The organism is Rubrivirga marina (assembly GCF_002283365.1).
Classification (GTDB): domain Bacteria; phylum Bacteroidota; class Rhodothermia; order Rhodothermales; family Rubricoccaceae; genus Rubrivirga; species Rubrivirga marina.
On record NZ_MQWD01000001.1, the window covers coordinates 1,948,944 to 2,006,614 of the forward strand.

General features: G+C 73.1%; 38 protein-coding genes and 1 tRNA gene (1 of these 39 only partly in view). 33 read left to right on the forward strand and 6 right to left on the reverse strand.

What is annotated here, in order from left to right:
- Window positions 1-895, reverse strand: an 895-nt coding sequence (locus BSZ37_RS08030) for a FecR family protein (protein WP_095510056.1), incomplete at its 3' end; no start/stop codon positions are given.
- On the reverse strand, window positions 885-1,460 hold the full coding sequence (locus BSZ37_RS08035; protein WP_095510057.1) for an RNA polymerase sigma factor: 576 nt from the start codon (window positions 1,458-1,460) through the stop codon (window positions 885-887). The genes BSZ37_RS08035 and BSZ37_RS08030, both read right to left, overlap by 11 nt.
- Window positions 1,461-1,668: 208 nt before the next feature.
- Here BSZ37_RS08035 and BSZ37_RS08040 point away from each other — a divergent pair, with 208 nt between their 5' ends.
- The 5 genes from BSZ37_RS08040 to BSZ37_RS08060 all read left to right on the forward strand — a co-directional run bounded on the left by BSZ37_RS08040 (window position 1,669) and on the right by BSZ37_RS08060 (window position 7,820).
- Window positions 1,669-2,706 (forward strand): DUF4397 domain-containing protein, encoded by a 1,038-nt coding sequence (locus tag BSZ37_RS08040; RefSeq protein ID WP_095510058.1) that lies wholly within the window; start codon window positions 1,669-1,671, stop codon window positions 2,704-2,706.
- 128 nt (window positions 2,707-2,834) lie between these two features.
- On the forward strand, window positions 2,835-3,266 hold the full coding sequence (mce, locus tag BSZ37_RS08045) for a methylmalonyl-CoA epimerase (RefSeq protein WP_095510059.1): 432 nt from the start codon (window positions 2,835-2,837) through the stop codon (window positions 3,264-3,266).
- A gap of 73 nt (window positions 3,267-3,339) precedes the next feature.
- Window positions 3,340-4,098 (forward strand): hypothetical protein, encoded by a 759-nt coding sequence (locus tag BSZ37_RS08050; protein WP_095510060.1) that lies wholly within the window; start codon window positions 3,340-3,342, stop codon window positions 4,096-4,098.
- Window positions 4,099-4,150: 52 nt separating this feature from the next.
- On the forward strand, window positions 4,151-7,078 hold the full coding sequence (locus BSZ37_RS08055; RefSeq protein ID WP_095510061.1) for a sensor histidine kinase: 2,928 nt from the start codon (window positions 4,151-4,153) through the stop codon (window positions 7,076-7,078).
- A 61-nt stretch (window positions 7,079-7,139) separates the two neighbouring features.
- Window positions 7,140-7,820: a response regulator transcription factor gene (locus tag BSZ37_RS08060; protein WP_095510062.1), complete on the forward strand. Its 681-nt coding sequence runs from the start codon at window positions 7,140-7,142 to the stop codon at window positions 7,818-7,820.
- Window positions 7,821-7,982: 162 nt separating this feature from the next.
- On the opposite strand, the gene BSZ37_RS08065 is transcribed toward BSZ37_RS08060, so the two are convergent.
- Window positions 7,983-9,677, reverse strand: a complete 1,695-nt coding sequence (locus tag BSZ37_RS08065; RefSeq protein WP_095510063.1) for an ATP-binding protein — start codon at window positions 9,675-9,677, stop codon at window positions 7,983-7,985.
- A gap of 105 nt (window positions 9,678-9,782) precedes the next feature.
- Here BSZ37_RS08065 and BSZ37_RS08070 point away from each other — a divergent pair, with 105 nt between their 5' ends.
- On the forward strand, window positions 9,783-10,892 hold the full coding sequence (locus BSZ37_RS08070) for a 3-keto-disaccharide hydrolase (protein WP_095510064.1): 1,110 nt from the start codon (window positions 9,783-9,785) through the stop codon (window positions 10,890-10,892).
- A 49-nt stretch (window positions 10,893-10,941) separates the two neighbouring features.
- Here BSZ37_RS08070 and BSZ37_RS08075 read toward each other — a convergent pair whose 3' ends face one another.
- Window positions 10,942-11,352, reverse strand: coding sequence for a hypothetical protein (locus BSZ37_RS08075; RefSeq protein ID WP_095510065.1), 411 nt, complete (start codon window positions 11,350-11,352; stop codon window positions 10,942-10,944).
- Window positions 11,353-11,574: 222 nt separating this feature from the next.
- Here BSZ37_RS08075 and BSZ37_RS08080 point away from each other — a divergent pair, with 222 nt between their 5' ends.
- The 9 genes from BSZ37_RS08080 (at window position 11,575) to nhaA (ending at window position 25,140) form a co-directional block, all read left to right on the forward strand.
- Entirely contained in the window at window positions 11,575-12,276 is a 702-nt protein-coding gene (locus BSZ37_RS08080; protein WP_095510066.1) for a YceI family protein, read from the forward strand.
- Between the two features lie 53 nt (window positions 12,277-12,329).
- A complete protein-coding gene (locus BSZ37_RS08085) occupies window positions 12,330-13,352 on the forward strand; it encodes an NAD-dependent epimerase/dehydratase family protein (RefSeq protein WP_095510067.1) in 1,023 nt (340 codons plus the stop codon).
- A gap of 157 nt (window positions 13,353-13,509) precedes the next feature.
- Window positions 13,510-14,370 carry a hypothetical protein gene (locus BSZ37_RS21965; RefSeq protein ID WP_095510068.1) on the forward strand — a complete coding sequence of 287 codons (861 nt, stop codon included), beginning with the start codon at window positions 13,510-13,512 and terminating at the stop codon, window positions 14,368-14,370.
- 102 nt (window positions 14,371-14,472) lie between these two features.
- A complete protein-coding gene (locus BSZ37_RS08095) occupies window positions 14,473-17,808 on the forward strand; it encodes a peptidase MA family metallohydrolase (protein ID WP_095510069.1) in 3,336 nt (1,111 codons plus the stop codon).
- A 402-nt stretch (window positions 17,809-18,210) separates the two neighbouring features.
- Window positions 18,211-19,635: a trigger factor gene (gene tig, locus BSZ37_RS08100; RefSeq protein WP_179299527.1), complete on the forward strand. Its 1,425-nt coding sequence runs from the start codon at window positions 18,211-18,213 to the stop codon at window positions 19,633-19,635.
- Between the two features lie 208 nt (window positions 19,636-19,843).
- Complete coding sequence (gene clpP, locus BSZ37_RS08105; protein WP_425442586.1) at window positions 19,844-20,593, forward strand: ATP-dependent Clp endopeptidase proteolytic subunit ClpP; 750 nt, start codon at window positions 19,844-19,846, stop codon at window positions 20,591-20,593.
- 180 nt (window positions 20,594-20,773) lie between these two features.
- Entirely contained in the window at window positions 20,774-23,269 is a 2,496-nt protein-coding gene (locus tag BSZ37_RS08110; protein WP_095510072.1) for a TonB-dependent receptor domain-containing protein, read from the forward strand.
- Between the two features lie 76 nt (window positions 23,270-23,345).
- Window positions 23,346-23,621 (forward strand): hypothetical protein, encoded by a 276-nt coding sequence (locus BSZ37_RS08115; protein WP_095510073.1) that lies wholly within the window; start codon window positions 23,346-23,348, stop codon window positions 23,619-23,621.
- 163 nt (window positions 23,622-23,784) lie between these two features.
- Window positions 23,785-25,140 carry a Na+/H+ antiporter NhaA gene (gene nhaA, locus BSZ37_RS08120; protein ID WP_095510074.1) on the forward strand — a complete coding sequence of 452 codons (1,356 nt, stop codon included), beginning with the start codon at window positions 23,785-23,787 and terminating at the stop codon, window positions 25,138-25,140.
- 54 nt (window positions 25,141-25,194) lie between these two features.
- On the opposite strand, the gene BSZ37_RS08125 is transcribed toward nhaA, so the two are convergent.
- Window positions 25,195-26,475 (reverse strand): M24 family metallopeptidase, encoded by a 1,281-nt coding sequence (locus tag BSZ37_RS08125; RefSeq protein WP_218830439.1) that lies wholly within the window; start codon window positions 26,473-26,475, stop codon window positions 25,195-25,197.
- A gap of 135 nt (window positions 26,476-26,610) precedes the next feature.
- Here BSZ37_RS08125 and BSZ37_RS08130 point away from each other — a divergent pair, with 135 nt between their 5' ends.
- The 3 genes from BSZ37_RS08130 to BSZ37_RS08140 all read left to right on the forward strand — a co-directional run bounded on the left by BSZ37_RS08130 (window position 26,611) and on the right by BSZ37_RS08140 (window position 27,721).
- A complete protein-coding gene (locus BSZ37_RS08130; RefSeq protein WP_095510075.1) occupies window positions 26,611-27,060 on the forward strand; it encodes an acetyltransferase in 450 nt (149 codons plus the stop codon).
- A 93-nt stretch (window positions 27,061-27,153) separates the two neighbouring features.
- Window positions 27,154-27,242, forward strand: a tRNA-Ser gene (locus tag BSZ37_RS08135).
- Between the two features lie 71 nt (window positions 27,243-27,313).
- Window positions 27,314-27,721, forward strand: a complete 408-nt coding sequence (locus tag BSZ37_RS08140; protein WP_095510076.1) for an FxLYD domain-containing protein — start codon at window positions 27,314-27,316, stop codon at window positions 27,719-27,721.
- Window positions 27,722-27,727: 6 nt separating this feature from the next.
- Here the strand turns inward: BSZ37_RS08140 and BSZ37_RS08145 are convergent, their stop codons facing one another.
- Complete coding sequence (locus BSZ37_RS08145; protein ID WP_095510077.1) at window positions 27,728-28,993, reverse strand: BaiN/RdsA family NAD(P)/FAD-dependent oxidoreductase; 1,266 nt, start codon at window positions 28,991-28,993, stop codon at window positions 27,728-27,730.
- Window positions 28,994-29,216: 223 nt separating this feature from the next.
- On the opposite strand from BSZ37_RS08145, the gene BSZ37_RS08150 reads away from it, so the two are divergent.
- The 15 genes from BSZ37_RS08150 to BSZ37_RS08220 all read left to right on the forward strand — a co-directional run.
- Window positions 29,217-30,206 carry a LacI family DNA-binding transcriptional regulator gene (locus tag BSZ37_RS08150; RefSeq protein WP_218830440.1) on the forward strand — a complete coding sequence of 330 codons (990 nt, stop codon included), beginning with the start codon at window positions 29,217-29,219 and terminating at the stop codon, window positions 30,204-30,206.
- A gap of 62 nt (window positions 30,207-30,268) precedes the next feature.
- Window positions 30,269-32,224, forward strand: a complete 1,956-nt coding sequence (locus BSZ37_RS08155; RefSeq protein ID WP_095510079.1) for a T9SS type A sorting domain-containing protein — start codon at window positions 30,269-30,271, stop codon at window positions 32,222-32,224.
- A gap of 120 nt (window positions 32,225-32,344) precedes the next feature.
- Window positions 32,345-35,110: a TonB-dependent receptor gene (locus BSZ37_RS08160; protein WP_095510080.1), complete on the forward strand. Its 2,766-nt coding sequence runs from the start codon at window positions 32,345-32,347 to the stop codon at window positions 35,108-35,110.
- Window positions 35,111-35,177: 67 nt separating this feature from the next.
- Window positions 35,178-38,465, forward strand: a complete 3,288-nt coding sequence (locus BSZ37_RS08165; protein WP_095510081.1) for a fibronectin type III domain-containing protein — start codon at window positions 35,178-35,180, stop codon at window positions 38,463-38,465.
- 8 nt (window positions 38,466-38,473) lie between these two features.
- A complete protein-coding gene (locus BSZ37_RS08170; RefSeq protein ID WP_095510082.1) occupies window positions 38,474-39,502 on the forward strand; it encodes a PorV/PorQ family protein in 1,029 nt (342 codons plus the stop codon).
- A gap of 108 nt (window positions 39,503-39,610) precedes the next feature.
- Entirely contained in the window at window positions 39,611-42,445 is a 2,835-nt protein-coding gene (locus tag BSZ37_RS08175) for a glucoamylase family protein (protein ID WP_179299528.1), read from the forward strand.
- A gap of 5 nt (window positions 42,446-42,450) precedes the next feature.
- Window positions 42,451-44,769, forward strand: coding sequence for a beta-glucosidase BglX (bglX, locus tag BSZ37_RS08180; protein WP_218830441.1), 2,319 nt, complete (start codon window positions 42,451-42,453; stop codon window positions 44,767-44,769).
- 53 nt (window positions 44,770-44,822) lie between these two features.
- A complete protein-coding gene (locus BSZ37_RS08185; RefSeq protein ID WP_218830442.1) occupies window positions 44,823-46,355 on the forward strand; it encodes a sulfatase family protein in 1,533 nt (510 codons plus the stop codon).
- 209 nt (window positions 46,356-46,564) lie between these two features.
- Complete coding sequence (locus BSZ37_RS08190) at window positions 46,565-47,515, forward strand: formylglycine-generating enzyme family protein (protein WP_095510084.1); 951 nt, start codon at window positions 46,565-46,567, stop codon at window positions 47,513-47,515.
- Window positions 47,512-50,058, forward strand: a complete 2,547-nt coding sequence (locus BSZ37_RS08195) for a glycoside hydrolase family 2 protein (RefSeq protein ID WP_095510085.1) — start codon at window positions 47,512-47,514, stop codon at window positions 50,056-50,058. Before BSZ37_RS08190 ends, BSZ37_RS08195 begins: the two co-directional genes overlap by 4 nt.
- A 167-nt stretch (window positions 50,059-50,225) precedes the next feature.
- The gene (locus tag BSZ37_RS08200) at window positions 50,226-52,382 is read left to right on the forward strand and encodes a glucoamylase family protein (RefSeq protein ID WP_179299529.1); all 2,157 of its coding nucleotides are present in this window, start codon (window positions 50,226-50,228) and stop codon (window positions 52,380-52,382) included.
- A gap of 179 nt (window positions 52,383-52,561) precedes the next feature.
- Window positions 52,562-53,836, forward strand: a complete 1,275-nt coding sequence (locus tag BSZ37_RS08205; RefSeq protein WP_095510086.1) for a sugar ABC transporter substrate-binding protein — start codon at window positions 52,562-52,564, stop codon at window positions 53,834-53,836.
- Between the two features lie 148 nt (window positions 53,837-53,984).
- Window positions 53,985-54,992, forward strand: coding sequence for a carbohydrate ABC transporter permease (locus tag BSZ37_RS08210; RefSeq protein WP_095510087.1), 1,008 nt, complete (start codon window positions 53,985-53,987; stop codon window positions 54,990-54,992).
- Window positions 54,993-55,059: 67 nt separating this feature from the next.
- The gene (locus BSZ37_RS08215; protein ID WP_095510088.1) at window positions 55,060-55,881 is read left to right on the forward strand and encodes a carbohydrate ABC transporter permease; all 822 of its coding nucleotides are present in this window, start codon (window positions 55,060-55,062) and stop codon (window positions 55,879-55,881) included.
- A 20-nt stretch (window positions 55,882-55,901) separates the two neighbouring features.
- A protein-coding gene (locus tag BSZ37_RS08220) for a GH36-type glycosyl hydrolase domain-containing protein (RefSeq protein WP_095510089.1) crosses the window boundary here: on the forward strand, window positions 55,902-57,671 show its 5' end (the start). It continues 2,064 nt past the right edge of the window; only the first 1,770 of its 3,834 coding nucleotides appear in the window; it begins with the start codon at window positions 55,902-55,904; its stop codon lies off the right edge, out of view.

A 57,671-nucleotide genomic window follows, 5' to 3' on the forward strand; every position in this document is an offset into this window, starting at 1 on the left:
CCGCGCGGACGCGGTAGCCGTCAGCGCCCGGCACGAAGCGGACGCCGGCGGCCGCGCCGAGGTCCCCGAGGAGGGCGTCGAGGCGGGGGCGCTCGGCGTAGAACGCCGAGACGTGGGCGTCGCGCGGGGTACCGGTCGCGTCGAAGGCCACGCCGTACCGGCGCGCCACCTCGCGGAGCACGGCCGACAGCGGGAGGTCGTCGAACGCCAGCGCGCCGCCGCGCCAGGCGGCCGCCCGCCCGACGTCGGTCGCGTGCGCCTCGATCCCGCCCGCGTCGACGACGACGGCCTCGCCCGGCTCGAGCCGGCGGCTCTCCCCGCTGCCCGTCCGGTCGACCCGGACGCGGCCGTGGACGAGCGCGACGGCCGTCGCGGCGTCCTCGGCCCAGGCCCGCACGTTGAACGCGGTGCCGAGCACCTCGACGCGCGCGTTGTGGGTCGAGACCACGAACGGCACGCTCCCGGGCTCGACCTCGAAGAACGCCTCGCCCGCGAGGGCCACGCCGCGCTCGTCGCCGAACCGGCGCGGGTGGCGGAGGGTCGCGCCGCCGTTGAGCGTGACCGCCGAGCCGTCGGGCAGCGTCACTGCCAACAACTCGCCCGCCGGCGCCTCGTGGAGGACGGGCCGGGCCCACCACACGAGCGCCAGCACGCCGAGGGCCGCCAGCGCCGCCGTCCCCCAGCCGAGGCGCCGGAGCGTCCGCCCCGGGCGGGCCGTCGGGCGGTCCGCCGCGCGCCGCGCGCCGGGGGCGATCCGGGCACGGAGCGCCGGCCAGTCGGCGGTGGGGACGGCGGGGGCGGCGGCGGCGAGGGCGTCCCAGACCCGGGCGAGGTCGTCGCCGTCGGGCTCGGCGTCGAGCGCCGCGCGGAGCTCGGGGGGGAGGTCAGAGGGCATCGGGGGCGTACGTCTGGAGGCGTTCTCGGAGGGTCCGGAGGCCACGGACGATGTGGTTGTTGACGGTGCGGACCGAGCACGCCATGACCTCGGCGGCCTCGGCGTGCGAGAGCCCGTCGAACCGCGTGAGCGCGATCGCCGTCCGCTGGCGGTCGGGGAGGGCGGCGAGCGACGCGCGGAGGTGCGCGGCGAGCGAGGCCCCGTGGGCGGCGTCGTCGGGCCGCGGCGGGCGGGCCCGGTCGAGGGCGTCCGCGTGCTCGTCGAGGAGGGCCCGGCGGGTGCCCGCGTCGCGGGCCGCGTTGAGCAGGCGGTTGCGGACCGCCCGGGCGAGGTAGGCGCGGACGGACTGCGCGGGGTCGAGCCGCGCGCGCGTTTCCCAGAGGCGGGCGAACGCCTCCTGCACCGCGTCGTCGGCCTCGGCCGGCGCGTCGGCGAGCGAGCGGGCGATGCGCGTGAGCATGGGGTGGAGGTGGCGGTAGAGCGCCTCGAAGGCGTCGAGGTCGCCGGCCCGGACCCGCCGAGCCCACTCGTCGAGCGGCGGGTCGGCGTCGGAGGGGGGCGTCACGGGGCGGGGTCTGAGGGGGCGCTTTCAAGATGTACCCGCGACGGCCAGCCAGTGACCAGTCGGCACGGCGGCCCCTCAGGAGGCTCCTGATCCGCCCCGTGGGGACTGGTCATGGCCCCGGGGGTGGCGGGTAGCCCTCGCGTCCGACGGCCCCGGAGGCGGTCGCCTCCGCCGGCGGACGTCCTGTTCCACTCCTCTTTCTCCTCCCATGTCCCTGGCCACTCGTCCCCTCCTGCTCGGCGCGCTCGCCGTGCTCCTCACCCTCCCGGCGGCGGCCCAGATTCGCCTCCAGGTGATCCACAACGCCGCCGACCCGGCGGCCTCCGAGGTCGACGTCTACGTCAACGGCGCCCTCACGCTCGACGACTTCGCCTTCCGCACGGCGACCCCGTTCCTCGACCTGCCGTCCGACACCGACCTGACGGTCGCCGTCGCCCCCGGCACGTCGACGAGCGACGCCGACGCCGTCTTCTCGCAGACCTTCGACCTGCCCGAAGGCACGTACCAGCTCGTCGCCAACGGCGTCCTGTCGCCCGACGACTTCGCCGACAACCCGGACGGCGTCGACACCGGGTTCCAGCTCCTCGCGGGCACCGACGCCCAGGAAGAGTCGAAGGACCCGGAGGCGGTCGCGGTCCGCGTGGTCCACGGCGCGACCGACGCGCCGACGGTCGACGTCCGGACCGGCGGCACGGTCCTCGTCGACGACGCGACGTACACAGACGTTACGGGCTACCTCTCGGTCCCGCCCGCGGCCTACACACTCGACGTGACGACGGCCGACGGCTCGACGACGGCGGCCACGTTCGGCGCCGACCTCTCGGGCGCGGCCGGCGGCGCGGTGACCGTGCTCGCCTCGGGCTTCCTCTCGCCCGCCGACGACCAGGACGGCCCGGCCTTCGGGCTGCTGGCGGTCTTCCCCGACGGGACGGCCGCGCTCCTGCCGGTCGGGCCCGTCGCGGCCGACCCGGCGCCCGAGGCGGGCGTGCTCGGCCTCGCCGTGCCCGCGCCGAACCCGGTCGTCGGGCAGGCCCGCGTGGCGTTCTCGCTCGACGCGCCCGGCCCGGCCCGCCTCGCCGTGTTCGACGCGCTCGGCCGCCGCGTCGCCACCCTCGCGGAGGGCGACTTCGGGGCCGACCGCTACGAGGCGTTGTTCGACGCGCGCGGCCTCGCCGCCGGGGCGTACGTCGTCCGCCTCGCGACCGACGCCGGCGTCCGCACCCGGACGCTGACGGTCCTGCGCTGACACACCGGCGAGTCGTTGCCAAGTCGCTGCGGCGCCCTTCCGTTGTGGGAGGGCGCCGCGGTGCGTCGGGGGGAGCCGATCTCCCCGGCCGCGCGTGTACGAGGCGGCCCCCTCGCTCCCGCCTCCCGATGATCGACGCCCGCGCCGTCCACCACCTCGGCATCGCCGTCCGCTCGCTCGACGCCCACCGCGACTACTACGAGCGCGTGCTCGGCGCGCGGTTCGAGGGCGTCGAGGAGGTCCCCGACCAGGGCGTCCGGGTGGCGTTCTACGCCGTCGGGCCCCCGACCGCGCCGGTCCGCCTCGAACTCCTCGAGCCGACGCGCGACGACTCGGCCGTGGCCCGCTTTCTCGACGCGCGGGGCGAAGGGCTCCACCACGTGGCCTACGCCGTCGACGACATCGCGTCCCGGCTGGCGGCGCTCCAGGCCGGCGGCGTCCGGCTCGTCGACGAGGCGCCGCGCCGGGGCAGCCACGACGCCCAGATCGCGTTCCTCCACCCGACGGCGACCGGCGGCGTCCTGACGGAGCTCTACGAGCCGGCCTCGGGCCACGGGTGACATCGTGGGATCGTGGGAGGGCTGGGCCAGGCGGATGGGGCTAGTCTCCGCCGGCTCCATCCCCCCTGACCCCATGGCCCTCTCCTGGTACTTCTACGGCGACATCGACTGCTACTTCCGCGGCGGCACGTCGGGCACCGTCACCGACCTCGCCGACGCACTCGCCGCGAGCGGCAACGCGCAGGGCATCGTCGACACCATCGGGTCCTCGACGACGCCCCCGGGGCTGGCGGACTCCGTGGCGGGCCTGATCGCGACCGCGGGCGACCGCTGGCCGGGCATCCCGGTCTGGACCGCGGCCGACTGGCCGCTCGACTGGCAGGTCAAGGTCTACCCGTCGAGCCAGAGCGGCGTCGACCGGCTCGTGATGCAGCCTGGGGCTGTGGCCTTCCAGTGGCCGCCGGAGGGCGGCGGGAGCCTCAACGTCAACCTGACCCCGTCCATCGAGCCCGACGTCGCCGACCCCGACACGGTCCGCTATGGCGACGCGCTGATGCAGGCCGTGGACCAGATGGTCGTGACCCCGGCCGGGCGGGCGCGGGTGACCCGGGCGGCCGGCGGCGGGCCGGTCGAGACCGTCGACGCCCTCGCGATCCTGAAGCAGATCGACCCGGACCTGGGCAAGACGAAGGCGCCGCCGGCCAGCTTTACGGTCGCCCTCGACTCGACCCTCACGACGGTCGACACGCGGCTCGAGGTCAACGCCAACGGCGGCGTCCACCTCCAGGTCGGCTGGATCGCCGTCTCGGGCGGGAGGTCCGAGGAGGACGCCGAGGCGGAGGACGTCGGCCCGGTGATGATGCGGGAGTACCCGTGCGGCTCGTTCAACTAGCCGCCGGCGGGCGCGTCTGGGCCTATGTTCGCGGCCCCCGCAGCCCGTGCCCATGCGCGTCGCCGTCTGGCTGGCGCTCCTCGCGTTCGCCGCCGGCGCGGCGGCCCAACCGCCGCCGCTCCAGTTCCGCCATCTCGGCCTCCCCGACGGCCTGAGCAGCTTCGCCGTGACGGCCATCGAGGCCGACGACGAGGGGTTCGTCTGGCTCGGCTCGGAGGCCGCGGCGGACCGCTACGACGGCGTTCGGGTCCGACCGCACGGGATCGGGGCGGAGGAGGAGGGCGGCTACGTCTACGCGCTCGCCACGACGCCGGACGGCGCCGTGTGGGCCGGCGGAGCGGGGGGGCTGTGGCGCTGGGGGGCGGGCGCGACGTCGTTCCGGCGGGTCCGCCTCGGCGACGGCGTCGAGGTCCGCGCGCTCGCCGTGGGCGCCGCCGACGAGGGGCACCCGGTCTGGGTGGGGACGGTCGGTGGAGGGCTCTTCCGGATCGGGGGCGGCGAGGTCCGGCGGTTCTCGGCCGTGCGCGGGCACGTCGCCTCCGACACCGTCCGGGCGCTCGTCGCGCGGGCGGGCGGGGGCGTGGTCGCGGCGACGACGGGTGGGCTGAGCTGGGTCGGGCGCGGGCCGGCCCGTCACGACCGGTCGCTCGCGGACGTCCGGGCGCTCGCCGAGGTCGGGGGGAGGCTGTGGGCGGGCCGCGAGACGGGCGACGTGGTCGGGATCGGCGACGGGCGGCGCCAGCGGCTGGTGGGCGAGGGGGCGCCGGTGTGGGCGCTGGCGCCATCCACCGTCCGGCCGGGTCACGTGTGGGTCGGGTACCGTGGCGGCGGCGTCCGCCTGCTCGACGTCCGGACGGGCACGCTCGGGCCGATGCCGCCCGCGACGGGGCTGGCCGAGGCGTTCGACCGGGCCGAGGTGCTGTCGCTCGTCGAGCGCGACGGCGTGCTCTGGATCGGGACCACACGCGGGGCCTACCACGCCGACGCGGCCCTCCCGCGGTTCACGGCCTACCGGGGCGGCGGTGGGCCCCTCGCGGTCCCCGAGGTCATCGGCGTCCACCTGTCGCCGAGCGACCCGGACGTCGTCTGGGCCGGGACCGTCCAGGGCGGCCTCCACCGGATCGGCCGGCGGACCGGACGGGCCGAGCGGTGGTTCGACGCGCCGCACCCGCTCGCCGTCCTCTTCGCCATCCAGGAAGGCGACGAGGGTGACGTGTGGCTCGGCGGCCGGGGCGCGACGCTGTGGCGGTTCCGCCCCGAGGCCGGCGAAAGCGAGCCGTTCGAGCTCGCGCCCGGCCGCGGCGGCGCCGGCCTCATCGCCGACCTGACGCCGAGCCGGCGGTTTCCGGGCCACCTGTGGGTGAGTACGAGCGAGGCCGGCCTCGTCCGGTTCGACACGCGTGCGCGGCGCGTCGTGGCCCGCCACGTCGCGCTCGAGGGGCCGGGCCGGATCCCGGCCACCGACGTGTGGCAGGCCGTCGAGGCCGACGGCGCCCTCTGGGTGGCGACCGATGGCGAGGGGCTCTGGCAGATCGACCTGGCCTCGGGGCGGGCCGAGCGCGTGGCGCCGGAGTGCGGCCTCGGCGCCCGGCTCCTCTCGCTCGCCGCCGCGCCGGGCGGGCCCCTGTGGGTCGGCGGGCGGGACCGCCAGCTCGCCCGCCTCGACCGCGACGCGGACGGGCGCCCGACCGGCGCGTGCCGGATCTACGGCCCGTCCGACGGGCTCCCGCCGGAGGGCGTCGGCGGCCTGTTCGTCGACGGGCGCGGCGACGTGTGGCTCAGCACGAACCTCGGGCTCGTCCGCTTCGACCCCGAGGCCGAGGTGTTCACGCCGTTCGCCGAGGCCGACGGGCTCGCGACGTCGGAGCTCTACTGGTACGCCCGCGACCAGGGCCCGACGGGCGAGATCGCCGTCGGCGGGGCCGGCGGGCTGACCGTCTTCGACCCCGACGCCGTGTCCATCGACGACGCGCCGGCCCCGGTCGTGCTCACGGGCCTCCGCGTCGACGGGCAGCGGCGCCCGCTCGCGGCGCTCGACGGCGGGCTCGTCGTCCCGCACCGCGAGAACGACGTGGCCTTCGAGTACGCCGCGCTCGACCTCCGCCAGCCCGGCAAGACGCGCTACCGCGTCCGCCTCGTCGGCGCGGCCGACCGGTGGGCCGCGGCCGGCCCGGAGACGCGCTACCCGGCCCTCGAGCCGGGCCACTACACGTTCGAGGTCGCGGCCACGAACCGCGACGGCTACTGGAGCGCGCCGGTGTCGGTCCCGCTCCGCGTGCGGCCCCCGTTCTGGCGGACGGTCCCGTTCTGGCTCCTCGTCGTCGGCCTCGTCGGCGCCGTCGGGTTCTCGGCCCACCGCTACCGGATCGCCCAGATCCAGCGCGTCGAGCGGACGCGCCGCCGGATCGCCGACGACCTCCACGACGGGATCGGGAGCAAGATCTCGAGCGTGGCTCTCCGCCTCGACATGGTCGGGCGGACGGCCGCCCTGCCCGACGCCGCGCGTGACACGCTCGCCACGCTCTCGTCGACGGCTCGCTCGGTCGTCGGCGACCTCCGCGACACCGTCTGGCTCGTCGACGCCGAGCACGACGACCTCGCCTCGGTCGTCTCGCGGATGGAGCAGTTCGCCGTCGCCACGCTCGATCGGCGCGGGACGGTCGAGGCCCCGGCGGAGGTCCCGCCCCGGACGCTCTCGATGGAGGCCCGCCGCGACCTCTACCTCCTCTTTACCGAGGCCCTCCACAACGCCGTCCGCCACGCCGAGGCGGACCGGGTCGACGTCCGCATCGAGGCCGACGCCGAGCGCGTGGCCTTCGCCGTCGAGGACGACGGGACGGGCTTCGACCCCGCCACCGCCGAGGCCGGCCGCGGCCTGACGACGATGCGCCGCCGGGCCGAGGCCCTCGGCGGCGCCGTCTCCTGGACGCCCCGCGAGGGCGGCGGCACGGCCGTCCGGTTCGAGGCCGATCTCGGGTGATCACGTGAGGCCCCGCCCTCGCCCCCGTGCTACCCTACGTTTCACCGGTCGCCCGCCATCCATGCCCGCATCCGATCTGTCTTCCGCCGTCGTCTGGCTCGTCGAAGACGACGCCGACTACCGCGAGGCCGTCGCCGAGCTCGTGCGCGCCCACGTCCGCTCGGTCGAGACGTTCGGGAGCGTCGAGGCCGTCCTCGCCCGCGTCGACGGGATCGGGACCGGCACGCTGGAGGGCGGCTGGCCCGAGGTCGTCCTCCTCGACGTGAACCTCCCGGGCGTGACCGGCATCGAGGGCCTGAGCGAGCTGAAGTCGCGGCTGCCCGGCTCCGTCGTCGTGATGCTGACGATCCGCGACGACGCCGACACGATCTACGCCGCGCTGGGGGCCGGCGCGAGCGGGTACCTCCTCAAGAGCGCCTCGCCCGACGAGCTGTTGGGCGCCATCCGCGAGGCCCGTGCCGGCGGGATGCTCATGCAGCGCCAGGTGGCCCGCCTCGTGCTGGCGTCGTTCGAGGCCAAGAAGCCCGCGCCCGACTACGGCCTCACGAAGCGCGAGACGGAGGTCCTCGCCGAGATGGTCGACGGCCACACGCAGCCCCAGATCGCCGACCGGCTGTTCGTCAGCCTCAGCACGGTCAACAGCCACGTGCAGAGCATCTACGCCAAGCTCCACGTCCACAACGGGAGCGCGGCCGTGGCCAAGGCCGTCCGCGAGCGGCTCGTGGAGTCGAGCGAGGCGTAGGCGGATTTCGGCGGGGTCGGCCGCTTCATGCGGGCCGGTCGCCGGGGGCGAGGCGTGATGGGCCCCGCCTCGGGCAACGCCAGGGGGGCGGGGAGGGGGGGGCGGGCCGGACTCACGAGCCGCAGTCCGACGTGCCCGATGCCGCGCCCGTCTCGGTCCCCCTCACAGACCTGGGCGTTCACGTTCAGCCCAGCCGCCCCCCGATGGCAGCTCGAGCGTGACGCGCGTCCCCCGGCCCGGCGTCGAGTCCACGTCGAGCTGCCCGCCGACGAGCGTGACGCGCTCCCAGACGGTCGGCAGGCCGAGCCCGCTGCCGCCGCGGAGCGCAGCCGGCGCCGGCGGCTCGAACCCGACGCCCTGGTCCACGACCTCGAACCGGACGCGCCCGTCGACGCGCTCAGCGCGGACCGTCGCCCGGCCGGTCTCGGCGTGCCTCGCCACGTTGGACAGGAGCTCGCCGACGATCTGGTAGAGCAGGATCCGGAGGTGCTCCTCGGGCACCGCGACCCCGGCGGCCTCGACCGCGACGTCGAGCCCGTGGCGCTGGCGGTGTTGCTCGGCGAGCGCGTCGAGGAGGACGGCCACCTCCTCTTCGCGGAGCACCGGCGGGCTGAGCTCGTGGGAGAGGGACCGCGTGAGGCGGAGGGCCCGGTCGAGCACGGCCCCGACCCGCTCGGCGTCGGCGACGTGGGCCTCGATCTGCGCGCCGTGGAGGACCTGCTGGAGGTCGTCGTGGAGCACGTAGGCGATCCGTCGGCGGACCTCCTGCTCGGCGATCGTCAGCGCCCGCGCCAGGTGGCGGACTTCGTACGTCCTCGCCTCGACCTGCTCCTCGAGGGTCTCGTTGGCGTCGCGGAGCGCGGCCTCGGCCCGCCGCTGCTCGGTGACGTCGGTGAACAGGAGGGCGACCCGCCGCGCCTCGGCGGGCCCGACCCGGAACGCCTCGACCGAGAACTCGCGCCCCAGCGCGGCCGACCCCTGCTGGAACCGCGCGGGCTCGCCCGTTTCGGCGACGCGGGCGTAGGTCTCGACCCAGTACCGCTCCAGCCCCGGGATGAGCTCGCACGCGGTATGCCCGACGGGGTCCACGAGGCCGGTGTGGCGCTGGAAGGCCGGGTTGGCCTCGAGGAACCGGTAGTCCACCGCCCGGCCGCTCCGGTAGATCATCTCGAGCACGCAGAACCCCTGGTCGATCGACTCGAAGAGCGTCCGGTACTGGGTCTCGGTCTCGTGCCAGGCCGCCTCGGTCGCGGCCCGCCGCGAGACGTCGACGGCCGACGCGACGAGGCGCGTCACGCGTCCCGCCCCGTCCCACACCGGCTGGACCGTGACGTCGATCGGGAGCCGGCCCGTTTCGGACGTCCGCACGACGGCGCTGTAGGCGGCCGACTCGCCGCGCGCCGCGCGCTCGCAGGCGTCGCGGACGACGGCCTGGAGGTCCGGGTCGTGGCCGTACCAGTACCCCTCCCAGAACGGACGGCCGTTGACGTCCTCGGGCGTGACGTCGGAGGCCTCGAACACGGACCGGTTGACCTCGAGGATCGTCCCGTCGGGGTCGAGGAGCGCGACGAACGGGGAGACGGCGTCGAGGACGCCACTCAGGAGGGCCCCCTCGCCGGCGTCGGGCCCGAGGCCGAGGGAGACCGGGCGCTCGACGCGCTCCAGCATCGCCACGAGCGCGTCGATGCTGAACCGCTCGACCTTGCCGCGGACGAGGTCGCTCACGCGCGGCTGCGTCACGCCGAGGCGGGCGGCGGCCTCGGTCTGCGTCAGGTCCTCGTCGGCGACGTACTGGGCGAGCGCGTCGGCCAGTCGGTGTCGGAGACGGACGTTGGCTGGAGGATCGGGGGACGGCATTCACTCTATATAGAAATCGGCATAGCCTGGAGCGCTCCGGGTTCCCCCGAGTCTGGAGGGAGGCGTAGTCCGGCGTATCCTGGGGCCGTACCCGCGCCCGCCGACGTGACCGTTCGCTCTTCCGTCCTTGCCCTCGCCGCGCTGCTCGGCGCGTGCTCCTCGTCCGCCCCGACGTCGCCGATGGCCACCGAGACCGCTCGACCCCACGCGCCGGCCCCGCCGGGCTGGCTCCAGCACGACATGGACCGCCCGCAGCCGCCGCGCGTCGAGCCGGCCGACGGCGCGCTCCCCGTGGCGCCGCCGTCCGACGCCGTCGTCCTCATCGGGCCCGATGGGTCCGGCCTCGGCAACTGGGAGGCCGACTCCGGCGACCCGGCCCCGTGGCGCGTCGAGGACGGCGCGCTCGTGGTCGAGCCCGGGACGGGCGGCATCCGCTCGAAGGAGTCGTTCGGCGACGTCCAGGTCCACATCGAGTGGAAGCCGGCCGCCGAGCCCGAGAAGGACGGCCAGAACCGGAGCAACTCGGGCCTCTTTCTCGCCGACGGCCGCTACGAGGTCCAGATCCTCGACGTCTGGGACAACCGGACCTACGCCGACGGCCGCGCCGCCGCCATCTACGGCCAGTTCCCGCCGCTCTTCGACGCGACGCGCCCGCCCGACGAGTGGCAGGCCTACGACGTGTACTTCCGCCTCCCCCGCTTCTCGGACGGCGGCGAGCTGCTGGAGGAGGCGCGGATGACGGTCGTCCACAACGGCGTGCTCGTCCAGAACAACGAGGTCCTGCCGGGCACCACGATCTGGCTCGAGTCGCTCCCCTACGAGCCCCACGACGGCGGGCGGATCGGGCTGCAAGACCACGGGAGCCCGACGCGCTTCCGCAACCTGTGGGTCCGGCGGATCCCTGAGCGCGAGGCGCCGCCCGCCGGCTACGCCCGGTTCGACGCCGCCGATCTGACCGACGCCGAGCGCGACCGGCTCGTCGGCCGATACGCCCGCGAGGAGGGCGGCTTCTTCGTCATCGAGCGGCTGGGCGACGGCCTCGGCCTATCGATGCCGTGGCGCTCGGGCGTCCTCCCGATCGTCCCGCTCTCGCCGACGGAGCTCCAGCTTCAGAACACGGCCGGCCGGTTCGACGTGACGCTCGACGCGGCCGGCGCGGTCTCCGAGATCGCGTTCACGATGGGGGGGGCGACGTACCGCGCGACGCCGGAGTAGCCGCCCGTCGTCGCCCGCCTCGGCGGCTCGCCCGAGGCGGGCGGGCCCGCTAGAGCGCGTCGAGGGGCTCGTTCTCCGTCGTCTGTGCCGGGACGTCGCCGCTGGTGCCCCGGGGCTCGGGGCGGTTGGCGAGCCACACGCCGAGCAGGACGATCGTGGCGAGCGCCAGCCCGCCGTGGGCCACGATGACGGCGCCCGGCCACGGCTCGCCCTTCGCCTGGCGGACGAAGAGGTACGCCCCGCCCGAGGCCACGACGAGGAACGAGACGAGGAGCCACCACCCGGCGCCCGCCTGCACCGAGGCGAGCCCGACCGCCAGCAGCACGATCCCCGAGATCGCGAACAGGCCGTGGGCGATCCCCAACGGCCGCCCGCTCTCGAGCCCGCGGCTGTGGCGGACGGCCATCGTCAGGCCGATGAGCGCCGCGAAGATGAACGCGAAGAAGGCGATGAGGTACATGAGAGGGGAGGGGAGAGGCGACGGGCCAACGAAGCGGGAAGCGTCGCGGGATCCGCGCACGGGCGGTCTTGGGGCGACGCCTGACGCGCCGGCTTCGCGAGGACTCCGCCATCGGGAGGCCTCGGGATCATTTGATTGTTGGAACAGGTAATAGCCGCCGGGTCCTCGTGGCCCGTCCGAGCACCGCGGCTCGAGCCGCGCCTTCTCATCACCCCCACGACCATGACCATCCGCACCTTGTTCGTCGGTGTCCTCGCCCTCGGCCTCGCGGCCTGCGGCGCCGAGACCGACGCCCCGGCCGTCGAGACCGACGGCACCGTCACCACGGCCGGCGCCTTCACGGAGCTGCCCGCCGTCCCGGCGGGCACCTACGCCATCGACCCGGCCCACTCGCGCGCCGAGTTCCGCGTCCGCCACCTCGGCATCTCGACCGTCACCGGCCGCTTCGGCGACGTCTCCGGGACCTTCACCGTCGGCGACGACCTCGGCACGCTCGACGCGACCGCCGTCATCGACGCCACGACCATCGACACCGGCAACGAACAGCGCGACGGGCACCTCCAGAGCCCCGACTTTTTCGACGTCGCGCAGTACCCCGAGATCACGTTCCAGTCGACGGAGGTCCGCCCGGCCGAGGACGGCGGGTTCATCCTCGTCGGCGACCTCACGATGCACGGCGTGACGCGCCCGGTCGAGCTCGAGGCCGAGTACATCGGCTCGTCCAGCATGGGCGAGACCCAGAAGGTCGGGTTCTCGGCCCGCGGCGAGATCACCCGCCAGGACTGGGGCCTCACGTGGGCGCAGACGAACGAGGCCGGCGAGGCCCTCGTCGGTGACGAGGTCGAGCTCATCATCGAGGTCGAGGCCGACCGCCAGGCCGAGACGGCCGACGCCGCCCCGGCCGACACGACGGCCGGCGCCTAGGGAACCGGGGGACGGGGGACGGGGAATAGGGACTCGCGCCCTCCCCGCTTCCCATCCCTCCTCCCGCCCCCCGTCCGAAGCCCGTCGCCTTCCTCACGGGGGGGACGGGCTTCGTCGGGTCCCACCTCGCCGAGGAGCTCCTGCGGCGGGGCTACGCCGTCCGCGCGCTCGTGCGGCGCGACCCGAAGTGGCTTGAGGGCCTGCCTGTTGAGATCGTCTCTGGCGATCTCCATGACACGGACGCGCTGGCCGCGGGCGTCGACGGCGCCGCCCTCGTCGCCCACGTCGCCGGGCTCACGCGCGCCCGGAGCCAGGCGGAGCTCGACCGGGCCAACGTCGACGGCACCCGGGCCGTGCTCGACGCCGTCCGCGACGCGACCGAGGCAGGCGGGGCCGCGCCGCGCGTGCTCGTGACGAGCAGCCTCGAGGCCATGGGCCCCAACCGGATCGGGCCCGACGGACGCCCCGAGCCGGCGACCGAGGCCGACGTGCCGCAGCCGGTCTCGATGTACGGCCTCAGCAAGGCGCGGATGGAGGACGCCGTCCGCCGTGACTACGTCGGCCTCGACGTCACCGTCGTCCGCCCCCCGGCCGTGTACGGGCCGCGCGAGGCCGACCTCTACGAGATGGCGAAGGGCGCCGCGCGGGGCCTGTTCCCGGTGGTCGGCCGCGAGGACGTCCCGCGCGTGTCGATGGTGTTCGTTCGGGATCTGGTCCGCGGCATGGCGGATCTCGCGGAGACCGACGCCGCGCGCGGCGAGACGTATTTCGTCGGGACGCCCGGCTCCTCGTGGGCGGAAGTCCGGGCCGCGCTGGAGGCCGCGCTCGGGAGGACGACGGTCACGCTTCGTGTGCCGGGCGCGGTGATCGGCGCCGTGGGGGCGTTGGCGGAACGCGTCGGCGGGCTCGTCGGCAAGCTCCCGCCGCTGACGCAGGACAAGGCGGAGGCCGCGCGGCACGCGTGGGTCTGCTCGTCGGAGAAGGCGCGCGAGGCGGTCGGCTACGCGCCCGAGGTGGGGCTGGTCGAGGGGTGGGCGGAGACCGTCGCGTGGTACCGCGCGCGGGGTTGGCTGTAAGGCGGGGGCATCGATCGACCGCTGGACCCTGCTCCGTCCGCTTCGAGGCCAAGGTGGGGAGGCCGGCGGGTAGTGCATTCGGGCCAGGCGCCGGCCGGCCGCGGACGATACTCTGGGCCCGTCGTCCGCGGCTGTTGCTCCTCACACTCCCACTCGAATGGCTCGCTCCCTGCTCGCCGCGCTCGTCGCGGTCCTCGCCTTCGCCCAGGCCGCCCAGGCCCAGTCCGACGCCCTCCGCCGCGTCGTCCTCGCCGACGGAACGGTCCTCGTCGGGTTCGTCGCCGATGAGGGCGCCGACCCGGTCGTCCTCACCACGGAGTCGGGCGTGGAGCAGCGGATCCCGCGGGCGCAGGTCGTCGAGATCGCGCCGCTCATCGCCGGCCGCTTTTTCCGCCTCGACCCCACGCGGACCCGCCTCGTCCTCTCGCCGACCGGCCGGACGCTCGGCGGCGGCCGCACGCGCGTCGGCACGCTCCTCTACATCGTCCCGAACGCGACCGTCGGCCTCAACGACCGACTGGACCTGGGCGGCACGTTGTTCTTCTCCTTCGGCTCCGACTACCTCTCGGCCGTCCCCGTGGTGGGCGCGAAGTTCGGCGTCGTCGACACGGGCTCGTTCGCCCTCGCGGTCGGCGGCAACGTCGGGACGGCGCTGGGGGAGGACACCGACGGCACCTTCGTCGCGACGCCCTACGCCGCCGTCACGATCGGCGACGAAATCCGGTCGCTCTCGGCGAGCGTGACCGGGCTGATCGGGGCGAGCCTCTCGGCCGGCGACATCGACGCGGCCGACGGCGTGCTGCTGGCGGTCGGCGGCGAGGCCCAGCTCAACAACGGCGTCAAGATCCTCGCCGACGTCGGCGTGCCGATCGCGGAGGGCGGCAGCGGGGCCGTCGTCGCGCCGGGCGTCCGGTTCTTCGGCGACCGCTACTCCGTCGACCTGTTCGGCGTGCTGGGCGTGGCCGACGGCGAGTTCGGCGGGTTCGCTCCGATCGGCAACTTCGCGTTCAACTTCTAGCCGGCGCGGGGTAGGGGACGGCCGCATAACCCGCTGCCGGGGTCGTTTCCCCCTTGCCGCCGCCCCACCGCGCGGCTACCCTGACCGACCCGGCCCCGCCCGATGCCTCGCCTCCTCCGCCTCGTCGTCCTGCTCGCGGTCGCCGCCAGCGCGGCGCCGGCGAGCGCCCAGTACTTCGGGTTCGGCAAGAACCGCGTCCAGTACCGCGAGGCCGACTGGCGGACGCTCCGGACGTCGCACTTCGACGTCTACTACTACGAGCGCGACGCGGCGCCGGGCGGGCGCGTCCTCGCCGAGTTCGCCGCCGAGGCGGCCGAGGAGGCCTACAGCGAGGTCTCGGCCCTCTTCGGCACCGACATCGCCCGGCGGATCCCGCTCGTCGTCTACCCGACCCACGCCGACTTCGCCGTCACGAACGTGGCCGAGCTCCCGGTCTACGCCGAGGGCATCGGCGGCGTGACCGAGCTGTTCAAGAACCGGATCGCGATCCCGTTCACCGGCGACTGGCGCGACTTCCGGCGCGTCGTCCACCACGAGCTGGTCCACGCCGTCATCAACGACCTGTACTACGGCGGGTCGATCCAGAGCCTGATCCGCAGCGGCAACCGGCTCCGCATCCCGACGTGGTTCAACGAGGGGCTGGCCGAGTACAGCGCGCAGGGCTGGGACACGCAGTCCGACATGTACGTCCGCGAGGCGATCCTCGAGGACCGGCTGCCCGACATCCCCCGCCTCGGCGGGTTCTTCGCCTACCGCGGCGGGCAGGGCGTGTGGGACTTCGTGGCCCAGGAGTACGGCCGCGAGAAGATCACCGAGATCCTCGACCGGATCCGCCTCGGGCGGAGCGTCGACGACGCGTTCCGCCGCGCGACCGGGCTCGGGCTCGACGACCTCTCCGAGCGCTGGAAGCGGACGCTCCGGACGGTCTACTACCCCGAGGTCGCCGCCCGCGAGGACGTCGAGGCGGTGGCGCGGCCCGTCGCGACCCGGGACGTCGGCGGGGCCGGCTACCACGCGAGCCCCGTCATCACGCCGCAGGGCGACCGCGTGGCCTACGTCGCCACCCGCGACGGCCTCTTCGACGTGTACGTCGCCCCGACGGCCGGCCGCGACGCGCCCTGCAAGGTGATCGACGGCCAGGACAACGTCCAGTTCGAGAGCCTGCGGATCCTGACGCCGGGCCTCGCGTGGAGCCCCGACGGCCGCCGTCTCGCGGTGGCGGTCACGAGCGCCGGCCGCGACCAGATCGCCCTCGTCGATGTGCGCGAGGGCGACGTCGAGAGCGTCGACCTGCCGGGCGTCGAGTCGGTCGTGTCGGTCGCCTGGAGCCCCGACGGCACGCGCCTCGCCTTCGAGGGGACGGCCGGGGCGACCTCCGACATCTACACCGTCGAGCTGGCGACGGGCGCCGTCGCCAACCTCACGCGCGACCTGTACTCCGACCACGCGCCGGCCTGGAGCCCCGACGGGCGCTCGCTCGTGTTCCACTCCGACCGCGCCGACGCGCTCGTCCTCGGCCGGGCGACGCCCCGCGCGGCGTTCGACGGCACGTTCGACACCCGCGCGCTCGGCCGCGGCCAGTTCGACCTGTACCGGCTCGACCTCGACACGCCCGCCCGCCTCGTCCGCCTGACGACCGAGGCGGTCTGGGACGAGACGGACGCCGCGTTCGCCCAGAGCGCCGACGGAACGGTCCGCCTCCTGTTCGTGAGCGACCGGAACGGGATCCCGAACCTCTACGAGAAGGACCTCCGCACGCTCGAGGAGCGGCCGCTGACGAACCTCCAGACGGGCATCCTCGACGTCTCGCTCTCGGCCGACGGGAGCCGCGCGGTCTTCCTCGCGCTCGACGACGGCACGCCGAGCGTGTTCTTCCTCCGCGACCCGTTCGGCCGCGACGACCTGCCCGCGACGCTCGCCCCGAACGTCTGGGCCCAGCGCCGGATGGGCGGGGCCGACGAGCCGGCCCCGTCGCTCCTCCTGGCCTCCGAGACGACCCGCGAGCGGAACCCGCTCCTCCGCGACGCCGCCGACGGCCGCCCGCCGGCCGCCCCCCCGCGCCGCGCCGGCCCGCCGACGCCCGAGGACCTCGCCTTCGCCGACTCGATCCTCGCGCTCCTCGGCGACCCACCCCCCGACCTCCTCGCCTCGGCCGACACGCTCCTCCTCGACCCGACGGCCCCCGAGCGCGGTCCGCGCGTCGACATCGACGCCTACGAGTTTTCCGACGCCTTTGACGGTGGGGCCCGCCAGCGGTCTGGCGCCGTCGAGGACCCGTTCGACCCGCCGTTCGCCCGCGACTCGACGGGCGCGCTCCTCGCCCGCGACTACCGGCTCCGGTTCTCGCTCGACCTCGTCTACGCCGGCGGCGGCTACGACACGATCTACGGCGTCCAGAGCGTGACGCAGCTCCTGTTCTCGGACATGCTCGGCAACCACCGGATCGGGCTGGCGACGAACCTCGTCCTCGACCTCCGCAACTCCGACTACGTCCTCTCCTACGAGTACCTCCCGAAGCGGACGGACGTCGCGGTCCAGGGCTACCACCTCGCCCGCCAGCTCCGGGCGCCGGGCGCCAACACGATCTACCGCTACCGGAACTACGGCGTCATCGCGAGCGCGCGCTACCCGCTCGACAAGTTCCGCCGCGTCGACGCCGAGGTGGGCCTCCTCGGGGTCTCGCTGACGGACCTCTCGAACCTCGGCGAGCGCGCCCGGAGCCGCCTGTTCGCCGTTCCCCGCGCGACGTACACCGTGGACAAGACGGTCCCGGGGTACCTCGGGCCGCAGTCGGGAACGCGCTGGGCGGCCAGTCTTTCGGGCGCGCCCGGTCCCGACGCCTTCTTCGCCACGGCCCTCGCCGACGGCCGGCGCTACTGGTCGGCCGGGCCGGGCTACGCGCTCGCGCTCCGCGGCTCGGCCGGGCTCAGCCTTGGGCCCAACCCGCAGCGGTTCTACGCGGCCGGCGTCCAGAACTGGGTCAAGACGTCGTTCGACAGCCTCCCGGTTGAGAGCGCCGACGACTTCATCTTCGCCACGCCGGTCCTGCCGGTCCGGGGGTTCGGCTTCAACGAGGCCGCCGGCGACCGCTTTGCGCTCGTGAACCTCGAGGCCCGCGTGCCGCTCATCGCCGCCGTCCTCCCCGGCCCGATCCCGCTCGCGCCGCTCTACAACATCCAGACGGTCGGCTTCATCGACGCCGGCGTCATCGCCGACGGCGGGATCGACGTGTGGCGGACCGAGTCGGTCGACGACGACGGCGACCCGGCGACGCCGGAGGTCGAGCGCGAGGTGCTCGACGACGTGCTCCTCGGCGCCGGCGTCGGCCTGCGGACGTTGCTCCTCGGCTACCCCGTCCGCCTCGACTGGGGCTGGCCGTTCGACGGGAAGGAGTTCGGCGAGCGCCGGCTGTACTTCTCCATCGGGCTGGACTTTTAGAGTCGGGGCTCCCGGTTCGCGGTTCCGAGTGGGCCCGACTCGGCGCCGAGGCGGGCAGGGTGGAGGCGCTGGGGGTCTGGGTGTCATCCTGAGCGAGCGGAGCGAGTCGAAGGATCTCTAGCGAATGCGACCTCACTGCGCGCTCTCGGCTACAGCGTGGGGTCCCGTCGCACCAGAGATCCTTCGGCTTCGGCCTGTGGCCTCCGCTCAGGATGACACGGTTGGGGGTGTTCGGCGCCCCGCCAACGGCATCTCCCCGTACAGCGTGCACTCTCCATGCCCTCCTCACCCCCGGGCGGGCACGCAGCAGATAGGTTCACCGTATCCCCCCGTGCGCGGTGCCCCCAGTTCGGCGCCGCGCACGCCGTCTATAGAGACCTGCCGCAGAGCGACCCCCGACCGATGCAGACCGACGTCCGAGCCCTCAACAGCGTCGACTACGTCCTCGACGTGACCGTCCCCGCCGAGGACCTCCAGCCCCAGATCGACGCCGCGCTCAAGCGCGAGCGCGCCCAGATGAACCTCAAGGGGTTCCGTCCGGGCAAGGTCCCGATGAACGTGGTCCGCCGGATGGTCGGGCCGCAGGTCGCGGTCCAGATCGCCGAGCAGGCCATCGGCGAGGCCTACCGGACGGCCGTGGCCGAGAACGAGGAGATCGAGCCGCTCGGGCAGCCGCGCCTCGTCGAGCTCGACTTCGACTTCGAGACGGCCGACCAGCCGCTCAAGGCGCAGGTCCAGTTCGGCGTCCGCCCCGAGATCACGCTCGCCGACCTTTCCGACGTGCCCGTGACCCGCGTCGTCCGCGCCTTCACCGACGAGGACATCGACGCCGACATCCAGCGCCGCCGCGACCTCGCCGCCGAGGAGGAGGACGCGCCCGAGGGCACGGCGATCACGACCGAGCACGTCGCGATGGTCGACATCCAGCCCGTCGATCCGGAGGGCAACGCGACGGGCGTCAAGCAGAACGCGGCCCGGATCGTCATGGCCAACCCGGACCTCCGCCCCGAGATGGTCGAGGCCCTCGAAGGCCTCACCATCGGCGACGAGACGACCGTCGAGCTCCCGCACCTCCACGGCGACGACGAGGGCCACGACTACGACGACCACGTCGACCGCTACAAGCTGACCGTCGTCGACGTGCTGGAGCGCGTGGTGCCGGAGGTCGACGCCGACTTTATCAAGTCGCAGACGAACGGGGAGAGCGAGGACCTCGATGACCTCAAGGGCCAGATCCGCGAGGAGCTCGAGAGGTCCTGGGCGGCCCGGGCCAACCAGGCCCTCGAGCAGAAGATGGTCGAGGAGTTCGTCCTCGGCCACCGCGAGACGGTCGCCGTGCCCGAGACGCTCGTGGAGGCCGCGCTCGACACGATGTTCGAGGAGGCCAAGAAGCAGCACGGCGGCGACCTCCCGCCGACGTTCGACGTGGACGCGTGGCGCGAGCAGAACCGCCAGCAGGCCCAGGACCAGGTCCGCTGGCTCCTCATCAAGGACGCGCTGATCGAGGAGGAGGGCCTGGAGGTGACCAACGAGGACTTCGAGGCCGAGTTCGAGAAGCTCTCCGGCGACGGCGCCGACGCCGAGCTCGTCAAGCAGTACTTCTCGTCGCAGCCGCGACTCCTCGAGCAGATGGGCGACCAGCTCCTCAACCAGCGCGTGTTCGGCGCGCTCGAGGGCCGGTTCCGCGTCGTCGAGAAGTCGGCCGACGAGATCCGCGCCGAGGCCGAGGCCCGCCGCGAGGCCGCCGCGAAGGCTCCCGTCCAGCTCACGCCTGCCGCCGAGCCGGCCGAGGCCGGCGAGGAGACGGAGGCCGAGGACGAGGCGTAGCTCCGACCCCGCCCGCCTCGACGCCGAGGCGGACCGACTCGCTGGCGAACGGACCCGCCAGCCGCCGGCGCCCTCTCCCCGAGTGGGGGAGGGCGCCGTTCGTTCGGACCCGGCCGGCCCTCGGCCGAACGCTCGCCCAAGGGCATTGCGGAACCGCGTCCGCGCGGCCGGGTGCCAGCCCAAACCCCTCCCGACACGAGCGGCGCCCGTGAGCGCCACCCGCATGAGCCAGCTCCACGACTTCGTCTCGTTCTCCAAGAACCTCACGTCCCTCCCGGACGACATCTACTCCGGCCCCCAGCAGACGGCGCCGATCAACGCGCTCGTCCCGATGGTCGTCGAGCAGACGACGCGCGGCGAGCGGTCGTACGACATCTTCAGCCGCCTGCTCAAGGACCGGATCGTGCTGTTCGGCACGCAGGTCAACGACACGACGGCCAACCTCGCCGTCGCGCAGCTCCTGTTCCTCGCGGCCGAGGACCCCGACAAGGACATCAACCTCTACATCAACTCGCCCGGCGGCGCCGTCTACTCCGGCATGGCCGTCTACGACACGATGCAGTTCGTCAAGCCCGACGTGGCGACGATCTGCGTCGGCTTGGCGGCGTCGATGGGCTCCGTCTTCCTGCTCGGCGGGGCCAAGGGCAAGCGGGCGGCCCTCCCGAACTCGCGCATCATGATCCACCAGCCGTCGTCCGGCGCGCAGGGCCAGGCCTCCGACATCCAGATCCAGGCCGAGGAGATCCTCTACATCAAGAAGCGGATGAACGAGGTGATCGCGCACCACACCGGCCAGACGGTCGAGAAGGTCGAGAAGGACACCGACCGCGACAACTTCATGAGCCCGATTCAGGCCAAGGAGTACGGCATCATCGACGCCGTGCTGGGCGCCGGCTCCGGCGAGCCGGCCGAGAACATCGAGAAGATGGAGGACGCCGGCGGCGAGGGCGCCGAGTAGCGTTCCCGACTCACTCCCCCGACCCGGCGGGCCCGTCCACGAGGGCGGGCCCGCTTCTTCTGGGGCCGAGGCCCTGCCCGTGGTCTCGGGGGTCTGTGAAGAGCCGCCAGAGCCCGCGAGTGTCCGTGGATCGAGTCCAGATAAGAGCGTAGTCTGGATCTCGTCCAAACAAGACGCCCCATGCGCCTCGCTCCGCTCGCTCTCGTCCTGCTGACCGTCGGTGCCAGCGCTCAACCCGCGACCCTCGCCGGACGTGTCCTCGGAAGCGACGGCGCCCCGCTGCCTGGCGCCGCCGTCGTCGTCGAGGGGACGGCTCGGGGCGCGGCGGCCGGCGCCGACGGCCGGTTCGAGATCGCCGGCCTCGATGCGGGGCCGGCCGAGGTCGTGGCGACGCTGCTCGGCTACGCCCCGGCCCGCCAGCGCGTGACGCTCCTCGCCGGCGAGACGGCCGAGGTCGAGGTGGTCCTCCTCGAGACGACGCTCGACGCGGGAGAAGTGGTCGTGACGGCGCGGGAGACGCTGACCGGCCGGGGCACGCTCGACGTGCCGGGCTCCGGTCATTACGTCGGGCCCCGGGTGATCGAGCGGGTCGGCGGGGGCGACATCCACCGCGTGCTCCGGGAGGTGCCCGGCGTGACGATCCAGGAAGAGGACGGCTACGGCCTCCGCCCGAACGTCGGGCTCCGCGGGAGCGGCGCCGAGCGGTCGAGCGCGATCACGCTGATGGAGGACGGCGTCCTCATCGCGCCCGCCCCGTACGCCGCCCCGGCCGCGTACTACTTCCCGTCGGTCGGGCGGATGGACGGGGTCGAGGTGCGGACGGGCGCGGGCCAGATCAAGTACGGGCCGGCCACGACGGGGGGCGCCCTCAACCTCCTCGCCGCGCGGATCCCGGAGGGGGCGGAGGCCCGGGGCGAGGTGGTCCTCGGCCCGAACGACCAGCGGACGCTCCACGCCCGTGCCGGTGCCTCGACCCCGTCGGCGGGGTGGCTCGGCGGGCTCGGCGTCGGCGCCGTGCTGGAGGTCCGGAGCGACGACGTTGACGGGTTCAAGACGATCACGGGTCCGAGTGGGAGCGCGCTCCTCGCCCCCAACGGCGACCCGTACGAGACCGGGTTCGACAAGCTCGACGTGTTCGGCCGCGTCCGTCTCGCCACGCGTCCCGAGGCGGCCGTCTTCCAGAGCCTCACGCTGACCGCCGGCCAGACCGACGAGGTCTCCGACGAGACGTACCTCGGGCTGGCGGCCGCCGACTTCGAGGCCACGCCGTACGCCCGCTACGCCGGCAGCCGCTACGACCGGATGGACGCCGACCACGAGGCGCTCCGCGCCCGCCACGTCGCCGTCTTTTCCGACCGGCTCGACCTGACGACCACCCTCTACCGGAATGCCTTCGCGCGGAACTGGTACAAGCTCGACAAGGTGTCGGCCGGAGGGGGGAGCGTCGGGGTCGCGTCGATCCTCGACGACCCGGAGACATACGCCGGCGAGTTGGTCGCCGTCCGCGGCGAGGGCGCGGGGAGCCTCTACGTCAAGGCGAACAACCGGTCGTACCTCAGCCGGGGCGTGCAGACCGTCGCGGGGCTCCGCCTCGGAACGCCCGCGCGGGGGGCGCTCGTCGAGGCCGGCCTCCGTGTCCACGCCGACGAGATGGACCGCTTCCAATGGGTCGACGAGTACGCCGCGGCGGCGGGGCAGACGGTGATCGTCGCCGAGGGCACGCCCGGGACCGACTCGAACCGGATCGAGTCGGCGGAGGCCGTGGCCGGATTCGTCCAGGCCGACATCCAGCTCGGCGCGCTCGCCGTCACGCCCGGCGCCCGTTTCGAGTCGGTCCGGCTCCGGCGGGAGGACTTCGGAACGGCGGACCCCGAACGGACCGGCGCCGACCTGTCGGTGCGCGAGAACACGGTGTCGGCGTTGATCCCGGGCCTCGGCGCCGTGCTCGACGTCGGGCGCGGCTGGCGCCTGTTCGGCGGTCTCCACCGCGGGTTCGCGCCGCCGGACAGCCGGCCCGAGACGGACCCCGAGTCGAGCGTCAACGCGGAGGCCGGCGTCCGCTTCGGGGGGGAGGCCGTCGAGGTCCAGGCCGCGCTCTACCACACGGCCTACCGGAACCTCCTCGGCAGCGACCTCGCCGCGGCCGGCGGGGGGGGCACGACCGACCAGTTCAACGGCGGCCGGGTAGACGCGACCGGTGCCGAGGTCGGCGTCTCCGCCGACCTCGCCCGCCTCGGCGGTGCGGCGGACGTCGCCGTGCCCGTCCGCGTGGCCTATACCTACACCGATGGGCGCTTCCAGAACGCGTTCGAGAGCGACTTCGACGCCTGGGGCACGGTGGCGGTCGGCGACGAGCTCCCCTATCAGGCTCGTCACCGACTGTACGTCCGCGCCGGCGTCGAGCGTGGGGGGTGGGCGGTCGCGCTGCTCGCGAACGCCGTGTCCGACATGCGGGCCGTTGCCGGCCAGGGCGCGATCCCCGAGAGCGAGCGGATCCCGGCCCACGCCGTGCTCGACGTCGTCGCCGAGGCGCCGCTTCCGGGGGGGCTTGCCCTCACGGGACGCGTCGTCAACCTGACGGACGAGACGTATGTCGTCGCGCGGCGGCCGGCGGGCCTTCGCCCGGGCCTCCCGCGGACGGCGACGATCGGTCTCCGCGTTCGCATCGGGCGGTAGCGCAGGCGGAGCAGGAGGTTCGGCGAAACGCCCGGGGGGACGGCAACCCCGGAGCGCCGTCCCCGTTGCACGGGTCATGCCGCCCCTCGTATCCCTGCTCGCCCTCGTCCTCGTCGCCCTCAGCGGCGGCGGCGACGCGGCGTGGGCGGCGGCCGAGCGCGGCAGCGCCCCGGTCGAGGTCCCGGCCACGCCCGAGGCGCCGGCGGAGGCCGAAGACGGGGAGACGGAAAAGGACGCGGTCCCCGTCGAGCAGACCGCCCCGGCGGAGATCGTCGCCGCGCGGCGGAGCGCCGGTGGGGACGATGGGGCCTCGGCATCGGAGCCGCCGGGGACCCCGCCCCCAAGGCGCTAACCGAGCCCGCGCCGCGCCGGCCCGCACTGTCGGGCCGCCTGGCGGTGCCCCGAGGTGGGGCACCCCGGCCGCGCGAGGCATGCCGCCGACCGGGCGCCTATTCTGACGGCGCACCGGTCCTCCGCTCGTCCCGGGGCCTGTCGGTCCCGCTTCTCCGACCCTCATGCAGACCCTCATCCAGCCCTTCCAGTCCTTCTTCAAGACCGAGGCCGCCGGCGGCGTGCTCCTCATGGCCGCCGCGGTCGTCGCCCTGATCTGGGCCAACAGCCCCGCCGCTGGCGCCTACGCCGACCTCTGGGGCACCTACGTCACCGTCGGCGCCGGTAGCTTCGAAATCTCGAAGCCCCTGATCCTGTGGGTGAACGACGGCCTGATGGCCATCTTCTTCTTCGTCGTCGGCCTTGAGATCAAGCGCGAGGTGCTGGCCGGCGAGCTGTCCGAGCCCCGCAAGGCCGCGCTCGCGATCGCCGCCGCGCTCGGCGGGATGGCCGTGCCGGCGCTCCTCTACACGGCCGTCAACCTCGGCGACGCCCGCGTCGATGGGTGGGGCATCCCGATGGCGACCGACATCGCGTTCGCGCTCGGCGTGCTCGCGCTTCTCGGGAGTCGCGCGCCCCTGGCCCTCAAGGTGTTCCTCACGGCCGTCGCCATCGTCGACGACCTCGGCGCCGTCGTGGTCATTGCCCTGTTCTACACGGCCGAGCTGAACCTCGCCGCGCTCGGCGGGTCGCTCGCGCTCGTGGCCGTCCTCGCCGTCGTGAACCGCCTGGGCATCCAGCGGCCGGCCGTCTACGGGCTAATCGGCCTCGCGGCGTGGGTCCTCATGCTAAAGTCGGGCGTCCACGCGACGATCGCAGGCGTGCTAGTGGCTCTCACGATCCCGGCCACGCGGAAGATCGACGAGCAGGAGTTTGCCGACCGCGCCGACGGCCTCCTCGCCCGCTTCCGCGAGGGGATCGCCGGCTCGCCGACGGACCCGACGCCGGACCAGATGGCGGCGCTCCACACGCTCGAGGAGGCCGTCGAGCACGTCGAGACGCCGCTCCAGCGGCTCGAGCACGGACTCCACGGGTTCGTGGCGTTTTTCGTCATGCCCGTCTTTGCGCTCGCCAATGCCGGCGTTGCGTTCGGCGCCGACGCCGCCGCGCTCGTGACCGACGCGGTCGCACTCGGCGTGATGCTGGGCCTCGTCGTCGGCAAGCCGCTCGGCGTGATGCTTCTGGCGTTCCTCGCTGTCAAGACGGGACTGGCCGCGCTGCCGTCCGGCGTCACGTGGCGCCAGGTGCTCGGCGTGAGCTTCCTGACCGGCATCGGGTTCACGATGTCGATCTTCATCGCGAACCTCGCCTTCGGCGCGGGGCCGCTGCTCGACAGCGCGAAGATGGGGATCCTCGGCGCGTCGGTCGTCTCCGGCGTTCTCGGGGCCGTCGTCCTCATCGGCGCGTCGCGTCGGGCCGCTCCGGCCCGGGTCGAGGCGGCCCCGGTCGAGCCGGCGCCGCGATCCGAGGTCCCGGCCTGACCCGGCCCGTCACCGGACCCCGCCCGCCTCGACGCCGAGGCGGGCGGTGCCGGCTCAGCGGGAGGGGATCAGGATCAGATCCTCCTGCGGTGGGACGAGCCACTCGGCGCCGTCGTCGGTGATGACGACCATCTCCTCGACCGAGATCGTCTTCGTGTCGTCGCCCTCCAGCGGCCACGCGTGGAAGCCGTCGAAGGCGAAGGTCATGCCGGGGCGGAGGACGTCGAGCTGACGGCCCGACGGCGTCCGGCCTTCCTGGCCACCGCCGAGGCTCGGGCCCGAGTCGTGCGCCCAGTAGCCGACGGGGTGGCCGGTGCTCCACATGACCGGGAGCGAGCCGTCCTCTCGCATCACGGCCCGCTGCGCGAGGTCCACATCGACGCCGCGCGCGCCGGGGCGCATGGCTTCGAACGCGGCGCGGCTCCCGCGCTTGGCGGCCTCCCAGCGCGCCAGCGCCTCGGCCGGCGGCTCGGTCTCGCCCGGCGCCAGCACGTAGGCGAACCGCTGGATGTCCGTCACCCACATGTCGCCGACGCGGATGCCGAAGTCGGTCTGAATGAAGTCGCCCGGCTGGATCACGCGGTCCGTCGGATGCGAGTGGCCCCGGTCGCGGCCGGAGTTGACGGCCGGGTTCTGGTCCGGCGCCCACCCGTCGCCGACGCCGGCCTCGGCCATCCGGGCCTCCAGGAAGTCGGCGATGTCGCGGTCGGTCGTGACGCCGGGGACGGCCGCGGCGTAGGCCTCCTCCTGCCAGCGCGCCGTGAGGGCCGCCGCCTCGCGCATGATCTCGACCTCGGCGGGCGTCTTGACGGCGAGCCACTCCGAGATGAGCCGTTCGGCCGAGACGGTCCGGTCCATCCAGTCGCCGAGGCCGGCCTGCATCCGCTCGTACTGGGTGGAGGAGAGTCCGTCGGCGATCGGCGTCGAGCCCCGGTTGATGGCGACCGCCTCGGGCGCGTGCTCGTCGAAGAGGGCGACGACCGACGGCCAGACGCCGGCCCCGCGCTCGATCTCAATCACGCGGTCGTGGACGCCGAGCTCGCCGAGGGCCGTGGCCTCGCCGGCCGGCGACACGGCGATGGGGGAGAGGCCGTCGTCCGTCCGGAAGAAGAGGAAGGCCGCCTCACCGCCCGCGTTCTCACACCCGACGTGCCGGGCCATCGGGTCGTTGTCGTTCTCGCGGCACAGGATGAGCCAGGCGTCGACCTCGGCGCGGTCCATGGCCTCGGGGAGGAGCCGGGCGATCCGTTCGGCGCGGATCTCGGGCCACGCGCTGGTGGTGGGCTGGGCAAGGGCGGCCGGAACGAGGAGGACGGCGAGGAGGGCGGTGCGCATCGGCGGAGAGAGGGGGCTGGGCCAACCTACCCCCTTGCGTGTGGGGCACGCGCCGGCCGGAAGAGTCGGACGGATTGGCCGCGCTGGGGAATCGGATGAGTGCTGATACCTTCGCGCCTCCTCGTCCCCGCCGCCATGACGATCCGCCCCGCCCGGCCCGACGACGCTGATCACCTGCTCGACATGTGGCTGGCGTCCGTCCGCGCCACCCACACGTTCCTTACGGAGGCCGACGTACAGGCGCTCTTGCCCGTCGTTCGCGACGAGGCGCTGCCCGCACTCGAGGTGTGGGTCCTGGTCGATGGGGGCGTCCCGATCGGGTTCGCCGGCCTCGATGGCGCCGCGCTGGAGGCGCTGTTCCTCCACCCGGAGCACGTCGGCCGGGGTGGCGGCCGGCGGCTCGTGGAGCACGCGCGAGCGCTCAAGGGGCCGCTTACGGTCGACGTCAACGAGCAGAACCCGAAGGCGCTCGCCTTCTACGAGGCCCTCGGGTTCGAGGTGGTGGGGCGGTCGGACACCGACAGCAGGGGGCGCCCGTTCCCGCTCCTCCACCTGCGGGAGGCCGGGGCCGGAGGCGACGGATGAGCGCACGGCGTTCACCGGAGGTTCGGCGTCGGGCGGTTGCCGCCCGCGAGTGGCGGGTCTAGATTTGCCGCCCGGTCCGCCCGCAGGACCCACGGAGAGGTGGGTGAGTGGCTGAAACCACCGCTTTGCTAAAGCGGCGTGCCCTTAACGGGGTACCGGGGGTTCGAATCCCCCCCTCTCCGCACGACGTCCCGCCCCGCTGGCGCCCGCCGCCAGCGGGGCGTTTCTGTGTCCCCGACTCCCGGACTCTGCCATGCCCCGCCCCGCCCGCCTCGTCGCCCTGATCGTCGCCGTCGCGGCCCTCGTCGCCCTCGCGCTGTGGGCGTTCGGCCGTGGGGACGAGGGCGAAGCCGAGGAGCAGCAGGCCGCCGCGGACCCCGTCGCCGAGATGGAGGCGCTCAACGCGCAGGTCGAGGTCTCGGGCATCTCGCTGGGCGACGGCACGCTCTCGGCGACGCTGACCAACCGGTCGGGCGTGATGCTGGACCGCGCCGTCGCCCGGTTCGACCTGTTCAGCGGCGGCGAGTCGGTCGCCGACGCGTCCGTCTCGACGTTCGGCCTCGGCCCGGGGAACTCGGCTGAGGTCTCGACCGACCTGCCCGGGCCGGTGACGATCGACAGCGCGGCGGTCCGCGAGACGGTCGCGACGCCCGCCCCGTAGTCTACCCTACCCCGCCTCGGCGGACCGCTCGGCCGCTCCCGCGGCGGCGGCGAGGCCGGCGAGGCGGCCCGTCGCCCAGGCCCAGAAGAAGTTGTAGCCCCCGATTGGGCCGAACGCGTCGAGCACCTCGCCCGCGAAGTGGAGGCCCGCGTGGTGCCGGCTCTCCAGCGTCCGCGGGTCGACCTCGCCGAGGGCGACGCCGCCGCCCGTGACCTCGGCCTTCTTGTAGCCCTCGTCGCCGGTCCACGGCAGCGGATAGGAGGTCAGCGCGTCGAGGAGGCGGAGGCGCTCATCGCGGCGGAGGTCGGCGCGGTTCCGGTCGGCGGGGACGTCGGCGTCGGCGAGGAGGCGGTCGGCGAGGCGCGTGGGGAGCGTCTGGCGGAGGGCGGTGATCACGAGGCCCGGGCCGGGCGCGGTGAGCGCGGCCTCCCACGTCTCGGCGTCGTCGGGCGTCCAGGCGACGCGGACCTCGGGCGCCTCGCCGCGCGCCCGTCCGAGCGCCGTCAGGTGCGACACGTTGAGGACGGCCGGCCCGCTGTAGCCGCGGTGCGTGAAGAGGAACCCGCCCGACGTCTCGAACGCGCCCTTCCCCAGCGGCACGCGGACGTGGGCGTCGGGGAGCGAGACGCCCGCGAGGTCGGCGTGCGGGGCCGGGTCGGCGAGGAGCGGAGCGAGGGCGGGGTACGTGGGCTCGACGCGGTGGCCCTGCCGTGCCGCCAGCCGGAGCCCGAACCCGTCGCTGCCGGTCTTCGGGACCGACAGGCCGCCGGTCGCCACGACGACTGCCCGCGCCCGGACCGACTCGCCGCCGCGGACGTCGACGCGCCATCCGTCGCCGTCGGACTCGACCGCCGCCACGTCCGCGTCAAACCGGGTTTCGGCGCCGGCCTCGCGGACTGCCTCGACGAGCCCGTCGCGGACGTCGGTGGCGCGGTTGGAGACTGGGAACAGCTTGCCCGTCTCGGGCTCGAGGGCGAGAGGGATGCCGAGGTCGTCCTCGAAAAAGGACCGCTGCTCGGCGAGCGGCCACGACGCCAGGATCCGCCCCATGAGCCGGCGCGACGAGTCGGTGACGAACACCCGCTCATCGACGACCGACGGGAGCACGTTGCACCGGCCGCCGCCCGAGACGACGATCTTCTTGCCGCCCTGTCTGGTCTTCTCGAGGAGGAGCAGGCGGGCCCCGGCGCGGGCCGCGAACGTGGCCGCCAGCAGGCCGGCCGCGCCCGCGCCGATCACGGCGACGTCGGTCGAGTCGGAGGCGGCGGGCATTGGGCGGGGGCGTGGGGGAGGGGCCCGAACCCACGAGGCCCCGCGGCGATCCGCGCCCGTCGAGGGCGGGAATCGGAGGGCGGGACGGCGTCCGCCCTTGACAGCCCGGCCGGAAGGGCTTAGAATGGGACTGTAACCGGTTACACCTGCGGTTGCAGCCTCTCTGGGCCGGCCGGCCCTTCTTTTTCCTCTCGTCTCGGTAGCGCTTCCAATGGCCGTCACCATGCGCGACGTTGCTCGGCAGGCCGGGGTCTCGGTCGCCACGGTGTCCCGCGTGTTCAACGAGAGCGGGCCGGTCGGGGAGGAGACCCGGCAGCGGATCATGCGGACGGCCGGCGCGCTCCGCTACGTCCCCAACGGGACGGCCCGGAGCCTGACCACCAACACCACCGAGACCGTCGGCGTGCTCCTCCCGAACCTCTACGGCGAGTTCTACTCGGAGGTGATCCGGGGCGTGGAGGGGGCCGTCCGGGCGCGGCGGTACCACACGCTCCTGTCGTCGGTCCACGACGGCCCCGAGGAGCTCGTCGCCGCGCTCCGCACGCTCGTCGGCCGCGTCGACGGGCTCGTGGTGATGTCGCCCGACATCGCGGCCGACGTAATCGAGGCGAACCTGCCGGAGGGCCTGCCGGTCGTGCTCCTCGGCGCCGCCGTGCCCGGCCACGCGGCCGTGACGATCGACAACGAGGCGGGGGCCGCGGCCATGGTGGCCCACCTCGCCGGCCTCGGGCACCGCCGGATCGCCCACGTCGCCGGCGGCCCCGGCAACGCCGACGCCCAGGCCCGGCTCGCCGGCTACCGCCGCGCCGTCGCCGAGGCCGGCCTCGATGCCGACCCCGCGCTCGTGGTCGACGGCGACTTTACCGAGTCGTCGGGCCACGCCGCCGCGCGCGCGCTCCTCGACCTCTCCGACCGCCCGACGGCCGTGTTCGCGGCCAACGACTCGATGGCCATCGGCGCGCTCCGGGCCGTCCGCGAGGCCGGCCTCGACGTCCCCACCGACGTCGCCCTCGCCGGCTTCGACGACATCCCCGTGGCCGAATACGTCACGCCGGCCCTGACGTCGGTCCACGTGCCGATCCACGAGCTCGGCGCGCGGGCGGTCGAGGCCGTCCTCGACGCGATGCTCGACGGCCTCGACGGCGCGGCCGCCACGTCCACCACGCTCCCCACCCGTCTGGTCGTCCGCGAGTCCTGCGGCGCCGGCGGCTGACCCCGAACGTCCCCCCGACGCGGCCGCTCTGGCCGACCCCTCCTTCATTACCCCCAGCGTCCATGCAACGCACTGCTACTCTCCTCGTGCTCGGCCTCCTGATGGCCGGGCCGGCGCTCGCCCAGCCCGACCGGGTCGGGCAGGACGTCGTCTGGGCCCGCGACATCGGGTCCGCTTCGATCACCCTCGACGGCATGCTCAACGAACCCGAGTGGGCCTCCGCCGAGACGCTCCAGTTCCGGTGGAACGACCCGCTCGGGTTCCCGGGCAGCGGCCAGTTCTTCGAGACGAACCCGTTCGGCCTCACCGACCCGGCGGACCCGACGGACGCCACGATGTACTTCCTCCGCAAGGGGAACGACCTCTACATCGGGATGATGGCCCAGGACGAGTCCGTCGGCGGGGCCACGAGCCTCTGGAACTTCGACGGGATCATCATGGCCATGACCAACAAGGCCAACCGTCCGGACGACTTCTCGGAGCTCGACGACTACAGCGGGTTCGGCGCCGTCCGCGCCGAGTTCTTCTACGCGTGGTTCCACCCGGCGGACACGACAGACACGGGCATGGTGGTCCCGGGGATCGACCCCCGCGGGTTCTCCAACTTCTTCGGCGTCGGGTTCGGTGACCCGATGGACGCGGAGCGGAACGAGGAGGCGTGGGATTACGCCACGACCGTCGACGGCGTCGCCAACGACGACTTCAACGGCGGCTCCGAGTTCACGCCCGACAACGGGTACACGATGGAGATGCGGATCGCGCTCGACTCCCTCGGCTGGAGCCTCTCCGAGCCGATGGCCCGCGTCCCGATCAGCCTCGCCGTCGAGGACGCCGACTACGGCTGGCCGCAGGACCCCGAGCAGTACGTCGCGACCCGGACGTGGTGGCAGAGCCGCTGGGGCAACAACTACAACGAGGGCGTGGCCTACGTGGCCGGCGACCCGAGCGTGACCGTCTCGTCGGGCCCGGCCCCGGCCTACACCGAGCCCGAGTTCACCGTCCCGAGCGGGCTGAACCTCCCGGAGGTGACCGTCGACGGCATGCTCGATGAGCCCGCCTGGGACGCCATCGACCCGCAGTTCCGCCTCCAGTACCAGGCCGACGCCGACTTCCTGGACGCGAACCTGCCGGGCCCCGTGGCCCAGACGAACACGTTCTACTTCCACCCGGATGAGAACCCGGTCCTCGACCCGACCATCGGGAACATCTCGATGTTCTACAAGGGCTCGCGGCTCTACATCGGGCTCGACACCGACGACCAGGCCATCAACGGGAGCGAGTCCGAGAACACGCGGGACGGCTTCCGCCTGATCATCCGGTCGCGGGACAGCACGATCGCCGGCCTCCAGTACGCCGCCGAGCACCTCCGCCTCGACTTCTCGATCGACTCGACGGGCGCCGTTCGGTTCACCAACGCCCCCGACGAACTCCTCGTGGACGGCGTGGTCGAGACCGGCGTCTCGTTCAAGGGGGCGTCGACGGTCGCCGACCCGAGCGACATCGACACGGGTTATCAGATGGAGGTCTCGATCGACCTCTCGGCGATCGGCTACGACGGCGACCTCGAGAGCGACGGCGCCCAGATCTACATCGCGCTGAACTACTTCGACGGCGACTCCCTCGAGGACGACGCCCAGAGCTACGGGACGCGCACGTGGATCGTCGGTGAGCGCGGCAACGGCGCGGCGATCTACGGCTACCTCGACCCGGCGACGCTCGTCAACACGGCCGCCGAGGGCGCGCCGGGCGCCGACGTGCTCCAGATCGGTGCCACGTATCCGAACCCGTCGACGGGCCTGACGACGCTCCGCTACGAGCTGAGCCGGGCCGCCGAGGTCACCGTCGAGGTGTTCGACGTGCTCGGCCGCCGCGTCCAGCGGACGGACGGCGTCGCTCGCGCCGCGGGCGTCCATGAGGCCACGGTCGACGGCCGCGCGCTCAGCGCCGGCGCCTACGTCGTCCGCGTGAGCCTCGCGGACGGCACGACGGCGACGGGCCGGATGCTCATCGCTCGCTAGCCCCTCCAGGTGCGGACCGGCCTTCGGGCGGGCCCGCACCTCCGTTTGCCCGAGGCGGGCCGAGCCGGACGCTCGGCCCGGCCCGCCTCGGGTCCTCGGGTCCTCGCCCTTCGGACTCCCATGCTGACTCGGTTCTCCCTGCGCCCCGCCCGTCTGGTCGCGCTCGCGTTCGCCGCCCTCGTGCTGATGGCCGCGACCGCGAGCGCCCAGACCGGCAAGCTCTCCGGCCGCGTGACCGACACGAACGGCCAGCCCCTCATCGGGGCCTCCGTCCTCGTCGTCGGGACCACCTACGGCGCGGCCACCGACATCGACGGCGTCTACAACGTGCTCCGGATTCCCCCGGGCCCGATCTCCGTCCGCGTCAGCAGCATCGGGTACCAGACCCAGGTGGTCGAGGGGGTCCAGATCGCGTCGAACCAGACGCGCGAGCTGGACGTCACGCTTCAAGACGAGACCGTGACCGGCGAGGAGGTCGTCGTGACGGCCGAGCAGCCGATCGTCGACGTGACCCAGACGAGCACGGTCCAGACGATCGGCCGGGACGACATCGACGCGCTCCCGGTCCAGGAGCTCAACGACGTCGTGAACCTCCAGGCCGGCGTCGTCGACGGGCACTTCCGAGGCGGCCGCCTCGGCGAGGTCCAGTACCAGGTCAACGGCGTCTCGGTCAACAACCCCTACGACAACTCGTCGACGCTCACGCTCGACCGGTCGGTGCTCCAGGAGGTCCAGGTGATCTCCGGGACGTTCGACGCCGAGTACGGCCAGGCGCTCTCGGGCGTCGTCAACGCCGTGCTCCGGAGCGGCGACGCGAACCGCTACGAGGCCTCGTTCGAGGTGTTCAGCGGCGACTACGTCAGCCCCGGCAACGACTCGACGCAGGTCCGGACGTTCATCGGCGGCATCGACTCGGTCGCGACCGTGGCCTACGCGCCTTACGTCAGCGACGTCGACCCGACGAACCGGCTGAACTTCCAGGCCAGCCTCAGCGGTCCGGTCCCGCTCGTGCCCAGCACGACCTTCCTCCTCAACGGCCAGCGGTTCGTGAACAACGGTCTCCTGGCGGGCGAGCGCCGGTTCGTGCCGACTGACTCGAGCGACTTCGAGCGGAACGTGTTCAACGGCTCCGGCGACGGGGCCGTCGTCCCGCTCGAGTACAGCCGGCGGTGGTCGTACCTCGGCAAGCTGACGAACACCTCGATCTCGAACGTCCAGCTGGCCTACCAGGCCATCGGCGCCTTCCGCGACGCGCTGCCCGGGAACGCGGCCTCCTATGGGTACCGGTTCAATCCGGACGGCCTGAGCAAGCAGCACGAGGTCTCGCTCGTCCACGGGTTCGACGTGCTCCACACGCTCTCGAACAACGTGTTCTACGAGCTGAGCCTCCGGCAGAACTACTTCGACTACTCCGACTACGCGTTCGAGAGCCTCGGGACGCTGCCCGAGACGGGCACGCGCGTCCCCCTCCCCGACGACTCGCCGTACCTGGCGGGCGGCCGGCCCATCGGCTCGCAGAACTACGAGAACGGGGCCATCATCCAGGGCTACGACCTCGGCCGGTTCGTCCAGCGGACGAACGCGTACGTGGCCAAGAGCGCCGTCACGGCGCAGGTCACGAACGTCCACCTGCTCAAGGCCGGGTTCGAGATCCAGCGCTCGGACGTCGAGTTCGGGACGCCCGGCTCGGTCCAGCCGCTCGTGATCAACGGGGTCCAGCGGCTCGGCGTGCTCCGCGACACGCTGGGCGCGCAGGTCATCGACTTCCAGCCGGTCCAGGGCGCGGCGTTCGTGCAGGACCGGATCGAGTGGGGCGACCTCCGGGTCCGCGCCGGCCTCCGGTTCGAGTACTTCGACGCCAACGCGACCGTCCCGAGCGACCTCCGGAACCCGGCCAACGCGATCCCCGACGCGCCCGAGTCCCGGCCCGTCGACACGTCGGTCAAGTTCGCCGTGGCGCCCCGCCTCGGCGTGTCGTTCCCGTTCCTTGACCGGGCGAGCCTGTTCTTCTCGTACGGCCACTTCTACCAGCTCCCCGGGTTGGGAACGTTCTTCAACAACGCCGACTACTCGGTCCTCCAGGACCTCCAGCAGGGGAACGAGGGCGAGCAGGGGATCCTCGGGAATCCCGACCTCGACCCCGAGTTCACGGCCCAGTACGAGTTCGGGTTCAAGAGCCAGGTCACGCGCGACCTCGGCCTCGACGTGAGCCTGTTCTACAAGGACATCCGGGACCTCCTCGGCGTCGAGTTCATCCAGACCTACACGGCCGCGCAGTACGCGCGGTGGACGAACGTCGACTTCGGCAACGTCCGCGGGTTCACGATCGCCGTCGACCAGCGCGCGCTGGGGCCGCTCTCGACCACGCTCGACTACTCGTTCCAGATCGCCTCGGGCAACACGTCCGACCCGCGCGAGACGTTCAACCGCGTCCAGAACGGCGACGACGGGCTCCCGCGCGTGGCCCCGTTCGACTGGGACCAGCGCCACACGCTCAACGCGACGGCCATCGTCTCGGAGCCCGGCAACTACAACGTGACCGGCATCCTCCGGATGGGCACGGGCCGGCCGTACACGCCGTCGATCGGGACCGGCTTCGGGGCCAACCTCGAGCCCAACTCGGGCCGGAAGGACCTCTCGGTCGTCGTCGACCTCCGGGCCGAGAAGGTCCTCGACGTCGGCGGGGCCGGCGCGACCGCGTTCGTCCGCGTGTTCAACCTGTTCGACAGCTACTACCAGAACGGGTTCGTCTTCGCCGACACGGGGAGCCCGTACTACACCCTCAACCCGCAGCAGCAGCTCAACCCCGACCCGACCCGGTTCGCCGACCCCCGGCGGATCGAGATCGGCCTCTCGCTGCGCGGCTCCCGGCCCGTCCGACGCTAACGCCCGCCCCGCCTCGGCGCCCCCGCGGGCGCTCCCGAGGCGGGCCGATCCGGCCCTCCGCACCGCAATGACTTCGACGCACCGCCTCTCCGCTGCCCTCGCGCTGCTCCTGGCCGCGCTGGCGCCGGCCGCCGGCGCCCAGGCGCCCCTGCCCACCACGCCGCCCGAGTTCCGCGGCCAGATCAACGCCGAGCGCCAGGGGCTCCACGACGCCAACCGGATCCGGACCCTGTTCTACAACTACGGCATGGTCGGCGACTTCGAGGGGAACGCCGACCTCAGCGTGTTCCACTCGGTCGAGGTCCCCCGCGGCATCGGGCTCAACTACTCCGACGGCATCACGCCGTACGTCCTCGCCCGCGTCACCCAGGAGAACGGGACCCAGGCCTACGTCATGCTCACGGGGTTCCGCGAGCGCCAGGCCCGGAGCCCGCTCACCAACCGCATCATGCGGTTCGAGCCGCGCCCGGGCTACGTCGAGACCGACCCCGAGATCAACGAGGGCACGGCCGTCGCCATCTCGAACGACTTCCGGACGTGGCCCGGCGCGGCCAACCTCAACGAGGAGTTCGACCCGGCCACGGACCCGACCGAGTGCTGGTACGACAAGCGGGACGACCCCGACGACCCGGGCTGGTGCGGGTCCTGGAACGGGTTCTTCGGCAAGCGGCCCAACGCCGACCAGGAGTCGTTCTTCGTCATGGACGACAACTACTACGACGCGTTCGCCTTCTTCCCCGACAGCCGGGACCGGACGCGGCGCGGGCTCGGCCTCCGCGTCGAGGTCCGCGGCTTCCAGTGGGCCAACCCGCAGGCCCAGGACGTCATCTTCTGGCACTACGACATCGTCAACGAGTCGACGACGCGCTACGACGACATCATCTTCGGGCTCTACATGGACTCGGGCGTCGGCGGCTCGGGGCTCTCGTGCGACGGCGTCGCCGAGTCCGACGACGACAACGCCCGGTTCGTGCGGAACCTCAACGGGCGCGACCTCGACCTCGTCTACACCTGGGACGAGGGCGGCCACGGCGTCTCGCTGAGGTCGAACTGCGAGGAGACCGGCTACCTCGGCTACGCCTACCTCGAGACGCCCGGCGACGCGACCGACGGCCTCGACAACGACGCCGACGGGATCACCGACGAGCGCCGCGACAACGAGCCCGGCGACCCGGTCGTGGGCCAGGACGCCATCCGCGCGGCCATGCTGGCCCGGGGCTACGACCTCGCCCAGTTCGAGATCGAGTACGGCCCGCTCGAGCAGCGGCCGGCCTACGTCGCCGGCATCTGGTTCCCCGGCGACGAGGACCTCGACTGGACCGCCGAGTTCTCCGACACCGGCGCCGACGGCGTCTACGCCGACGACCGGACGTTCGGCAGCGGCGAGCCCGACACGGGCGAGAACGACGGGATCCCCACGCCCGGCGAGCCCAACTTCAACCAGACCGACATCACCGAGTCGGACCAGATCGGGCTCACGGGGTTCAAGCTCAACCGGATCCGGGGCTCGGGCGAGGTCGACGGCATCGTGTTCTTCCAGAACGAGAGCCGGTGGCCCGAGCGGCTCTACGAGCAGTTCTCGGACGAGAACCCGAACGTCCGCTTCGACCCGACGATCGTCAACAACTACAACATCGGGTTCCTCTTCGCCTCGGGCCCGTTCACGCTCGACGTCGGGCGGCGGGAGCGGTTCAGCCTCGCGCTCGCCTACGGCTCGAACCTGACGGACCTCCAGGACAACGTCGAGGTCGTCCAGTCGATCTACGACGCGAACTACCAGTTCGCCACGCCGCCGCCGCTCCCGACGGTCCAGGCGTTCGCCGAGGACGGCCAGGTCACGCTCGTGTGGGACACCCGCGCCGAGCGCTCCATCGACCCGGTCACGAACCTCAACGACTTCGAGGGCTACCGGGTCTACCGCTCGACCGACCCCAACTTTCTCGACCCGCAGGTCATCCTCGACGGCCGCGGCACCGGGCCCATCGGGAATGGCCGGCCCATCGCCCAGTTCGACCTCGACAACGACGTCAACGGGTACTCGAACCTCGCCGTCAGCGGGATCCAGTACTACCTCGGAGACGACACCGGCATCACGCACCGGTTCACGGACACCGACGTCGTCAACGGACAGACGTACTACTACGCCGTGACGGCCTACGACTCGGGCTCGGAGGCCTTCAACTTCTACCCGTCGGAGAACTCGATCACGGTCTCGCGGACGCTCCGCGGCGGGACGATCCTGCCCCCAAACGTGGTCCAGGTCCGACCGAACGCCCGCGTGCCCGGCTACGTCGGCGCGACGGCGTCGGAGCCGCAGCGCGTCTCGGGCGAGGGCACGGGCACGGTCACCGTGAACGTCCTGAACTCGGACGTCGTCCCGGAGGGCCGCTTCCGGGTCGAGTTCGAGGGCTCGGCCGACAGCGTCGCCGCGCGGACGTACTCGCTCGTCGACCTCGACTCGGGCGAGGTCCTGGTCGAGGGCGGGACGGACTTCGCGGGGGCCGAGACCGGGCCGATCTCGGCCGGCGTCCAGCCCGTCGTGACCACGCTGGCCGGCGTCACGCCCGACCCCGACGCCAGCGGGTTCACGTCCGGCTCGACGAGCACGACGCTGACCGGGTCGTACATCGGGCCGCTCTCGCCGAACCTCATCCGCGAGGGGTACCCCGAGGACGTGGTCCTCGAGTTCGCCGACACGCCGCTCACGACGTCGCGGGCCGCGATCGGGCAGCCGCCGACCCCGGCCAACTTCCGCCCGACCGGGGCCGACTCCGGCTTCGAGTACGAGTTCTTCTACCGCGAGCTCAGCGGCGACAACACCCTCAACGCGGCCGGCGAGTTCATCGACCTCCTCACGCCCGACCCCGCCTCGGGCGCGCTCCGGGCCACCTGGCGCATCGAGGTCACCGAGGCCGGCGACGCGCCAGGCGCCGGCGACACGTTCCGCCTCGTGGTCCTCACGCCGTTCGGCCCCGACGACGCGTTCACGTTCACGACGACGCCGGCCCGCGTCGACGCCGCGGCGGCGCAGGAGCAGTTCGAGGAGCAGGAGCCGTACGTCGTGCCGAACCCGTACGTCGCCGCGGCCTCGTTCGAGCCCGAGCGGTTCGCGACGGCCGGCCGCGGCGAGCGCCGCATCGAGTTCCGCGCGATCCCGGCCGGCGCGACGGTCCGGATCTACACCGTCACCGGCGACCTCGTCCAGACGCTCGCGCACGACGGGATGACGACGGGGATGGTCCCGTGGAACCTCCGCACGAAGGACAACCTCGACGTCGCGCCGGGCCTCTACATCTTCCACGTGGACGCCCCGGACGTGGGCGAGCACGTCGGCCGGTTTGCCATCATCAAGTAGCCGCCGCCATGACCCGCACGCTGACTCCGCCGACCTGGCGGTTCTCCCTCGTCCTGCTGGCGGCCCTCGCCGCCTCGGTCGCCGCCTCGGCCCAGACCAAGACCGGGACCACGTTCGGCCAGTTCTTGCTGATCGAGCCCAGCGCCTCCGTCGCGGCCCAGGGCAACGTCGGCGCGACGGCCCGGACCGACGCGCTCTCGACGTATTACAACCCGGGCGCGCTCGGCTTCCAGACCGCCTCGAACGTCGGGTTCTCGCACAGCACGTGGCTGGCCGACATCGACTTCAACCACGCCGCGGTCGCGCTCAAGATGGGCTCGGCCTCGACGCTCTCGCTGGCGGTCACGTCGCTGGCCTCGGGCGACATCGAGGTCCGCACGCCGGACCAGCCGCTCGGGACCGGCGAGCTGTACTCGGTCCAGGACCTCGCCATCGGGCTCGGCTACGGGCGCCAGTTCACCGACCGGTTCGGCGCGGGCGTCAACGTGAAGTACGTCCGCGAGACGATCTGGCGGAGCTCGGCCCAGACCATCGCCCTCGACGCGGGCGTGATCTACGAGCTCCCGTTCCGGGCCACCCTCGGGGCGAGCATCACCAACTTCGGCGTCCCGGCCAGCTTCGACGGGACCGACCTCCGGATCCGGTTCGACCAGGACCCCGACACCTTCGGCGACAACGACAACCTCCCGGCCGCGCTGGAGACCGAGGAGTTCGCGCTCCCCGTCTTCTTCCGCGTCGGGATGAGCTACCCGGTCCAGCTCGGCGACAGCCGCCTCGTCCTGGCCGCCGACGCCTACCAGCCGAGCGACAACAGCAACAGCGTCTCGGTCGGCGGCGAGTGGTCCTACGCCGACCTCGTCTTCGCCCGGGCCGGCTACCAGGACCTCTTCCTCGAGGACGCCGAGGGCGGGCTCCGCGTCGGCGGCGGCCTGAAATACCGCGTCTCCGGCTTCGACTTCGCCTTCGATTACGCCTGGGCCGACCACGGCAGCCGGCTCGGCGCGACGCAGCGGTTCACGCTCGGCCTCGGCTTCTAGACCCACGTTCCGTCCCCCTGGAGGGGGAGAGAGGACGGCGGAGTGACGACGGCCACGGCGCCGCTCGCTTCGCCCTCACCCCCGCCTGTCCCGCCTCCCCGACCCCTCGTGTCCCGTCTGCTCGCCCTGCTCGCCGTCCTCCTGACGGCCGGCGCCGTCCACGCCCAGACGGCCACGGCCGTCTTCGACGAGGACGACACGCCGGGCGACGGCGCGTACGCGGCTTCCGACGGCGGCGCCGTCGGCAACGCGACGCTCGACCTCGCGGACGGCCGGCTCCCGATCGCCTCGAGCGGCGCCGTCAGCGGGGCGGACTACGGCGTCCTCACCTACGCGCATGGCGACGGCGGCGGCTGGTCGCTCCTCGTCGGCGCCCCCGGCTTCCCGGCCCTCGACCTCACCGAGGCGGACAGTGTCGTCGTTTTCCTCAACGGCCCGGTCGGCGTGCCGGGCGTGGCGCTTCCGCGGCTCGCGCTCCAGGACGCCGACGGCGACCGGACGGTCGGCGTGTCGCTCGACTTCGGCACGCGCGTGGGCTTCGCCCCCAACGAGAGCGGGTTCCTCGACGGCTCGGCGACCGACCTCATGGTGTCCGTGAGCTACGTCGAGTCGCTCCCGGCCGAGGTCGCGCGGCCCGGCTACCCCGAGTCGATCCGCCTCACGTTCGCCGACGAGGTCGTGGCGACCTCGACCGCCTCGATCGGCTTCCCGGCGCTCCCGGCCCGGTTCACCGTCGCCACGGAGGCGGGCCTGGAGCTCGCGTTTCGGTTCGTGGACACCGACGGGGACGGGACGCTCAGCACCGACGGCGAGTACGTCGAGGTGCTGACGGAGGACCCGGCGACGGGCTCGCTCCGACAGACGTGGCGCATCGAGGCGCAGAACGACCCGGCGTCGCCGCCCGCCACGGGCGACGCGTACCGCCTCGGCGTGTTCAACGGCGGCGTCGACGGCGATCCTGGGACGTGGCAGCGCCGGGCCGTCGCCGTCAAGGACTTCGGGCCCCTCGGCGCCGTCGACGCGGCCCGGATCGCGGGCGTCGTGTTCGAGAACACCGAGGCGACGACGAGCGAGCGGACGCTCTGGATCGACGCGATCTCGGCGCTCGTCTACGATGGCGACCCCGAAGGCCCGGCCCCGCCGACGGCGATCGTGGCGGAAACGGGCGACCGCTCGGTCCGCCTGAGCTGGACGCCGGCGGACGGCTCGCTCGGCGTCGTCGTGTTCCGCCAGCCGGCGGCCGGCGGCCCCTACGAGCGCGTCACGCCGACGCCCGTCCGCTTCGACCACTGGTTCGACCTCGGCGTCGACAACGGCGAGGCCGTCCGCTACGTCTTGCGATCGACGGCCTCCGGTGGCATCGGCTCGCGGATCCAGGGGCCGGACTCCGGCCCGGTCGAGGCCGCGGCCGAGGCGGGCGCGCCCGACGTCTACATCGAGGACACGGCGCGGCGCGCGTTCGACTTCTTCTGGGAAGAGGCGAACCCGGCGAACGGGCTCGTCAAGGACCGGAGCACCGAGGGCTCGGCCTCGTCGATCGCGGCCGTCGGGTTCGGGCTTTCGGCCATCACGGTCGCGATCGACCGCGGCTGGATCACGCGCGAGGAGGGCGTCGAGCGGACGCTGAACACGCTCGACTTTTTCGCGACGTGCTCGCAGGGCGACCAGAGCACAGGTGTCTGCGGCTACCGCGGGTTCTTCTACCACTTCCTCGACATGCAGACGGGGCTCCGCCGCGGCACGACGGAGCTCTCGACCATCGACACGGCGCTCCTCCTCGGCGGCGTCCTCCACGCGGCGCAGTACTACGACGGCGACGGCGCCGAGGCCGACATCCGCGCCCGCGCCGACCAGATCTGGCGGCGCGTCGAGTGGGACTGGGCCGCCAACCGGCCGCCGCTCGTGGCGCTCGGCTGGAAGCCCGAGGAAGGGTTCGCCATCTGCAACGGCGGGCTCTGTGACTGGACTGGGTACAACGAGGCCATGATCCTCTACGTCCTCGGCCTCGGCTCGCCGACGCACCCGCTCCCCGACGACGCCTGGGACGCGTGGACCGCCGGCTACGCGGGTCAGTGGCAGACCCACTACGGCTACGAGTTCCTCACCTTCCCGCCTCTCTTCGGTCACCAGTACAGCCACGTCTGGATCGACTTCCGACACATGCAGGACGACTACATGCGGGGCCGCGGGATCACCTACTTCGAGAACTCCCGCCGCGCGACGCTGGCGTCCCGGGCCTACGCCATCGCCAACCCCGGCAACTTCCCCAACTACTCCGCCGAGGAGTGGGGGCTGACGGCCTCCGACGACCCGTTCGGCTACCGGGCCCACGGCGCGCCGCCGGCCCAGAGCGACAACGGGACCATCACGCCGACGGCCGCGGGCGGCTCCTACGCCTTCACGCCCGACCTCTCGCGCGAGGCGCTCCGCACGTTCTACGCCCGCTACACCAACGGCCTCTGGGGCGACTACGGCCTCAAGGACGCCTACAACGTCGAGGAAGGGTGGTTCGCGAGCGACTACCTCGGCATCGACCAGGGCCCGATCGTGCTCATGATCGAGAACGAGCGGACGGGCGCCATCTGGGAGTCGTTCATGACCCACCCGGACGTCCGCGCCGGGCTGGAGCGGGCCGGGTTCGACGTGCCGGCCGTGGCCGAGGAGCCCGAGCCGGGCACCGAGGCGGCCACCCTCAATCGCCCCGCCCCGAACCCGACCGCCGGCTCCGTCCGCCTCGGCGTGTCGCTCGCCGAGGCCGGCCCGGCCCGCCTGACCGTCCACGACGCGCTCGGCCGCCGCGTCGCCGTCGTCGCCGACGGGCCGCTCGCGGCCGGGGCGCACGCGCTGTCGTGGGACGCCTCGGCCGTCGCGTCCGGCGTCTACGTCGTCCGTCTGGAGGCCGCCGGCCTCGTCCGCACCCGCACCGTCGTCGTCACCCGATGAGACCCGTGAACCGACCCCTCCCGCTCTTCGCCCTCCTGCTGGCGGTCGCCGCCAGCGCGCAGCCGGGCGCCAGCCCGCAGCGGGCGGCGTTCTACGCCGGCTACGACCTCGACGCCGAGGCCGCCTTAGTCGAGGACCTCCTCTCGCGGATGACGCTCGACGAAAAGCTCGGCCAGCTCACGCAGTACACCGGCCAGTGGGCCGTGACGGGCCCGGCCGTGCCCGAGACGGGCGAGGACGAGATCCGCGCCGGCCGCGTCGGCTCGTTCCTCAACGTCTACGGGGCCGACTACACGCGCCGCGCGCAGGAGGTGGCCGTCGAAGAGAGCCGCCTCGGCATCCCGCTCCTGATCGGCTACGACGTGGTCCACGGCTTCCGGACGGTCTTCCCGGTCCCGCTCGCCGAGACGGCCTCGTGGAACCTCGACGCCGCCGAAATGGCCGCGCGGATCGCCGCGCGCGAGGCCGCGGCGTCGGGCATCAACTGGACGTTCGCGCCGATGGTCGACATCGCCCGCGACGGGCGGTGGGGGCGGATCGTCGAAGGCGCGGGCGAAGACCCGTTCTTGGGGAGCCGCTTCGCCGAGGCGCGCGTCCGCGGCTTCCAGGGCCACACCCTCCCCGGCCTCGCGTCGGACTCGACGGTCGTCGCCACGGCCAAGCACTTCGCGGGTTACGGCTTCGCCGAGGGCGGCCGGGACTACAACACGACGGACTTCTCAGAGCGGACGCTCCGCGAGGTCGTCCTCCCGCCGTTCTACGCCGCCGTCGAGGCCGGCGCGCAGACGCTGATGTCGGCGTTCAACGAGATCGGCGGCGTCCCGGCGACGGCCAGCGAGCACCTCTACGGCGACATCCTCCGCGACGAGTGGGGCTTCGACGGGTTCGTCATCGCCGACTACACGGCCGTCCGCGAGCTGATGTGGCACGGGATCGCGGCCGACAGCGCCGAGGCCGGCCGTCGCGCGCTCTCGGCCGGCGTCGACATGAGCATGGTCGACGGGATCTACGCCCGGAACCTCCCGGCGCTCGTCGAGAGCGGCGACCTGCCGATGGCGGTCGTCGACGAGGCCGTCCGCCGCGTGCTGCGCGTCAAGCGCCGGGCGGGGCTGTTCGAGGACCCGTACCGCTACTCCGACGCCGAGCGCGAGGCCCGAACGCTCCTCGCCGACGCCCACCGCGCCGCGGCCCGCGACGTGGCCCGCCAGTCGGTCGTCCTCCTGAAAAACGACGGCGACGTGCTGCCCCTCCGCCGCGACCTCCCCACGCTCGCCGTCATCGGCGCGCTCGCGGCCGACTCGACCTCGGCGATGGGCTCGTGGGCCGGCGCCGGCCGCTGGACCGAGACGACGCCGATCCTCCCGGCCCTCCGCGCGGCGCTCCCCAACACCGACGTCCGCTACGCCCCCGGCTACCCCGTCGTCCGCGGCACCTTCCTCGAGATGGTCGACCTCGCGCTGTCGATGGACACGTCCGGCCACGCCGAGGCGGTCCGCCTCGCGGCCGAGGCGGACGCGGTCGTCCTCGTCCTCGGCGAGCACCGCGAGCTGACGGGCGAGGCCGCCAGCCGGGCCAGCACGGAGCTGCCGGGCGCGCAGCTGGAGCTGGCGCGGCGCGTGATCGAGGCCGCCGGCGACACGCCCGTCGCGGTCGTCCTCACGAACGGCCGTCCCCTCGCTCTCGCCGACCTCGACGCGATCGCCCCGTCGATCCTGGAAGTGTGGCATCTCGGGACCGAGATGGGCCCGGCCGTCGCCGACGTGCTCCTCGGCTATCACAACCCGGGCGGCAAGCTGCCGGTCACGTTCCCGGCCGCGACCGGGCAGGAGCCGATCTACTACAACCGAAAGCGGACCGGCCGGCCGCACGACGTGCCGTACGCCTCCGACAAGTACGTTTCGCGCTACCTCGACGTCCCGGTCGAGCCGCTCTACCCGTTCGGCCACGGCCTGAGCTACACGACGTTCGCCTACGCCGAGCCGACGCTGAGCGCGACGGAGATCGGCATCGACGGCTCGGTCGAGGTCTCGGTCGACGTGACGAACACGGGCGACCGGGCCGGGGTCGAGGTCGTCCAGCTCTACGTCCACGACGAGGAGCGGAGCACGACGCCGCCGGTCCAGGAGCTCAAGGGCTTCGAGCGGGTCGAGCTGGCGCCGGGGGAGACGCGGACGGTCACGTTCACGCTCGCGCCGGACGACCTCCTGTTCTGGGGAATGGACGTCCCGGCCTGGACGGTCGAGCCCGGGTGGTTCACCGTCATGGTCGGCGGCTCGTCCCTCGACGCGATGAGCCGTACCGCGCGCTTCGAACTCACCGACTAGCCCCGCCCGCCTCGGCCCCGAGGCGGACGGACCCACCGCCCACCCCACATCCCATGTCCACCCCGTCCGACACGCTCCGCGAGTGGGGGGAGGCCCTCAAGCGCGCCCTCCAGGGCCTCCTCGGCCGGGGCGATGAGCCGCAGCCGGTCCCGGTCCGGGTGAAGATGCTCGCGTTCGTGCTGCTGGCGGCGTCCGCCGATGCGCAGCCGCGGAACGTGGTGTTCATCCTCTCGGACGACCACCGCTACGACTTCTTCAGCGCGCACCCCAACGCGCCGGCGTTCCTCCGGACGCCGAACATGGACCGGATGGCGACCGAGGGCGCCCACCTCGCCAACGCGTTCGTCACGACGAGCCTCTGCTCGCCGAGCCGCGGCTCGATCCTGACCGGCCGCTACGCCCACAACCACGGGATCGTCGACAACACGAGCCCGATCCCCGAGGGCACGCGGTTCTTCCCGCAGGACCTCCAGGCGGGCGGCTACCGGACGGCCTACGTCGGCAAGTGGCACATGGGCGAGGTCGACGACGCGCCGCAGCCGGGCTTCGACCGGTGGGTCTCGTTCCGCGGGCAGGGCGCCTACACGGACCCGCTCCTCAACATCGACGGCGCCCAGGTCCAGCACGAGGGGTACACGACGGACCTCCTGACGGACTACGCCGTCGAGTTCCTCGAGGCGCAGGACGGGTCGGAGCCGTTCTTCCTCGAGCTCTCCCACAAGGCCGTCCATGCCGAGTTCAGCCCGGCGCCGCGCCACCGTGGGACCTACGCCGACGTGACGATCCCGTACCCCGAGACGATGTGGCCGACCGAGCGGAACGTCCTCGGCAAGCCCCACTGGGTGCGGGCCCAGCGCGGGAGCTGGCACGGCGTCGACTTCATGTTCCACGGCGACCTTGGGCCGGGCCAGAGCGGGTTCGACAACTTCTACCGCCGCTACACCGAGACCCTCCTGGCGCTGGACGAGAGCGTGGGCCGCGTGCTGGAGACGCTCGAACGGCTCGGCCTGGCGGAGAACACGCTGGTCGTCTACATGGGCGACAACGGGTTCCTCCTCGGCGAGCACGGGCTGATCGACAAGCGGAACGCGTACGAAGAGTCGATCCGGGTCCCGATGCTGGCCTGGGCCCCGGGCTGGATCGAGCCGGGCACGCGCGTCGAGGCGCTCGTCCGCAACATCGACGTCGCGCCGACCTTCCTGGAGCTGGCGGGCACCTCGACCTCGATCGACATGGACGGGACGTCGTTCCTCGACCTCCTCCCGGGCGGCGCCGAGGCGGGCGGGGCCGGCCGCGAGTTCCTCTACGAGTACTACTGGGAGTACGCCTTCCCCCACACGCCGACGACGTTCGCGCTGCGGGGCGACCGGTACAAGTTCATCTACTACCACGGCGTCTGGGACACCGAGGAGCTCTACGACATCGCGGCCGACCCGGAGGAGCGGGTCAACCTCGTGGAGGCCCTCCCGGAGGTCGCCGCCGACATGCGGAGCCGGCTCTTCGACCGTCTCAGCGAGGACGACGCGATGCGGGTCCCGATGCGCCGCGGCAACTGGAACGCCGACGAGCGGCTGCTCTACGACTGATGACCATCAGGGTCCGAGGATCGGGGAGCGGGGGACGGGCCGAAGGCTCGGCCCTGAATCCGTGTCATCCTGAGCGGAGGCCGCGCAGCGGCTGGAGTCGAAGGAACTCTGGCGAGCACGCACTTCGATGCGCGCTCTCGGCGTCGGATGGAGCCCCCGTCGCACCAGAGATCCGTCGACTCGCTCCGCTCGCTCAGGATGATACGCGGATGGGCCGGCGTGTTGTCCCCCTTCTCCTCCTCGCGCTGGCGGTCGCCGTCGGCGGGTGCGGGTCGGGCGACGCGTCGGCCGAGGCGGCCTCGGTGGAGCCGTCGAGGGAGGCCGCGCCGCCGCCCGCCGACCTCGTGATCCCCGACGGCCAGGTGTGGGTGCCGGGCGGGCCCACGACGATCGGCGTCACGGCGGGCGAGAGCGGGATGCCGCACGAGCGGCCGGCGTTCGAGGCCGAGGTCGCGCCCTTCCTCCTCGACCGCTCGCCCGTCACCGTCGCCCGCTTCCGCACGTTCGTCGACTCGACCGGCTACGAGACGCAGGCCGAGCGCTTCGGGGACGGCGCCGCCATGGACCAGTCGACCGGCCAGTGGGCGCTCATCCCGGACGCGCAGTGGCGGACGCCGTTCGGCCCCAACCAGCCCCCCGCCGAGGCGGACCACCCCGTCACCCAGATCGCCTACACCGACGCCGAAGCGTTCTGCACGTGGGCAGGCGGCCGGCTCCCGACGGAGGTCGAGTGGGAGCACGCCGCCCGCGGCGCCGTCGACGACCGGAGCCCCTACGCCTGGGGCGACGACCTCAACGAGGACGGGCGCCCGAACGCGAACACGTGGACCGGCTCGTTCCCTGGCAACGACACGGGCGCCGACGGCTACCGGGGCGGCACGAACCCCGTCGGCCGCTTCGGCGAGACGCCGCTCGGGCTGACCGACATGGGCGGCAACGTCTGGGAGTGGACGGCGAGCTGGTACCGCCCCTACGACCAGCGCGACGCGCCCTTCACGCCGACGGCCACGAGCGAGCGCGTCCAGCGCGGCGGCTCGTACCTCTGCCACCCGTCGTACTGCCACGGCTACCGCGTGAGCGCGCGGAGCCACGCGACGCCCGAGTCGTCGTTCGCCCACGTCGGCTTCCGCTGCGCCACCGACCTCCCCGAGGGCTCATGATCGGCCGCGCGCTCCTGCTCGCCCTGCTGACGGCGGCGTCCGCCAGCGCCCAACGGACCCAGACCTCGCTCAACGACGCCTGGCGCTTCTGGAACGCCGACGCGCCCGGCGCCGAAGCCCCGGCCTTCGACGACGGCGCGTGGGACCGCGTCGACCTCCCGCACACGTGGAACGCCGAGGACGCCTTCGACGACGAGCCCGGCTACCGCCGCGGCGCCGGCTGGTACCGCCGCACCCTCCGCCTCGGCCCTTCGACTTCGCTCAGGGGAGCCGCCGAGGCGGGCACCCCCGGGCGGCGGTTCCTCCATTTCGAGGGCGCGAATCAGGTCGCCGACGTGTGGGTCAACGGCCAGGACGTCGGCGGTCACGTTGGCGGGTACACGGCGTTCGTGCTCGACGTGACCGACGCGCTGCGAGAGGGCGAGAACGTCATCGCGGTCCGCGTCGACAACAGCCACAACCCCGACATCCCGCCGCTCGACGCCGACTTCACGTTCTACGGCGGGATCTACCGCGACGTGTGGCTGATCGAGACCGACCCGGTCCACATCCCCTTTCGCGGCAACGCGACGAACGCATGGTTCGACACGCCCGGCCTCGCGGAGGGCGACACGCGCGTCCGCGCCCGCGCCCGGGTGACGAACAGCGGCGGGATCCCCGTGACGGTCGAGCTCGCCCACCGGCTGATCGACCCCGACGGCGCCGAGGTGACGGCGTGGAGCACGACGCACGAGCTCCGGCCGGGCGGGGCGGTACTCGACGAGGAGTGGAGCGAGCCGGTCGAGGCGCCGCGCCTGTGGTCGCCGGAGACGCCCCACGTCTACCGTGTCGAGACGCGCGTCGAGGTGGACGGGGAGACGCGCGACCTCGTCACGAGCCCGTTCGGGTTCCGCTGGGTGGCGGTCGACGGCGACGGGTTCATGCTCAACGGCGAGCGCCGTCAACTCCACGGCACGAACCGCCACCAGGACGTCGAGGGCGACGGGAACGCGCTCCCCGACGACCTCCACCGCCGCGACGTCCGCCTCGTCAAGGAGACCGGGTTCGACTTCCTCCGCCTCGCGCACTACCCGCAGGACGAGGCCGTGCTCCACGAGACCGACCGCCTCGGGTTGATGGTGTGGGAGGAAATCCCCGTCGTCAACACGATCACGCAGTCGGAGGCCTTTGCGCAGAACGCCGAGCAGCGGCTGCGCGAGATGATCGTCCAGCACTACAACCACCCGTCGGTCGTGATCTGGGGCTACATGAACGAGATCCTCCTCCGGATCCCAAACCCGACGCCGGAGGGCTACGTCGACGACGTCCGCGCCCTCGCGGAGCGGCTGGAGCGGGGCGTCGAAGAGGTCGACCCCACGCGGCTCACGGCGATGGCCGTCTCGTTCAACGAGGCCGAGTACCGGATCGCGGACGTCTCGGACATCTTCGCCTTCAACCTCTACTTCGGCTGGTACCACGACACGTTCGCCGACCTCGGCGTGTTCATGGACAGCCTCCACGCCGCGCACCCCGACGTCCCGCTCATGCTGAGCGAGTACGGCGCCGGCTCCGACGAGCGGGTCCACGCCGACCGGCCCGTCCGGTTCGACTTCTCGACCGAGCACGCCGAGAACTTCCACCACGCCTCGTTCCAGACCGTCCGCGACCGCCCGTGGATGGTGGGCAGCGCCGTCTGGAACCAGTTCGATTTCGGCTCGGCCGGGCGGCAGGACACGAAGGACGGGATCAACCAGAAGGGCCTCCACTTTTTCGACCGGACGCCGAAGGACGTCGCGTTCCTATACCGGGCGATGCTCCTCGACGAGCCCGTGATCCGCGTCGAGCGCGACCACCTCCACCGCGCCGGGCCCCGCCGCCAGTCGGTGCGGGTGTTCACCAACGCGGCCGAACTGGGCCTCTCCCTCGACGGCGGCCCGCCGATGCGGGGCGTCCCCGACGACGGGCTGGCGGTCTTCGAGGTCGAGCTGGCCCCCGGTGCGAACCGGGTCGACGTGATGGGCCTCTGGGGCGACGCGATGCACCACGACACGGCCACGCTCCACTACACCGACACCGGGGCCTTCTTCGAGGGCGGACCGGACGCGCCGCCTGAGGTCGCGCTCAACGTCGGCGCCGACCACAGCTTCACCGGCCCGTCTGGCCTCGTCTACGTCGCTGAGGCCGACTGGCCCGGCGCGGCGCCCGACGGCGAGGCCCGCCGCACCCACCACCGGATCGGGGCGACGGAGGACGACGCGCGCTTCCAGTCGGCTCGCGAGATGCCCGAGGCGTGGACGCTGCCCGTCCTGCCGGCCGGGGCCTACGACCTCACGCTCGGTGCCGTCGGCACGGGCGAGGCACCCCAAACGGTCGCCGTCGACGTCGTGGCCACTCCTCTCGGTTCGCCGGTGGGCACCCTCCGCCTCGACCTCGCCGAGCGCTGGCGGGCCGTCGAGGGACGCGTCCGGTTCACGCTCCCCGAGCGCGCCGCGCCCGTCCTCCGGTTCTCGGGGGGCGACGGCGCCCCGCCCGTCCTCTCCACCCTCGTCCTCCGCCGCCTGTAGTGGCTCTGCCCCCTGTCATCCTGAGCGCAGCGGAGGACCCCGCCGGACTCGGCCGGGTCGCCCATCGTGCCGCCGAGGCGGATCGACACGAGATCCAGCGTCGCCCTGCTCTTCAGGATGACGTGGAGGAGAAGGGAGCCCCTTCCGTTCCACCTCTCGCCCTGCCCATGCGCCGCCTCTTCCCGCTCCTCGCCCTGCTGGCGGTCGCCGCCTGCGCGCCGTCGGCGCCGGTCGCGACCCCGCCGGGCCCCTCCGCCTCGAGCGTCGAGGCGGCCCCCCTCGCCTACGAGCTCTCGCCCGAGGAGGAGGCGTTCCTCGACACGCTCCAGCACCGGACGTTCCGCTGGTTCTGGGAGACGACGCCCGAGAACGGGCTCGTCCACGACCGCTACCCGAGCCGCGACTTTTCGAGCGTCGCCGCCATCGGGTTCGGGCTGCCGGCCTACGGGATCGGCGCCGAGCGCGGCTACGTCACGCGCGCCGAGGCCGCCGAGCGGACGCTCACGACGCTCCGCACGCTCTACGAGGCGCCGCAGGGCCCCGAGCAGGTCGGCACGGCCGGCCACCGCGGCTACTTCTACCACTTCCTCGAGTACGACGACGCCACGCGCTTCCGCAACGTCGAGCTTTCGACGATCGACACGGCCCTGCTCATGGGCGGCGTCCTGTTCTCGCGCGAGTACTTCGACGGCGACACCGAGGCGGAGCGGGCCATCCGCGCCTACTCCGACTCGCTCTACCAACGCGTCGAGTGGCCCTGGGTGCGGAACGAGGGCGCGACGGTCCTCTCGATGGGCTGGCACCCCGAGAGCGAGTACATCCCGGCCGAGTGGAAGGGCTACAACGAGGGGATGATCCTCTACCTCCTCGGCCTCGGCTCCCCGACGCACCCGCTCGACCCGGACACCTGGACGGCCTGGACGGATACCTACGAGTGGGAGGAGTTCTACGGCTACGAGCACGTCAACTTTACGCCGCTCTTCGGGCATCAGTACTCCCACCTGTTCGTCGATTTCCGCAGCATTCAAGACCAGTGGATGCGCGACAAGAGCGCCGAACTGGGCGAGCCCTACGACTACTTCGAGAACAGCCGGCGCGGGACGCTCAGCCAGCGGGCCTACGCCATCGACAACCCCGGCGGCTGGGCCGACTACTCGGCCGAGATCTGGGGGCTCACGGCGAGCGACGGCCCGAGCGACCAGGCCGTCGAGGTTGACGGCGAGACGCGCCAGTTCCACACCTACTGGGCCCGCGGCGCCAGCGCCGACCACATCAACGACGACGGGACGCTCGCGCCGACGGCCACGGGCGGCTCCATCCCGTTCGCCCCGGACATCACGATCGCGGCGCTCATGGCGATGGCCGAGCGCTACCCGGATCTGTGGACCGAGGACTACGGCTTCCGCGACGCGGTCAACCCGACGTTCGTGTTCGAGGACGTCCCGATCAAGCGGAACTCGGAGGTCACGCCGTACGGCTGGGTCGACCACGATTATCTGGGCATCGACCAGGGGCCGATCCTCATCATGGCCGAGAACTTCCGGTCGGGGCTCGTTTGGGAGACGCTCAAGGAGAGCCCGTACCTCGTCCACGGCCTCCGGCGCGCCGGCTTCCAGGGCGGCTGGCTGAGCGGGGCGGAGGTCGAGATGCCCGCGCCCATCGACTTCCCGGAGACGGCCGAGGCGTCGCAGCCGAATGAGGACCGCCTGCTCGTCGTCGTCCTCGGCTCGTCGACGGCCGAGGGGACCGGGCCGTCGCATCGGGACAGCACGTGGGTCAACCGCTTCCGCGAGTACCTCGAGGGCGTCGACGTGCGGTTCGACGTGCTGAACCTCGCGCGCGGCGGCTACTCGACGTTCCACCTCGCCCCGGCCGGCACCGCGGCGCCGGACCACATCCGCGGCGCGCCGGACCCGCAGCGCAACATCGACGCGGCCCTCGCGCGCGACCCGGACGCCATCGTCATCAACCTCCCGTCGAACGACGCGGCCTCCGGCGTCGACACCGAGACACAGCTCGCCAACTTTGCCGCGATGGTGGCCCGCGCTGAGGCCGCCGGGGTCCCAGTCTGGATCACGACGACGCAGCCCCGCGGCCTTGACCCCGAGTGGATCGCCGTCCAGGAGGAGGTCCGCGACGCCCTCCTCGCGACCTACGGCGACCGCGCCATCGACTTCTGGTCCGGCTTCGCCGACGCCGACGGGGCCCAGGCCCAGCGCTGGGACTCCGGCGACGACGTCCACTACAACGACCCCGCCCACCGCATCTTCTTCGAGCGCGTCCGCGACGCCGGCGTCGCCGCGACCGTGCTCGCCGCCAACTGACTCCCACTCTGCCCGCCTCGATGCCGAGGCGGGCGCACCCGTCCCCTCCATGTCATCCTGAGCGGAGCGAAGGATCTCGTCGGACTCACTCGCTTCGCCCGTCGTCGCGCCGAGGCGGGCCGGCACGAGATCGTTCGGCGCTCCGCTCCTCAGGATGACACGAGAGACGGTGAATCCCCATGACCCTCCGCCCGCTCCTGCTCCTCCTCGGCGTCGCGCTCGGCTCCCTCGGTGGGTGCGCCGAGGCGGACGAGGGCGAGGTCGTGCTCGAGTTCTGGGCGATGGGGGCGGAAGGCGAAAAAGTCCAGCCGCTCATCGAGCGGTTCGAGGCCGAGCACCCCGGCATCCGCGTCGAGGTCCAGCAGCAGCCGTGGACGTCGGTCCACGAGAAGCTCCTGACGGCGTTCGCCGGCCGCTCGACGCCCGACGTCTCGCAGTTCGGCAACACGTGGGTCGCCGAGATGCAGGCGCTCGGGGCGCTGGAGGACCTGACGCCGTACGTCCATCGGTCGGAGGCCGTCGACGAGGGCGACTACTTCGGCGGGATCTGGGACACCAACGTCATCGACGGCCGGCTGTGGGGCGTCCCGTGGTACGTCGACACGCGGATCCTCTTCTACCGGACCGACCTGTTCGCCGAGGCCGGCTACGACGCGATGCCGACGACGTGGGACGGCTGGCTGGAAGCGATGCGCGCCGTGCAGGCCGTCCAGCCCGACGGCGGGTACCCGATCCTGCTGCCCGTCAACGAGTTCGAGCCGCCGCTCATCCTCGGGCTCAACACCGCCGAGCTCCTCCGCGACGGCGGGCGCTATGGCAACTTCGCGAGCCCCGCGTTCCGCGAGGCGTTCGCCTTCTACGTCGGCCTCTACCGCGAGGGCCTGGCGCCGGCCACGTCGGGGACCGAGATCTCGAACCTCTACCAGGAGTTCGACCGCGGCCGGTTCGCGAGCACCATCACGGGCCCCTGGAACATCGGCGAGTTCCAACGTCGGCTGACCGAGCACCCGGACGACTGGGGCACGGCGCCCATCCCCGGCCCGACGGCCGGCACGCCGGGCGTGTCGGTGGCCGGCGGCGCGAGCCTCGTCATCTTCGAGGCGTCCGAGCACAAGGCCGAGGCGTGGGAGCTCGTCGAGTTCCTGTCGCGGCCCGAGGTCCAGATCGAGTTCAACCGGCTGACGGGCGACCTCCCGCCGCGGGCGTCGGCGTGGGAGGCCTCGGGGCTCGCGGACGACCGGTACGCGCGGGCCTTTTTCGAGCAGCTCGGGCGCGTCCGCCCCACGCCCAAGATCCCGGAGCAGGAGCGGATCGCGCAGACCATCCGGACCTACGGCGAGGCCGCCGCCCGCGGCCAGATGACGATCGACGAGGCCCTCGCCGCGCTCGACGCGGATGTCGATCGGATCCTCGAGAAGCGCCGCTGGCTCCTCGACCGCGAGGCAGAGGGATGAAGACCCGATCCCCACTCCGTGTCATCCTGAGCGCAGCGAAGGATCTCGCCCGACCCGATCGCCGCGCTCGCACCAGCCGATCCGTCGGCCGACACGAGATCCTTCGGTGCTCCGCTCCTCAGGATGACGAGGGGAGAGGTTCCGGCCGATGAGCACCGTCACCCACACCGACGAGGACCTCGCCACGACGCTCGGCCCGCCGGCTGCGCCCGTCTCGGCGCCGAGGCGGACGGACCCGGGGCGGACGGATCCCGGCCGCGGGTGGCGGCCGTCGCTGCCTGAGAGCGCCGCCAGCCGCGCGGCCCTGTTCTTCATCGCGCCGTCGCTCCTCGTCATCGGGGCGTTCTTCTTCCTGCCCGTCGCCGCCGCGCTCGCGCTCAGCCTCACCGACTTCGACCTTTACGCGCTCGCCGACCCCGGCACGGCGCGGTTCGTCGGGCTCAAGAACTACGTCGAGCTCGCGGGCGACCCCGACTTCTGGCAGGCCCTCCGGAATACGGCCTACTTCGTGGTCGTCGGCGGGCCGCTGTCGGTCGCCGTCTCGCTCGGCGCCGCGCTCCTCGTGAGCTCGAAGCTGACGCGGTGGAAAGGGTTGTGGCGGACGGTCTTCTTCGCGCCCGTCGTCACGACGCTCGTGGCCGTGGCGGTCGTCTGGCGGTACCTCTACAACGCCGAGTACGGGCTCCTCAACTCGGCGCTCGGCGCGGTCGGGATCGAGGGCGTCGACTGGCTGGGCGACCCGGCGTGGGCGATGCCGGCGATCATCGGGCTGGCCGTGTGGAAGAACTTCGGCTACAACATGATCATCTTCGTGGCCGGGCTGGCGGGCGTGCCGGAGGAGCTCTACGAGGCGGCCGAGCTTGACGGCGCCGGGTGGTGGGCGCGGTTCCGCCACATCACGGTCCCGGAGCTCGCGCCGACGTTCCTGTTCGTCGGCGTCATCACGATGATCGGGTACTTCCAGCTGTTCGCCGAGCCCTACGTCATGACCGAGGGCGGGCCGCTCCGGGCGACGGTCAGCGTGGTGTACCTGATGTACGAGGAAGGCTTCAAGTGGTGGAATCTGGGCTACGCCTCGGCCGTCGCCTTCGTCCTGTTCGCCCTGATGATGGTCGGGACGCTCATCCAGCTCCGCCTCCAGCGGTCCGACCCGTGAGCCCACGTTCCCTCCGCTCCGCCCACCCGATCCGCCTCGGCGTCGAGGCGGGCGGACCCGTCGCCCGATGAACCGCCGCCTCGCCACGACGCTTCTCCACGGCGCGCTCCTCGTGGGCGCGGCGCTCACGGCGTTCCCGCTCCTGTGGATGGTCTCGGCGTCGCTCATGCCGACCGGCGAGGCGAGCACGTTCCCGCCGCCGCTTCTCCCGAGCGCACCGACGGTCGAGCACTACCTCGCCCTGTTCGCACGGGCCGACATGGGGCGGTACCTCCTCAACAGCGCGCTCGTGGCGACGGCCGTCACGCTCGTGTCGCTGTTCATCAACTCGCTGGCGGGCTACGCCTTCGCGAAGCTCCGCTTCCGGGGCCGCGAGCGGCTGTTCAAGGCGCTCCTGGCCGCGCTCGTGATTCCGGCGCAGGTGGCAATGCTCCCGCTCTTCCTCGAGATGCGCGCGCTGGGCCTCGTCAACTCGTACGCCGGCGTGATCGTCCCGGCGGCGGCCAGCATCTTCGGCATCTTCCTCATCCGCCAGTTCGCGCTGTCGATCCCCGACAGCCTCCTCGAGGCGGCCCGGATCGACGGGGCGACGGAGTTCGAGATCTACTGGCGCGTGGCGCTCCCGCTCCTCCGGCCCGTCCTCGTGACGCTGGCCCTGTTCACGTTCATGGGCTCGTGGAACGACTTCATGTGGCCCCTCATCGTCCTCACCGACGACGACCTGTACACGCTGCCCGTCGCGCTCGCGACGCTCACGCGTGAGCGGGTCCAGGACAACGAGTTCATGATGGCCGGGGCCGTCGTGACCACGCTGCCCGTCCTCGTCGTCTTCCTCGCCCTCCAGCGCCAGTACGTCCGCGGCATCATGCTCGGCGGCGTCAAGGGCTGACCGCTTTCTCGATCCCTCCCGTGGAGCTCGCTACGTCGACCACCGTCTCGCCCGCCGACTTCGGCCGGGCCGTCCCGCCCACTCGGCTGCTGTCGAGCGGCCCGCTCTCGGCGGCCGTCACCGCCGGCGGCACGGGCGTCGTCTGGTACGAGGACGCCGAGGGCGCCGTCGACCTCACGCGCTGGCGGGCCGACCGCGTCGAGGACGCCGACGGCGTGTTCGTCTTCTTCCGCGACCTCGACTCCGGTCGCGTGTGGAGCGCGGGCTGGCAGCCGCTCGGGGCCGGGGGTACCGCCTATGAGGCCCGCTTCGGACCGGGCACCGTCGAGATCGTGCGGGAGGACGGCGGCGTCGAGACGCGGCTGTGCCTCGCCGCGGCCGGGGGCGCGTTCGTCGGCCGCGTCACGCTGCGAGCCCTCGACGGGCGGGCGCGCCGGATCGAGATGACGACGTTCGCCGAGATCGTCCTCCACCACCGCGGAGCGGACGCGGCGCACCCGGCGTTCTCGAAGCTGTTCGTGCAGACCGAGAAGGTGGAGGACCGCCCGGCGCTCGTCGCGAAGCGCCGCCCGCGGACCCCCGAGGACCCGCCCGTCTGGCTGAGCCACTGGCTCGACGGCGCCGCCGAGGCGGTCTCGTGGGAGACCGACCGGTTCGCGTTCGTCGGCCGCGGGCACACGCGCCGCGACCCCGCCGCGCTCGCCGAGGCGGGCCGCCTCGGTGGGACCGTGGGCGCGGTCCTCGACCCCGTCGTCGCCCTCCGCACGGTCGTGGACGTGCCTGCGGACGTGCCTGCGGGCGAGCCGGCGACGCGGGCGTTCGGGCTCGCCGGCGGGCGCTCGTGCGACGCCGTCCTCGACACGGCCGCGACCCTCGCCGACCTCGACGCCGTCGCCGCCGCCATCCGCTCCGCGGCCGACTCGGCTGAGACCACTCGCCAGCAGGCCGGGGTAGACGAGGCGACCGCCGAGGCGGCCCAGGCCCTCGTCGGCCCGCTCCTGTTCGGGGACCCCGGTCTCCGGGCGCCGGCCGAGACGATCGCTGCCGTCGAGCCCGGCGCTGACCCGGGCGCGCTCGCGCTCGGCGGAACCGGCCGGCGCGTCGTGATTCGGGTGCGGACCGACCGGGGCGTCGCGGCGGCCCGGCGGCTCGCGGAGGCCCGCGCGACCTGGGCCCGCCTCGGGCTCGACGTGGAGGTCCTCGCGCTCTGCGACGCCGACGTGCTCCCCGAGGTCGTCGGAATCGCGGGCGTCCGCCCCGTCGCCGTTGACGCGTGGAGCGAGGCCGACCGCGCGCTGGCCGCGGCCCGCGCCCACGTCTGGGCCGACGACGCGTTCCCGGCGCCGACCGCGGCGCCCGCGACCCCGCCCACCTCGGCACCGAGGCCGGACGTGCCGGCGGGCGACCTCGCACTCGATCCCTCCGCGCTCCGCGAGTGGAACGGCATCGGCGGCTTCTCGCCCGACGGGACGGAGTACGTGATGCACCTCCGCCCAGACAGTCACGGCCGGCTCGCGCTCCCGCCGCTGCCGTGGACGAACGTGATTGCGAATGAGTGGGGCGGGTCCTTCGTCTCGGAAGTCGGCTCGGCGTCGTCGTGGAGCGCGAACAGCCGCGAGAACCGCGTGTCGCCGTGGTCGAACGACCCGGTCGAGGACCCGCACACCGAGGCGCTGTACGTGCAGGACGAGGCGGCCGGCACGCTCTGGTCGCCCACGGGCGGGCCGGTCTCGGCGAACGCACCCGTCGAGGTCCGCCATGGGTTTGGGTATTCCACGTGGCGCACGTCG

Bases quoted from the DNA above. Each gene is read 5' to 3' on its own strand.
- BSZ37_RS08215 (WP_095510088.1), top strand. From the start codon at position 55,060: ATGAACCGCCGCCTCGCCACGACGCTTCTCCACGGCGCGCTCCTCGTG.
- BSZ37_RS08055 (WP_095510061.1), top strand. From the start codon at position 4,151: ATGCGCGTCGCCGTCTGGCTGGCGCTCCTCGCGTTCGCCGCCGGCGCG.
- BSZ37_RS21965 (WP_095510068.1), top strand. From the start codon at position 13,510: ATGGCTCGCTCCCTGCTCGCCGCGCTCGTCGCGGTCCTCGCCTTCGCC.
- BSZ37_RS08170 (WP_095510082.1), top strand. From the start codon at position 38,474: ATGACCCGCACGCTGACTCCGCCGACCTGGCGGTTCTCCCTCGTCCTG.
- BSZ37_RS08200 (WP_179299529.1), top strand. From the start codon at position 50,226: ATGCGCCGCCTCTTCCCGCTCCTCGCCCTGCTGGCGGTCGCCGCCTGC.
- BSZ37_RS08210 (WP_095510087.1), top strand. From the start codon at position 53,985: ATGAGCACCGTCACCCACACCGACGAGGACCTCGCCACGACGCTCGGC.
- BSZ37_RS08130 (WP_095510075.1), top strand. From the start codon at position 26,611: ATGACGATCCGCCCCGCCCGGCCCGACGACGCTGATCACCTGCTCGAC.
- BSZ37_RS08150 (WP_218830440.1), top strand. From the start codon at position 29,217: ATGCGCGACGTTGCTCGGCAGGCCGGGGTCTCGGTCGCCACGGTGTCC.
- BSZ37_RS08145 (WP_095510077.1), bottom strand. From the start codon at position 28,993: ATGCCCGCCGCCTCCGACTCGACCGACGTCGCCGTGATCGGCGCGGGC.
- BSZ37_RS08195 (WP_095510085.1), top strand. From the start codon at position 47,512: ATGATCGGCCGCGCGCTCCTGCTCGCCCTGCTGACGGCGGCGTCCGCC.
- BSZ37_RS08040 (WP_095510058.1), top strand. From the start codon at position 1,669: ATGTCCCTGGCCACTCGTCCCCTCCTGCTCGGCGCGCTCGCCGTGCTC.
- BSZ37_RS08125 (WP_218830439.1), bottom strand. From the start codon at position 26,475: ATGCGCACCGCCCTCCTCGCCGTCCTCCTCGTTCCGGCCGCCCTTGCC.
- nhaA (WP_095510074.1), top strand. From the start codon at position 23,785: ATGCAGACCCTCATCCAGCCCTTCCAGTCCTTCTTCAAGACCGAGGCC.
- BSZ37_RS08110 (WP_095510072.1), top strand. From the start codon at position 20,774: ATGCGCCTCGCTCCGCTCGCTCTCGTCCTGCTGACCGTCGGTGCCAGC.
- mce (WP_095510059.1), top strand. From the start codon at position 2,835: ATGATCGACGCCCGCGCCGTCCACCACCTCGGCATCGCCGTCCGCTCG.
- BSZ37_RS08095 (WP_095510069.1), top strand. From the start codon at position 14,473: ATGCCTCGCCTCCTCCGCCTCGTCGTCCTGCTCGCGGTCGCCGCCAGC.
- BSZ37_RS08185 (WP_218830442.1), top strand. From the start codon at position 44,823: ATGTCCACCCCGTCCGACACGCTCCGCGAGTGGGGGGAGGCCCTCAAG.
- BSZ37_RS08075 (WP_095510065.1), bottom strand. From the start codon at position 11,352: ATGTACCTCATCGCCTTCTTCGCGTTCATCTTCGCGGCGCTCATCGGC.
- BSZ37_RS08155 (WP_095510079.1), top strand. From the start codon at position 30,269: ATGCAACGCACTGCTACTCTCCTCGTGCTCGGCCTCCTGATGGCCGGG.
- tig (WP_179299527.1), top strand. From the start codon at position 18,211: ATGCAGACCGACGTCCGAGCCCTCAACAGCGTCGACTACGTCCTCGAC.
- BSZ37_RS08190 (WP_095510084.1), top strand. From the start codon at position 46,565: ATGGGCCGGCGTGTTGTCCCCCTTCTCCTCCTCGCGCTGGCGGTCGCC.
- BSZ37_RS08140 (WP_095510076.1), top strand. From the start codon at position 27,314: ATGCCCCGCCCCGCCCGCCTCGTCGCCCTGATCGTCGCCGTCGCGGCC.
- BSZ37_RS08205 (WP_095510086.1), top strand. From the start codon at position 52,562: ATGACCCTCCGCCCGCTCCTGCTCCTCCTCGGCGTCGCGCTCGGCTCC.
- BSZ37_RS08065 (WP_095510063.1), bottom strand. From the start codon at position 9,677: ATGCCGTCCCCCGATCCTCCAGCCAACGTCCGTCTCCGACACCGACTG.
- BSZ37_RS08060 (WP_095510062.1), top strand. From the start codon at position 7,140: ATGCCCGCATCCGATCTGTCTTCCGCCGTCGTCTGGCTCGTCGAAGAC.
- BSZ37_RS08160 (WP_095510080.1), top strand. From the start codon at position 32,345: ATGCTGACTCGGTTCTCCCTGCGCCCCGCCCGTCTGGTCGCGCTCGCG.
- BSZ37_RS08080 (WP_095510066.1), top strand. From the start codon at position 11,575: ATGACCATCCGCACCTTGTTCGTCGGTGTCCTCGCCCTCGGCCTCGCG.
- BSZ37_RS08165 (WP_095510081.1), top strand. From the start codon at position 35,178: ATGACTTCGACGCACCGCCTCTCCGCTGCCCTCGCGCTGCTCCTGGCC.
- BSZ37_RS08050 (WP_095510060.1), top strand. From the start codon at position 3,340: ATGGCCCTCTCCTGGTACTTCTACGGCGACATCGACTGCTACTTCCGC.
- BSZ37_RS08115 (WP_095510073.1), top strand. From the start codon at position 23,346: ATGCCGCCCCTCGTATCCCTGCTCGCCCTCGTCCTCGTCGCCCTCAGC.